The sequence below is a fragment of the Lunatimonas salinarum genome (assembly GCF_017811155.1).
GTDB classification, from domain to species: Bacteria; Bacteroidota; Bacteroidia; order Cytophagales; family Cyclobacteriaceae; genus Lunatimonas; species Lunatimonas salinarum.
Map to the genome: position 1 here is coordinate 1 of NZ_JACVCV010000024.1, position 55,177 is coordinate 55,177.

The window sequence follows — 55,177 nt, forward strand, 5'->3', positions numbered from 1 at the left end:
TCCCCCGTTTGGGATTGCAAAGGTCACCATTTATCCGGAACTTCCAAGGGGTAGATAAGGATATTTTTAGACGTTAGTTGGTTTAGGCTGATAGTCAGGAGAATTATTTAGGAGAAACATTTTCGAGACGGCACTACCCCGTAAACCTATCCAATCCTATGTATTGAAATAACGATTTATTCCGGAAATTTAAAACAGAAACAACCCTAAATTAGTTTCCGCTCGACAGACGTAATTTTTTATCTTACCGAAATAACCACAAATTACCATATAGGTGGCTAGGCACCACAAGCGCCGTGCATTATTTAAGCAACAATAAGCCAAGACAAACTGGGATTGAACGATATTTTTTTGAAAACATAATCTCACCTGAAATGAAAAATGATCAGAATAATTTGATCTAAGGATATCACAAAATTCAACGATGGTGAGCCCTTTGGAGCTTTCCCATCTTTTCTTTATGGTTGTTTCTACCAAGAAATGACCATATGAAGTAAGGATAGTCTATCCGACTTTTACTTCCTCTATGTCCTCCACAAAAACGTCCCGCGTGATCTGCTCAAAGAGGTAGTAGATGGCAAAATACGTTACTGGCATGGTGATGGCAAGTCCAACCAAGAACAACATCGCCCCTGCAATATTCAGTAAAACAGCCACTAAGCCGAAAAGGAAAAACTTAAACCATTTTACCTGTATCAGTTTACGGCTGTACTCCAACGCAGGCCAAAACTCAAAACCCCCAAACAGGACCATCAGCGATGAAAACAGGTAAGCAACCAACAGGTAAACCCCTGGTAGCACCAGCGCAAACAAGCCCAGGGTGGTAAGTACCTGCCCGACCAAGTTAACCAATACCAAGGCTACATAATACTGAAAGCCTTTGAAAAAATCAGGATATAGGAGTAGTTGTCCTTGGGTGATCTTATTCGCCGCCAGGAAATAGCCGGCCGTCAGCGGGGCAGCTAAGAAAACGCCAAAAATCAAGGCGTAGTCCGGGAAGTAAAGCACAAAAAGCAGCTGTACCGAGATGACGAAAAAAGAGAAACCTGCACAATAAGCTGGGTATTTCTTAAACATCGTCCACGCATGCTCAAAGGCCTCCCGAATATCGAAATCGTAGCCTCTTTCAATCAGTTGATCTAATTTTTGGTGACTCATTCTTATAAAAAAAACTGATAAACCCAAGTCTGCGAAGTGCAGGCGGGTGCGTTATTTTTTTCGTTCAGTGAGATATTCTTATTAAGCAGAATACCCTTTGATTGGTTTAGAATTGATTACAACCGACCATTATCCTGTGATTGCAGCCAACAGGTCATGCTTGGTAATAATATGTATTTGGTGCTGTTCGTCGCGCACTAGGACAGCCTTTTCTTTGTCTACCATACTGGAAAGCACATCCAAGGTACTGTCCATGGCTACAAATTTCATTGGGGGCTCCATGACCTCATGGACAGATGCGTCTTTCAGCCCCGGATTATCGATAATTTTGCTCAGCAACTTGGAATCAGTGATAGAGCCTATCACTTGGCCGTCATCCATAACGGGAATCTGGGACACACTGGTTTGGTTCATTTGGGAGATGGCATCTTTGATCCTAGCCTCCTTTCCCACCACAACCAGTTCGTAAGACCTTGGCCTACCCTTGATGATATCTCTGGCGGTCGTAAAGCTTTTGTCCTCCAAAAATCCGTGGTTCCGCATCCAATCGTCATTGTATATTTTTCCTAAGTACCGTGTCCCATGGTCAGGCAGCAACACTACCATCAAATCCCCCTCCCTCAGGTTATCCTTTGCGTATTCCAACGCTCCGTGCACAGCCGATCCGCAGGACCAACCCACAAACAGGCCCTCTTCCCTTGCCAACCTCCGGGTCATTACTGCGGCATCCTTATCGGTCACCTTCACAAAAAGGTCTATGAGGGAAAAGTCGACGTTTTTGGGCAGGATATCCTCCCCTATCCCTTCGGTCAGGTAGGGATAGATTTCGTCTTCGTCAAAAACACCGGTCTCTTTGTATTTCTTGAATACCGATCCATACGTGTCTATTCCCACCGAAACCACATTAGGGTTTTGCTCTTTGAGGTATTTGGCAGTCCCTGACATAGACCCCCCCGTACCTACTCCAGCCGCAAAATGGGTAATCTTACCCGCTGTATCCTTCCAGATTTCCGGGCCAGTGGTTTCATAATGAGCCTTCCAGTTGGATAGGTTATCGTACTGATTGGGGTAAAAGGAATTTGGGATATCCGCGTTTAGCTTCTTGGCCACAGAGTAATAGGACCTGGGATCCTCCGGAGACACGTTGGTAGGACATACTACCACCTCCGCTCCCACGGCTTTCAGGATGTCAATTTTTTCCTTAGACTGTTTGTCCGCCATGGTAAAAATACATTTGTACCCTTTGGCGATCGCCGCTAAGGCCAATCCCATGCCGGTGTTTCCGCTGGTCCCTTCTATGATGGTTCCTCCAGGCCGGAGAATCCCCTCCTTTTCGGCGTCTTCTACCATTTTGATTGCCATCCGGTCCTTCATGGAATTCCCTGGATTGAAATATTCCACTTTTACGACAACCTCTCCCGCTATCCCCGCATTGAGCTTGTTAAGACGCACGATAGGCGTATTTCCTATGGTATCTATGATTGAGTCGTATATCATCGGCTTAGGGTTAGATGGCAAGTTACAAAAATATTCAACGGAATAGTAGCTGTCTCAGTTAAGTGAAAAAGGGGAAATCGGCGTAGTGCCTTCGGCAACTGGACGACGACTACTTCACGCCAGCCAACAAATAAAGGACCGCCATCCGTATGGCAACACCGTTTTCGACCTGCTGAAGAATAATGGAATGCTCAGAATCAGCCACATCTGAGTTAAGTTCTACACCGCGATTGATGGGGCCGGGGTGCATGATCACAATCTCCCGGTCTATTTGGCTCAGCAGCTTCTTATTGATACCGTAGTAGATTGAATACTCCCGTAGGGAAGGAAAGTATTTGATCTGCTGACGTTCGAGCTGAATCCGTAGCACATTGGCTACATCGCACCACTCGAGTGCCTTTTTTACATCCAGTTCTACCTTTACACCCAAGCTTTCGATGTGCTTGGGCAACAGGGTGATCGGACCACAGACCATGACTTCCGCACCTAGCTTCTGAAGGCAGAAGATATTGGACAGGGCCACTCTGGAATGCAGAATATCTCCGATGATGGCCACCTTCTTACCCGCCACATCACCCAGTTTTTCGCGGATCGAAAACGCATCGAGCAATGCCTGTGTGGGGTGTTCATGGGTACCATCTCCGGCGTTGATGATATTTGCTTGGATGTTTCTGGATAAAAAGTGGGGGGCACCCGGACTGCTGTGCCGCATCACCACCATATCCACCTTCATGGCCAAGATGTTATTTACGGTATCTATCAGCGTTTCACCCTTCTTTACCGAAGAGCTGCTGGACGCAAAATTGATCACATCGGCCGAAAGCCGCTTCTCCGCAAGTTCAAAAGAAAGCTTGGTACGGGTGGAGTTTTCGAAAAACACATTGGCAATGGTAATGTCCCTGAGCGAAGGCACCTTCTTAATGGGTCGGTTCAATACATCCTTGAAATTATCCGCCGTCTCAAAAATCAACTGGATATCGGATTCCGTAATGTTTTTTATGCCCAGTAGGTGTTTCGTGCTGAGTGTTTGCATGTTTATTTCTTCGGTGCTTTTTCGGTGATCCAAATTGCATCTTCTTCAAAACCTTGGCTCCTCCATTCCACACTCACGTATTGACTTTCCAAGGTATTCACCTGCCGTCCGTAGTAATCCGGCTTGATAGGGAAATCACGGGTATACTTCCGGTCAATCAGCACCATTAGCTCAACCTTTTGCGGCCGTCCAAAAGCTATCATAGCATCCATTGCCGCCCTCACCGAACGTCCCTTGTAAAGCACGTCGTCCACTAACACTACCTTCTTGTTTTCGATCAAAAAATCGATCCGAGTCTCATTAGCCCGCAGGGGTAGATCTCTCCGCCGAAAATCATCTCGGTGAAAGGTAGCATCCAAGAAACCAAAGGGAATGGTAGCTGCTGAGATTTCCTTCATCCTGTTCATGATTCGATCCAAAACCAGCGAACCCCTTGGCTGCAAGCCTAATAACACCGTATTTTCAAAATCATCGTGATTTTCTATCAACTGATAACAAAATCTACTGATGGTGATGTTAATTTGGGTCTGATCAAGGACAAGTCGTTTCTGCATAGCCAAAATTTGACCACAAATATATTAAAATTTATTTCCTTACTTGGGGGCTTTTCAGATTAAATCCTCCACTTTCACCTTGGTGAAGAAATTCACTTCTCTAATTTCTTCTTTGCCTTCCTTGTTTTGAAATCGAACGCGCTGCTTGCCGCTTAGCAGGTAATAATTATCGTACCACCAAATTAGCTGAAGGCTGTTTTCACGTGTATCCCGAATACGCTCATTTTCGTTGACCAGCTCGATTTCGAAGGGTTCGTGTTCCCGAACCAACTCCCCATTTCGAAATTGACTGAGCATCAACTGCTGCTCGTCCAAGTACATGTAAAAAAGGTTACTCCCATCGAAGCTTACCTCTCCAAACTTTGCCGGGTTGGAACGAGTTACGTTATTAAGCGGCAGCATATTGTCCCATAAGATCGTTCCATCTCCCTCTAGGATGATAAACTGCGAAGCCAAAAACTTATACTGCTGCACTACCTGACTCGTCCTCCATCGAGGATCCATCCATAGGGGATTTGCGAAAGTATTTAGGCCGCCCATCATGGGATTCATTCGATAGAAACTGTTCGCATACATGCCATCCCGGGGCATATACCGGGAGGAAGAGGAAATAAAGAGGTCGTTGTAAACCAAGTACGCACCCCCCAGATCGGTCACTTCTCTTGTTACCAATACGTTTCTTATAGGTGTATTTTTGCCTCTGTCCATGTTACGCTCCAAGGCCCTCACCCGCCTTTCGCGCATTTTTTCCGGTAGATAATTATAGAAATTCTCAAAATCAGCAATGGTGTAATACCGATTTTCATATTCCCCAAATTCATTGATTTTGGTAAAATAAATTCCTTGGTAAGCTTCTCTTCGACGAAGGCCATAAGGACCGATCAAGGCCTGTTTGTAATCGAAAGAAGAGGTAAGCAACCCCTCCACAATCTCCATCGACGGGTCTTTGAGCTCGTCTATTTTCACCTCTCGAAGCTTTTCGCCGCTAGTATCATAGGTGAGTATCGTGACAATCTTCTTTTTGTAATAGTCCCTGCGGCTCATAAGCACGTCAAAAATATTCAGCTCTGGATCTTTCCGAAGCTGGAGGATATTGGCGTCTTTTTCGAACACTCCCGGCACGGTAATGACGTCCGAGGTAGTCAAGTCAAAAATCTGAATCACGGGACGGTATTCAAAATTCCCCATAAAGACAGCCTTTTGGTTAAAAACCAAAAAATCCTGTAGGTCTAAATTCAGAATCGAGGTAAGTGCCACCTCTCTCACATTGGCCGTTTGTAGATTTATCTCATAGATAAAGCGTTCGTTGTTGTAGGCTGGGCCCTTTTGAAAGAACACATAAAGCAGCTCACCATCCAAGTCAAATCCCACAAGATCCGACAGGTCATTGACAGGAAACGTGAAAGGCTCTGAGGAGGAAAGTTCGTGGTCTGACACAACGTACTGAAACACATTCTTTCGTCCCACCGGTCTTTCAGAGATCACTCTAAACGCCACCATTCCGTTTGCCTTGGGTAAGACGATAAAATCATCGTCCTGCCAACTGGTAGGAACCTCCAACCGATGGGTAAACTGTACTTGACCCATCATCTGCGCTGAGGCGAAACTAAGAACTAAAAGAAGAAATATCCTATTGATTACATTCATGAGTTAGCCATTTTAAGCAGCGTCTCCGCCTCTGATGACGTTATGGGCATTACTGATAGCCTTGACTGCCGGATCAGTAACAGGTCTTGGAGCGAGTCAGCTGCTTTGATTGCCGCAAGGCCCACGTGCTTGGGCAGGTTTGTCTCAAATCGCAGATCTACTGCTAGCCATTTTTCGCCTTCTTCAGCCTTTGGGTCGGAGTAAGGCTCACTAATCACCTTGGCCATTCCTACCAACGCTTTTTGTTTTCCACTATGGTACACGAAAACCAAGTCTCCTGGATTCATTTTTGCCATGAAATTTCGTGCTTGATGATTTCGGACACCATCCCAACAATCTTCACCCTTGCGCTCCAAATCGCCCAAGGAGTAGCTTTCGGGTTCCGTCTTAACTAACCAATAATTCATGCACTTTATGTTTTACTTTCGGAAATTAACAGGCTCCTCTTCGGCAAGGGCGCTCTGGCTTTACCTGCTTAAGATAAGGGGAATGATTTTATTTTGAAACAAATATTATGGACATTTGTGTAGAAACGTAAAGAAAAGAAAATACCTTGGATAACAAGCAAATCACCAAAACACTGAAACTGACGATTCAACTCATGGAACTCCATGAAGAAAACCCCTTTAAAATCCGAAGTTTCCAGTCAGCCGTGAATACCCTAGATAGGGAATCCCCCTCCCTGCAAGGCAAATCCCAAGCAGAACTTCAGGAGATCAACGGTATTGGAAAAAGCATTGCTGAAGTAATTTTAGAGATCATAGCCAGTGGTACACACAAGCTGCTGGAGCAATTGCTCGAAAAAACGCCCGAAGGTGTCCTAGAAATACTATCCATCAAAGGACTGGGCCCTAAAAAAATCAAAACCCTCTGGCAGGAACTGGACATTACCTCCACCCATGAGCTTATGGAAGCCTGCCAGTCCGGTCAGGTGGCCAAACTTAAAGGCTTCGGAGAAAAAACCCAACAATCCATCATTGAGTCGCTGGAATACCAGGACAGCAACCGGGGGAAATGCCTGTATGCGGATATCGAAGCAGACGTGGAAAAGCTTTCCCAAGAACTTGCCAACCTCTTCGGAACTGGGAAGGTCGCCGTGGTCGGTGAATACAGCCGTAAACTGGAAATCATCTCGCTGCTCGAATTTTTGATACCGACCACAGACCCCAAGGATGCCATGTCCAAATTGGCGCAGCTAAGCGGACTGGAACAGGCGATCAATCTGAGCAGTCCCTATCGATGGGGCGGATTTTTGGAAAAACATGGACTACGCTGTGACCTGCTATTGGTACGGCCCGAAAAATTCATACATGAAAAACTGATCCGAAAAGCCGCCCGTGCTCATTTGCTGGCACCCGCAAACGACTCCCAAACCCTCGCTGACGTCTTCCTAAGCCAGTCCTTTTCCTCTGAAGAAGAGGCCTACCAAGCCGCTGGATTGAGGTATATACCCGAAGAGCTGCGGGAGGGGTTTTTCGAAATTGAGCTGGCCAAGGATGGCCCCTTCCCTCGGCTTTTGGAATATCAAGATATCAAGGGACCCTTACACAATCACTCTACCTACAGCGACGGAAAACATAGCCTACGGGAAATGGCCACCTACTGCATGGCCCAAGGTTTCGACTACCTCGGCATGGCAGACCATAGCCAATCGGCATTCTATGCCAATGGCCTCAACGCCGAACGGGTAGCCAAACAGCAGGAAGAAATCGACCAACTAAATGCGGAATTGGCTCCATTCAAGATTTTTAAAGGCATAGAAAGTGACATCCTGATGGATGGCAGCCTAGATTATCCGGACGAAGTACTGAAATCCTTTGACTATGTGGTGGCTTCGGTGCATTCCAGCTTAAGTATGGACCAGGCAAAAGCCACTGCCAGACTGTTGAAAGCCATTCAAAACCCATATACCACCATTTTGGGACACCCCACTGGGAGACTGCTACTTCGACGGCAAGGATACCCCATTGACCACAAAGCCATCATCGATGCCTGCGCCGAGCACGGCGTAGTCATCGAAATCAACGCCAACCCATGGAGGTTGGACCTCGACTGGCGCTGGGTGCATTACGCCATCAGTCAGGGAGTCAAACTGTCCATCAACCCAGACGCACACGAGACGGACGGGTTTGCCGATATGCGATATGGCGTGATCGTGGGCCGAAAAGGAGGACTTACCCGGGAAATGACACTCAACACGCTGGGAGTATCGGATTTAGATACCTATTTTCAACAAAAACGCCAAGAAGCCAGCAGATGATGAAATGGACAGACCTATCAGATAAAAAATTACTGGATCGCTCGTTTGCATTTGGTTTACTGGGGATTACCCTCGCGCTGTTGCCTTTGGTGCTGATGCAGGTCCCTGTGGCCATTGGCAACTTCGGCGGATGGCTAAGTGGACTGGGCATTGCTTTGCAGTTGTTAGCAATGAGCCTGGCAGTATTGGTGATTCGGCAGCGAAAGATTGCCCCGGAATTGCAACAAAAAGCAAAACAGATGACCTTGGTGTTGGCGGTTGCGCTGCTCTTCTTTATCTTAGTTTAAGCGCGTCTACTGATATGCAACAATCGGTTTGGAAGCCAAGGGCCTTGGGGTAAACCTATCGAAAAAGAGACGTTTATTATGCCAACTATCTAATGTATATTTAGTAGCTTTATTACATAGCAAATAAACCCAACGATGAATCGAAGAGCCAGCCTTAAACAACTTACCGCACTCACTGCCCTGGGAATAAGCGGCATAGAAATCCTCTCTCATGCAGCTCCGACCACAACTACCCACCCATTCAAGGTAGGACCAAGACCCCTTTATTTTTTTACCAAAGCCCTGCAATGGCTTCCACTGACCGACGTACCCCGAGCCACCAAAGATTTAGGCTTTACCGGTGTGGATCTTCCCGTGCGCTCAAACGGCTTTTTTGACATAGACGAGATGAAAAGCAAGCTCCCGGCCGTGGTGCGGGACTGCGCCAATCTGGGTTTGGAAACACCGGTCCTAACTACTGAAATGACCCTTGCCAAGAGACCCGAATGGGAGGAATTCATTAAAATATTGTCCGGAGAGGGCATCAAAAATTACCGGATGGGGTGGATGCCCTTCACGTCAAAAAATATCGTGGAAGAGCTAAAATCCCTGAACAGCCAAATGAAACAGGTAGCAGAACTGCATGCCCGCTATGGAGTATGCGGCCACTATCAAAACCATGCAGGAAGCCGAATTGGCGGATCGGTTTGGGAAATCTACTACCTGCTGGACGGCATCAACCCCGACCACATCGGCATTCAGTTTGACCTCCGGCACGCCACCGTGGAGGGCTATCAATCCTATGAAAACGTTTTTCACCTCGTCTCGGATCAGATTCGGAGTTTTGACCTGAAAGATTTTGTCTGGGGCAAAAACCCGCGCGGCAAAGGAGATGTACCTGTTAATGTCCTTTTTGGCGAGGGGAATGTAAACTTTCGGCTACTCCTAGACCATCCCCGCTTTAAGGATCCGTACATGCCAAAAATCATACACGCAGAATACGACCTAGGAGGGGCAGAACACGGGCGCAGGGATCCAACCATGGAACCAAAACAGATTTTGGCAACCATAGCCAAGGACGTAGTCGCTTATGACCAACTCATGACCGCTTAATGCTTGGTGGGTGAATCGATCCCTTGAAATCAAAAAAGGACATGTGGCATCAGCCTGCATGTCCTTTTATTCTTGTAGAAGGCAACCTATCAGACGCCCTACCGAACCATGTACAATGGCCATCGGCTTTCGTGGCCGCTATCTCTCTTCATCACGATCACGTTGTCTACCAACACTTGGTTCCAGTGGATGTTCAGGATTTTACGCACCACATCGTTTTCCCCGCGAAGGATATTCAGGGAGTAAATCCCGGGCTTTAACCGGTTAAAGTCAACCAACACGTGCTGCTGCCCACGGTTAGTTACCTTAAACTCGTCCACCAACCGCTCTGCATCATCTCTCACACGAATGGTCACCGGCTGATCCATGGGCAGCGAGCTGACATCCAGCTTGGCATACTTGCCTTGCTTTTCAACCGGGAGCAAGAGATTTTCGGGATTGATGACAATCGCACTTCCGGCAAAGCCAAAGAGGCCCACCGCAAAAAACAGCACAAGAAAGATGGGCATGGAATTTTTCAATAAGGTCTTCATACGTTCTCTATTTGGTAGTTAGATAATGTTGGTTTAGTGTTGTTTACGAAGACCAAAATCATAGGTTTTACCAATATGTAAAAATTATAATAAAAATGCATTAATATATTTTATGTATGTATTACTTACAATTTATATGTTTATCGCACGAATGAGAGAGAGGGCTATATGCCATTTTAGAGACGAAAAACAGGCCCAAGGAGGACCTCGTCCGTTTGAGAAAGGAATACCAAAGGTCGTTTCAGGAGAAGATCGCCTAAAAGCGCACAAAACAAAACCATGACCAAATTGGCTCCCTAGATGAAATCTACAAGTGTTTCCAGCCGCATGCCTCGGCTTCCTTTAATAAGAATTAGGTAGTCCTCTAGTTTGGAATCCGCCAGCCAGTTGCGCAGCGAAAAAGGATCGGGAAAATAAAGTGCTTTAGGCGCTTTACCAAGGGCATGTTGCACCAAGGTGCCACTGAGGCAGACCTTATCCACAGACATTGCAGCCAGCAATTCTCCCAACCGCCTGTGTTCCTCCTCCGTATGTTCTCCCAATTCAAGCATATCGCCTACAATAACCATCTTGTGCCGCTTCCCCTCCATTCGATCAAAGGCCAAAAGAGCAGCCTCCATACTGGATGGATTGGCATTATAGGCATCTAAAAGAATAAGGTTGCTTCTCTTTTCGATAAGCTGAGAACGCATGTTGGCAGGTCGGTAGGCAGCCGCTGCCGCTGCTGCTTCCAAAGGTGGCACTCCAAAAAATTTCCCTACAGCAATCGCGGCTGCGATATTGTCAAAATTATACTTACCGATGAGCTGGGATTGAAAAACCTGGGACGAACCCTCTACCTGAAAACACACAAATGGATCTGCTGAAACAAAACCCACCTCGCAGGAAGATCCCTTTTCAGGGAAAAGAACCGGATCCTTAAACCTGCGTATCATATTGGTAAAAACCTCTTGCCCGGTATTGATAAATACCCGGCCACCAGACACCCTCAAATGCTGAAATAATTCGGTCTTGGTTTTTAATACACCTTCTAAACCGCCCATACCTTCTAAATGTGCCTTTCCAATATTGGTAATCAGCCCATGGGTAGGGTTGGCAATGGCACAAAGCTCTTGAATATCCCCCTGTTTGTTCGCTCCCATCTCGATGATCGCCAATTCCGTATCCGCAGTGATTTCCAAGAGCGTCAGTGGCACCCCGATATGGTTGTTAAGGTTTCCAGTAGTAGCATGAGTACGAAATTTCCTGCTCAATACCGCAAACAACAATTCTTTGGTGGTCGTTTTTCCGTTACTGCCCGTTAGGCCGAACACAGGCATCCTGAGCTGATCCCGATGATGACGGGCCAGTTGCTGCAAGGCAACCAACGCATCTGGAACCAGGATATATCGGTCATCTTGCGACTTGGTATAGGTCGGATCATCCACCACCACCGCGCAGGCACCCTGTTTTAGGGCCTGGCCGGAAAAGGTATTTGCGTTAAAATTGGGCCCCTTTAGGGCAAAGAACAGATTCCCCTGTGCAATCTTTCGTGTGTCGGTGCATACACCCGTGGAAGCGAGGAATGCTTGGTAAAGTTGCTCTATCTCCATAGCCTATTCCAGACTGGTTTGATCGTGTCAAAAACCCCAAAAACCGTGAATCACCGCCTAGGGAATAAAAACAAAAGTAATATATCCCCTTTCAAAAAGTATCGTTTAACTTTAAAAATTAAAACGACATGCGTACTGCCTTTTTTTTCCTTGCCTTGATGTGGCCATCGCTGAGCCAAGCGCAGAAAACCTACCGTTTGGTTTCTATAGGAGAAGTGGAACCCAATGGATCGCAGTACAGCATGCCCTTTGCCGGAGGAATAAATGCTGCACAGTTCCAAACCCTGGACACCAATGGCGACGGGCAGGAAGAATACGTGGTGTGGGACATCAATGCCCGCATGGTGTCCGTGTTCCGGGAGGACAACGGAACTTTCACTCACCTACCAGAACTTGCATACGCGTTCCCATCAGACATAAGCGGCTTTATGGTGTTGGCAGATTATGATGGAGACGGCAGAAAGGATCTCTTTACAGGTTCTCCGTTTGGCATCAAAGCCTACAGAAACACCACTACGCCTTCCCGAATTCAATGGGAAGAAGCCCAGCCTTTCCTGCGATTGGAAAATGGATCAAATGTTACGGCAAATAGCCTTGATATTCCCCTGATACTGGACTTGGACGGGGATGGTGATTTGGATATCCTTACTTTTAATTTTGCTACGGGGGATTACCTGGAGTTTTACCGAAACACCAGCATGGAACGTAAGGGAGTGGCAGATATAGATGGGTTTGCCGGTGCTGAAGTACGTTGGGGAGCGTTTGAGTTTTGCAGTTGCGGAAATTTTTCCTTTGGGCAAACCTGTGCGGGGCAACCCATCGGTTCGGCAACTCCGATACCTGAAGCATCCAGGGCCGAACATGCCGGCGGGCACTCCATGCTTTTTCACGATTTTGACGGTGACGGAATCCGTGATCTTTTACTGGGACAGGATGAGTGCAGCACCCTTTATTTTCTTCCCAATAAAGGAACCGACGCAGCGCCGGTGTTTGATGAATTCAAAACGGATTTACCAAACTTGGGCACGCTACCCCAATTCCCCCTATTCCATGCAGCTTATTTGGTTAAAGGCCAATTATTGATAAGCACACACAGTTCAGAGACTTCTGCTGGCTTTGGAATTGATTTTGGTTCCAGTATTTACCAATACCCACTGACAGAAGAGACTGCGTCACCGGTTACCCGCAGGTTTTTACAGGAGCATATGATAGACTTGGGAGAAAATGCGAGGCCTTTTTTTGAAGGAAACCGACTAAACGGCAACTTAACCGTGACAGCCAACCAAACTTTGGCTGGACGTATCAGTGGCAAGGCCTATCGCTATTCTCTCCAAAATGGCCGCTGGACGGAAACATCGGACGACTACCTAAACCTATCCCAATTAAACTTGCGGGAGTTAAGCGTACAAACCTATCGAGCGGCTTCGGGTAAGGTTTGGTTAATCGTATCTGGGGAAGAGGTGGTCAACAATATTCCCGAAAAAAAAATATTCTGGTCAGAAAATGACTCGGACGCCCTCAGAGCAACCACCATCCCTGGATTTGTCCTTCGAGGTGTGGATCAACCCTATTTCTTTTCGCATCAGGAAACCGACTACCTGCTGTTGGCAAGACAAACAGGAGAGTTGGTTCTTTTTCGGGTAAGCATCGGAGACTCCCTGACGTTTGAACTGCTGGAGCGGGACTTTTTGGGATTTACCGACAATCCGGTAAATCGGGGACTATCCGTATCGGTCGTACCAGGATCAGCACCCAAACTCCTTGCCGTAGACCAACGTGGAATATTACGGATAATAGCTGATTTCATGGAAAATGCCAGCGAAACCCAGCTTCAGATCCGGCTGGGAGAAACCCAAACTAGCGTGTCTCGACTAGGAAGAAATACTTGGATCACACCGCTCGTGGATCCATTTTCAGATAAAGTGGATCTGATGCTTGGTACCCGCGCTGGCGGGTTGATTTACCTCAGAGATACATCCGAGGAAAACGGTGCCTCTGAAGAAAATCTACAGGTTCGGATGTACCCTAACCCATCGGAAGGACGCATTATATTAATAGCTAACCGAGAAGCAAGGGCTGACATTTTAGATGCTGCGGGTCGCTTAGTCGCTGAGGGCATTTCGCTAAGCGCTAACGCCGAAACACCCTATGACTTATCTCACTTGATGCCAGGACTATACGTTATCAAAACGACAGAGGGCCAACGCGTTCTAATCCAAAAACTAATCATCAAAAAATAAAGGCACTAACCTCTTAGCTCAAAATGATCCGCATCCTTCCATGCGGGGAATTTCTTACGGTATTCCAGCAACAAATCTGCATCCAAGGTTATAAGTAGCGCTTGTTCTTGAGCACCTAAAAAACCCAGCGTATTTCCTTTAAAATCGTACATCCCCGAGTGCCCTAGGTACTCAATTCCATTTCCGTCTACTCCCACCCTGTTCAATCCCAAGGTATAGCACCAGTTTTCGATCGCTCGGGCTTTAAGCAGCACATCCCAGGCCTGTGCCCGAGAACCCGGCCACGAAGCCACATACAACGACAAATCATAGTCAAATACTCCTTGGGGGTTAACGCGGTTTCTAGACCAGACAGGAAATCGCAGATCGTAACAAATCTGAGGCAATATTTTCCAGCCTTTCAATGTAAAGACAGGTTGTTCGGTTCCCATGGAAAAATAACCGTCCTCCCCAGCCATGCGAAACAGGTGCCGTTTATCATAGTGCAGCAATTCCCCTTCGGGGGTAGCCCAAAGTAATCGGTTAAAATATCGTCCCTCCTGCCGTACAATTACACTTCCTGTTACCACTGCCTTGGTCTGTGCAGCCATAGCACTCAGCCACCTGCACGCATCCAAATTCATCGGCTCGCCCATACTGTCCACATCGGTGGTAAATCCGGTGGTAAACATTTCGGGAAGTACGATCAGATCCACCTCCTCGCCAATCTGCCAAATTTTCTCCTCAAACATGGCCAGATTTGCAGCTTTGTCATGCCAGTATATCTCAGACTGTATGGCGGCTACTTTTAGATCTTTCATGGGGGGGTGGGGTGGTTAAGTTCACATAAAAAGTAACGGGGACTATCCGCCATATCACATAGGGTAAAGCATCCGGTAATCAGTGGGTACCTTCCCTTTACTGATATCGATCAGCTTACTCTTGACCATACGCTTCTTCAGTCCCTTTAGGTAGTCAACAAATAGAATCCCCTCCAAGTGGTCGTATTCGTGCTGGATCACCCGAGCGGTTAATCCAGAAAACTCTTCTTCCTTTAGGTTCCAGTTTTCATCGTAGTATTCGAGGGTCAGTTTTTCCGGGCGGATGATTTCCGCCCTAACTTCTGGAATACTCAGGCACCCCTCCTCAAATACATACTCGTCACCGTATTCGTCAAGAATGATAGGGTTAATGAACGCACGGCGAATGCCCTTTTCCTCCGAATCCTCGTCCAGCATCAAGCTGCTATCGATCACGAACAGGCGAATGCCTTTATTTATCTGAGGTGCGGCGAGTCCTACACCGTTTGCATGCTCCATGGTAGAAAACATGTCTTTGATAAGAGGCTTCATATCTTCGCCTTCTACAATATCAACCGCCTCCTTCTTTAGGATTGGGTTTCCGTACGCGACAATCGGATATATCATTTTCTTTCTAAATACGTCTGCAAAATAATGGCTGCGCTGATTTTGTCCAAGTTGCCAGCTTTCTCCATTCTATCCTTCTTTTTACTGCCCATGGTGATCATGGACTGCATGGCTATTTTCGAGGTAAAGCGCTCATCCACCAGTACCACCTCCTTGTGGGGAAATACCTTAATTAGCCTCTTTTGGGTCTGAAGCACCTGCTGAGTCATTTGGGTATCGACGCCCGTAAGGGATTTAGGGTATCCCAATACGATGGTATCTACTTCCTCCACTCGGAAGTAGTTCTCCAAATACGCAAACAAGGTATGGGTAGGAATCGTTTCAAGGGGATTCGCAACGAGTTGCAATCGATCCGTAACTGCCAAACCTGTTCGTTTGGTTCCCAGATCTATGGCTATCACGCGCCCCATCAGTTGGATTTGATCTTTTGAAGGAGGGTTCGTTTAACTGCTTTTTCCAATTCTACAGCTTTGGGAAAAAGCAGGTCGTTTTCAATTTTGGCATGGATGATTAACTCCCTTTCCAGTTTTTGCAGCTCATAGTACAAGACTTTGATTGCGATTGGAGCGCCCCTTTCCAGCGTGTAATTAGAGGTAAGCTTCCGAATGCCTTCCATTTCATCGTCGTGGGCTTCGTGTTCTTCGGCAAGCTCAATAATAGAGGCCACCTCAAATACCTTGATTGCCTCATGTAGTGGCAACCGGTTACGTTCTATTTCCTGCAAAAATTGGATGCGCTCAAACAAGGTATCTTCTTCCTCGTGAATGTGGTGTATAAAATCATCTGCAAACAGGGGAAACATAAGTCTAAGATCCGAAAGAAGGGAATCAAAAGAGGGTTCTGCCTGTATGCCCGACACCATACTGGAAAGAAATGGCAATTCCCGGCGCATAAAATACCGGTGTTTTTTCTTCAAATATCCCACCAGCACCTCAATGGGGTGCAAATAAAGCTCCTCGGGAGTTGGATCGGTGGACAAGGCCCAGCTTTCCAGTTCTGCCACTACCTGAGAGGGGTTTACTTTAAACTTCGAACAAACCTCCTCCAAGGAATTTCGCTCATACTGAAAAAAGCTGATCCCAAAGTAGTGAAGCACCGCCGCAAAAACGTGGTTTTCACGTACCAAGTCTCCAATCGACTGTTTGAATATGTTACCGGATAACCCCATTCATACAAAAGTACAAATTTTTTGACGCAAAAAAGGCGTAATCTAGGATCGAAATTTAATTTGTTGCGTTAGACTAAACGAAACACCTTTAATATCGGTTTAATTGTATAAATGGATAATTTCTACGTAATTTATGAGTCGCAGTGATATCCTATTAAAAATCCTAACTTAGTAAGTAACGTGAGCGAAGTAAGAAACACGAAAGCGCAAATACGGCTTCCCATTCTGCTTTCCATCGGTGTAGCCGCGGGAATATGGTTTGGGGCCACTTTCGCCGAACCCAAAAATGACAGGAATGATCTGAAGTCTGCCATATACAAACTCCAAGAAATCATCACCTACATAAACCGTGACTACGTGGACAGCGTAAACACCAACGAACTGGTGGAGTACGGCATTGAAAAAATGCTCAATAAATTGGATCCGCATTCGAGCTATATCACTGCCAAGGACGCGAAATTGGCCAAATCCCAACTGGAAGGTGAATTTGACGGAATAGGTATTGAGTTTGGAATCCTTCGAGACACCATCTATGTGGTATCCCCACTCACGGGTGGTCCCTCCGAAAAACTCGGACTGTTGCCCGGGGATCAGATAGTAACCGTGGATGGAAAAACCGTAGCTGGCATCGGTGTCACCACCCGGGATGTTTTTGACCTGCTGAGAGGGCCTAAAGGCAGCGTGGTGGATATTGGAATTAAGCGAAAAAACAATCAAGACCTGTTGGATTTTTCCATCACCAGGGACAAGATCCCACAGTATTCTGTGAATGCTTCCTACATGATTGACGAGGAGGTGGGTTATATCAAAATCACCCGATTTGCAGCAAACACCCACGAAGAATTCCGAAATGCCCTGATAGATCTCAAGGCCCAAGGGATGACCAAACTGATGCTTGATCTACAGGGCAATCCTGGAGGCTATATGGGTGCGGCCATCAATATAGCCGATGAACTGCTGAGCAATGAAGCGGTTATCGTATCCCAAGAGGGTAAATTGAAGCGATATAATCAAAAAGCGCGAGCGCTTAGGCCAGGTGCGTTTGAGGATGGCTCCATTGTCATCTTAATCAACGAAGGCAGTGCTTCGGCCTCCGAGATCGTGGCAGGTGCGATTCAGGACAACGACCGTGGACTGATAGTGGGTCGCAGATCCTTTGGCAAGGGGCTGGTACAAATGCCGATAGACTTGTCCGACGGAGCAGAACTCCGGCTGACGATTGCCCGATACTACACCCCATCCGGCCGATCCATTCAGAAGCCCTACGGCGAAGACGAAGATGACTACGGCATGGATTACTTCCGAAGATTGGAACACGGAGAATTCTTCACTGCGGATTCCATTTCCTTCAATGACAGCCTGAAATACGAAACCGTAAAAGGGCGTACGGTGTATGGAGGAGGAGGCATCATGCCCGATTACTTTGTACCCATGGATACTACCATGTCCAGCCCCTATGTGAACCGGTTGTTTAACTCGGAAGCTTGGAGAGAATTTATTTTGGATTACCTAGACAAAAACAAGAAAATTTATGCTAACATGACATTTGACGACTATTATCACAAATACGAAGTCTCTGATGCCATGCTCAACGAGTTGATCAAGGTAGGCGAAAAAAACAAGGTTAAATTTGTTGAAAAAGACTTTAACAAATCGAAACCCTACCTTAAAACACTCATTAAAGCCCATATGGGACGAAATCTCTTCGATGAAAACGCTTTTTACCAAGTGATAAATGACATCAACGAAGTGTATCAACAGGGCTTAAATCTCTTTGAAGAAGCTTCAGACCTAGCCTCAATAAATTGATCAAGGCACATCATGAACCCTAGCAAAGGTCGGAACAGTTCGGTTCCGACCTTTTTTTGTGGTTGATCCCGGTTTTTTTTTGCTATATTCGACATGGAAAACCTATTCCGGCAAACCCAAAATCAGCCAAAAATGAACCATTCATTCACCTGTTTTACCTTATTATTGCTTGCATCCATCATGACTGTGAACGGACAAACCAGAATTAACCACGTAGCCATTTACGCTAAGGACATCAAAGCCAGCGGAGCGTTTTATGAAAATATCGTCGGGTTAAAAGAAATTGAAGAGCCCTTTAAGGACGGGCTACATATTTGGTATGACATGGGTCTGGGCACCTCCCTGCATGTGATTGCCAGAGAACATCCCTGGACCAATCCAAGCATTGTGAAAGACAACCATCTGTGCTTCAGTGTTGCAGATTTGGATGGTTTCATTGCGCAATTGGTGGAGAAAAAAATCCCCTATGAAGATGCCCGCGGCAACCCATCGACCATAAATATCCGGCCAGACGGCATCCGTCAGATCTACATTCAGGATCCCAGTGGATACTGGTTGGAGATCAATGATGAATATTGAGTACGATAAGCTACAAAGCATTAAAAAACCCCGGCCACTACTGTGCGGCTGGGGTTTTTAATACAGGCATACTGGCTTATTCGTAGATTCGGTTAGGCCAACTATCATTTCCAAGGTTGATATCCGGAAGTATCTTATCCGGATCCAATACCACTTTGGTGACCTGTTTGTCTGTACGGTGCAGGTAGTTCCACTCATCGCCCCGCTGCCATATTTCGACCGGTAACTTCACCCGCTCAGTGGAATCATCCGAATAGGTGATTTCCATCCAAACCGGCATAGGTACGCCGCCTTTATTGGCCAGCATCACCACAAAGTTTCCACCATAAGACACTACATTTTCAACCGCCAGGTCAATGTTATCTGTTCCATAGAACCAGCTCTTCCAAAACCAACTCAAGTTCTCACCTGCCACATTTTCCATCAAATTAAAAAAATCATTTGGCTGTGGGTGTTTGTATGCCCAGGCCTCCATGTAAGCCTTAAAGGCATAATCAAATCTTTCTGGCTCGAGAATGTATTCTCTCAACATTAACAACCCTATTGCGGGTTTCATATAAGCGATCATTCCCAAATTTGACGTATTGGCGACATCGGGATAGGTATCTATTCCCTCTCTTGCTGGATTGGAAAACCAATTGAGGTACCTGCGGGTCTGATTGAGGTTGGAACCATATTCACCATCGTTGAATTCCAAGCTGCTGTAGTGATTGATAAAGGTGTTAAACCCCTCATCCATCCATGCATATCGCCGCTCATTCGTACCCACGATCATGGGAAACCAGTTATGGCCAAACTCATGATCTGTCACACCCCAGAGGGATTCCCCTTTGCTTTTGTAGCTACAGAAGTTAAGACCTGGATATTCCATCCCATTGATGTCAGCCGCAACATTTACCGCAACTGGATAGGGATACTCGTACCAGCGAGCAGAGTAATGCTCTATGGATGCTTTCGAGTATTCTGTAGAGCGTCCCCATGCCTCCTGCCCATCGCTTTCAATGGGGTAGGCTGATTGAGCCATGGCTTTTTTGCCGCTTGGGAGGTCTATCTTTGCCGCATCCCAAATAAATGCCTTGGAACTGGCAAATGCTACATCACGGGCATTCTCTATCCTAAAGTGCCAGGTAAGTGTACCTTCCTGCTTAGGACGGGAAATTTGGGGATTCTTTAGCTCATCTGGCCTGACAATATATACCGTCGTATCGCTACGCGCCGCCAAACTCAGTCTATCCTGTTGCTCCTTGGTCAGCACCTCTTTGGGATTTAACAGCTCCCCAGAACCAACCACAATATGGTCATACGGTACCGTTACCTTGTATTCAAAATCCCCGTAGCCTAAATAAAACTCACCAGCACCTAAATAGGGTTCTATATTCCATCCCTCCACGTCGTCAAACACGGCCACTTTAGGGTACCACTGCGCTAGGGCATAGATGGTGCCGTCCTTTACAGAGAGTCGGCCCATCCGATCCATGCCCTTCTGAGGGATTTTGAACTCAAAATCCATGGAAATAACCGCTTGTCCACCCTTTGCCGGAATTGGCTCATCCAAAACCACCTGCATTCGCGTATCTGTAATCCGGTAGGTGTTGGATACACGGCTGTTCCGCTTGCTCACCTGAGCTGTCACGTTCTGAATAGTATAGCCTCCATCCATATCGCCATTGTATCGGTTTCCCTGAATGGGGGTTGTCAGCGTGCCTCGGGAGTCAGGTGTAAAGCGATTTTGCTCTAGGTGCAGCCACACAAATGGTAGCTCCTCAGGACTGTTGTTGATGTAGGTAATAGCGACCTTCCCTTTGAGGACATGGGAGTTTTCATCAATCTCCGCTTCCAGCACGTAATTTGCCCCATTTTGCCAATACGCCGGACCCGGCTTGCCCGAAGCAGTTCGGTGGATCGAACCCTGTCGGTAGGTAAATTCATTGAAAAGTTCCTGATTGGTTTCCGAAGGACTTTGTGCATACAGCCCCGAATGACACGTCAGTACGCAGACCACCAGCCACATTGCTGCCACTAATTTTCTCATAGATTCCTTGATTTAGTTTCCGCTAAATTAAGAAGTCCTTGGTAAAGGAAAAAACAGCGTCTGCACCGCACTTGGCAAACAGGGTAAAAATAAGGCGAAAAATGCGGGAACGAAGGGTCGCAAAGAAATGCCATCCCTTATACATTTCAAAGACATCCCAAAAAAACATTATTTTTTTTGGAAAGCCTTGAATTTTTGAAATTATCAAAAGTTATTTGTTTTGAATTTAACCTAACCTTAATGACAAAATTCTGTTTACTTGCATTTGCCTGTGTGCAGCTGGGACAGTTGTATGCGCAGGAAGACAGCACCATGGTGGCGTTAGACGAAGTGGTGATAAAGGAAAACCGATTGGAAATTCCCTTTGCCAAGAGCTCCCGAAACATCACCATCATTCACAAACCCGAACTTGAAACCGCGCCGGCGAGAAGCCTTCAAGAAGTCCTTTCTTTTACTCCGGGAGTAGACGTACGTCAACGTGGCGTCAGTGGCGTACAAGCGGACGTGGGGATACGCGGGGGATCCTTTGAACAGACCCTAGTGCTGGTGAACGGCATCAAACTGACAGATCCACAAACCGGCCATCACATGATGAACATCCCCGTTCCGCTGGGCAGCATTGACCGGGTGGATATCCTAAAAGGCCCGGCCTCCCGAATCTATGGTCAAAATGCCTACACGGGCGCAATCAATATCGTTACCACCTTGCCAGATGAGAAAGGAATACAGGCCGGATTGTACGGCGGAGATTTTGGAATGCGGGGCGGAAACGTGCAGCTTGCTTTGCCCGTTGGGAAATTCCGGCAAAGTCTTGCTGTCTCCCACGATGCATCCAACGGACACTGGTACAATTCAGACTACCAAGTAAACAACATCTTCTACGAAGGTGGCGTGGCACTAAATGATGCGCACGAGGTCAAGACCATGTTGGCATTTACCTCCCGGGATTTCGGAGCAAATGGGTTTTACTCCAGTACTTTCCCAGACCAATGGGAAAGCATTCAGACCTACTTGGGCGCCATCAGCCACACCTATGAGAAAAACAACCTTTGGATTAATTCCAGGGCCTATTGGAGACGCAACGAAGACGAATTCAGGCTCTACCGGGAAGATCCCGCATTCTTTCAAAATATCCATACCACCGACATCACTGCTTTGGAAATCAATGGGCGGTACGAGTCTTCGGCGGGTACTTCCGGATTCGGCGCAGAAGGCCGAACCGAAAAGATCGACAGCAACAACTTGGGAAGACGTGAACGCACCCTTTTGGGGATATTTGCAGAACACCGCATCCATTTTCTGACAAACGGAGACATACGCGCAGGCGTCTACTCGAATTACTATTCGGAATATGGATGGCGTCATTTTCCGGGCGCAGAGATCGGCTACCAAGTAAGCGAAATCATGCGGATCTATGGCAACTATGGTGTCAGCTTTCGCATTCCTACCTACACAGATTTGTACTATGTGGGACCAACCAACATAGGAAACGATGCACTGGAACCGGAAAAAGCGGTCAACTACGAGATGGGCATCAAACTGGGTGGCTCAAACTTACGGGCAGAACTCGTTTACTTTAACCGCCACACCAATAACCTCATCGAATGGGCCCGGGCAGACGCTGCAGATCCCTGGCAGCCTCAAAACTTCAATGAGGTAACTTTCCAAGGACTGGAAGCTGGCTTAATGTACAAGTTTTACCCCGCTGAGAACGGGCTACGCATAGAAGAAATTTCAGCCTCCTACAATTTCATCGATGCCAACCTAGTGGAACGGGAAGGACAGGAAACCCGATATGCATTGAATGCGCTAAGGCACCAGGTCATTGGAGGAGTGCGAGCTTCCTATGGACAACAGGTGGAACTAAACTTAAAAGCAAGGTACATGGAGCGTATGATGCTCGATCCTTATTTTCTGCTGGACGCCCGGGTAGATGTGCATCGGATGAAAAAGGTCGGCTATTTTGCCGAATGCTCCAATATCTCAAACGCCGAATACATCGAAGCAGGAACCGTCCAAATGCCCGGTCGGTGGTTTAGAGCAGGCATCAATTTCCGGATGAAGTAATGCACCCCGGCTGCCATAGACACATTGGCCTCGCAAGTGCCTTCCCTAAGCAAAACCTCCCCAACTACATGTAACAGTTGGGGAGGTTCCATACCGTGGTATCGACACGCTTGATTAGAATTCCGTACAATCGGCTTATTTGGAGGATTCGACCCGTATGCTTTCCAGTTCGATCTCAGAGAGCAACTCCAACTCCCCATTTCGATAGAGCATTTCCAAGTCCTCGAGTGGCGTGTGTTTATCTTTGGGTTTATAGTTTTCGTAATCTTGAAGGATCAATCCACCAACCTTGTGCCGCTTGGTTGCCTTTCGAAACCTTACCCCACCCCCGTCGGTGTGGTACAAGTAGGCTAAATAATCCACTGTATGGGTATCTCGGTTGATCCAATACAGAAATTCATCGTCAAAATCTTCTCCACCACCCTCTTCGGAAAAGGTAACCTTCACCAAGTGGTAGCCCGTTCCGTCAAGCTCCGTTTCACCCAAATAGGCTTTGTACACTGCCGGATCATTTAATCCATAAGGTAGAAAGGCAAAATAGGCTACAGAATTGACGGAGTTGGTGAAAGCCCTAACACGCTCCTCCGGCAGTTGCACAACTTGCCCGTCCACCGTTCGGACAAAACCCGTGTTGTCCAAGACATCGCGTACAAATCCGGTGGAATCCGAAAACCCTCTTACGTAGCGAAAGGCATTGGGCGATTTAAAAATTTCATAGGCCCGGTCCCTAAAGTCAAAATAGATGATACTTTTCTCAAATGCTTTTCCCCCATGGACCTCAATCGCCGCATCTACCAGCTTTTCTGCTTCTGTACGGGATTGGCAGGCTATGACTGTCACGATGAACCATGCAGCTGCTACAAAGCCCGATAAACCGAAGCCCTTCCTTTCACTAGTCTTTTTGGTAGTTGAATGCATCTGATTTGTATGTTTTTTTACGTTAAATGAACCCTACCCTTGCTTTCATTTGCAACCACTTTCGGTTGTTCACGTTGCCATTTCTCAGAAATCGGCAACTTTAAAACCCTGCAACCTCTTCCTTATCCACTTCACGGCGCGATCGACGATTTGGAATTGACGCCAAGCTCACCACCCAGAATCCGACTGCTAACATACTGTGAAAAAGCAACATTTCATAGGTTTGTACGAAGATAGACACAAACACTACCACTGTGAACAAGCAGGCCATACCGAGCTCCATGTAGGTTCCTAACGAAACGGAGGGTTCATGATACTTGTTTTTTCTCCAGGCATTCCGATTTTTCTTCAAATTGTATTTGGGCGTGCGTACAAAGGCGGTTTTTCGGCCCCAAAGACCCTGCCATACGGCGTGGGCGTTGTGGACAGACAGTCCCATGGATACCGAGAGAAAAAGGGGCAATTCCCAAAGAAATCTCCCAAGGGATTTCCACGAATACTTTTTCAGGGACAGATTCCCTACCAAGTACACCGCGGCAATAACCACAAATCCCAAAAGGAACACCACTGCCCCACGAAAATAGTACGCCGGTAACCAATCTTGGTAAAAAGCCCACCAAATAGGAATACTACAGAGACTCCCCACCAAAATCGCAATGAAGACGGCGGAATTTAAGAGGTGTGCCGTGGCGTGCAACCGCACGCGGAGAGGCAAGCCAGCATGCCAAACCTGCCTGAGGTGTTTAACGGCACATTCTGCACCACCTTTGGTCCAGCGGAATTGCTGGGACTTGATGGCCGACATCACGGGGGGCAGCTCAGCCGGTGATGCGATGTCTGATCGATACACAAACTTCCAGTTTCGCTGCTGGGCCCGATAACTAAGATCCAGGTCTTCTGTCAGGGTGTCCGACTCCCAGTTACCGGCATCAAGTATACAAGCCTTTCTCCATATGCCACCTGTCCCATTGAAGTTGATAAATGCCCCCAAAGCGTTCCTACCCGTCTGCTCCACGATGAAATGAGTATCAAGGGCAAATGCCTGAAGGCGGGTGAGCAGGGAAAAATCCTCGTTGAGGTGCGTCCACCGACTTTGAACCATCCCAACCTCGGGATCTTCGAAATGGGGAATTGTTTTACGGATAAAATCCGGATCTGGAACAAAATCGGCGTCAAACACAGCTATGTACTCGCCTGTTGCGGTTTCCAATCCGGCCTTGAGTGCCCCTGCCTTAAAACCCGCACGGTTAGACCGATGGAGGTAGGCAAAATGCACTTGGGGATACTTGGAAATCTGTCGCTGAATAATCTCGGAGGTCACATCTGTGCTGTCGTCCAAGATTTGTATTTCGAGCTTTTCCGCCGGATAATTCAAATGAGCAACCGCTCTAAGTAGTCGCTTGACAACGTATTGCTCGTTGTAAATTGGCAGCTGAACCGTCACCAGCGGCAGTTCCTCCTCAGATAATGCCTCTGGCAGAGGGGAAGGATGCGCACTGCGTCGAAGAAACGAGAACACAAGATGTGCCTGAGTCAAACTGTAAAACAGCACAAAGCACATGGCCATCAAATAAACCCCTAAGACGATGTAAATAAACAGCATTAGGATTTGACAGTGATGGATTGGTTGCCGATGATTATGGGGTTGTCCTGGATCCTGTCCTTTTCGGATTTGTTCTCCAATTTTAGCACACCGCGAGGACACACGGATGCACATACGCCGCAGCCAACGCAGGATGCCCGAACAATATTTTGTCCGCGCTGCGCATACCAGCGTACATCGATACCCATTTCACAGTAGGTCGAACAATTTCCGCAGGAAATGCACTGCCCTCCGTTGGTCGTAATCCTGAACCGGGATTTAAAGCGCTGTACGATCCCCAAATAGGCCGCCAAAGGACAGCCAAAACGGCACCACACCCGGTTGCCCATCAGCGGATAGAATCCCGTACCAATGACACCCGCAAACGCAGACCCGATCATAAACCCGTATGCAGCATGCACCTGATTGGTGGCATCCTGAAGCAATTGAAACTCCATGGCGTAATTAATCAGGGTCAGCGCCGTCATAAAAACTGCAAAAACCAACACGCCGTGCACCAGGTATCTTTCGATTTTCCAAGCTTTCAAAGATTTATCCGACAGTTGCCGATAAGGATCGCCCAAGGTTTCAGCAAGGCCTCCACAGCCACAAACCCACGAACAATACCAGCGCTTGCCGTAGAAGTAAGTGATAACAGGTACCCCGACAATGATCAGCAAAACACCCCAAAACAGCATAAACAGCCCCAAGGTACCGGACGCCATCATCCCATCTAAACGGTAATCGAAAAAGAAGGTGTAATCCAGCGGCCAGATATTTTTAAAATCATGCCAAGGCTTGTTGAACCAAACGAGAATTTCCGGAATAAGGAAGGCAAAAGAAAGCTGAAAGAACATTACCGATGCGGTACGAATGAGCTGGTACCGGTTCCCTTTGTACTTTCTAAACATCCGGACACCCATCACCAAAATCGCCAGGGTGTAGACAACCCCATATAAAAACCACTGACTCGCGGGATTACCCGATAGGGCCATACTTAAGGGATCGACCATAAGGACAAGGTTAGTAAGATACTCCGGAAACCAATACAATATCACGTAAAATGCTATCAACCAAGATCCGGTAATGATGCCAAGCAAGCCGCGGGACTTCATGGAAGAGAAATAAATCCCATCGTGCTTAATGCCTGCGGGTTGGCGGCGATACATGGGAAGTATATATAGCAGTGCTCCCACGGCTCCCAACACCAACGTCAGGAAAAAATACAATAAAGGACGCTGAGAGACCGGACCCTCTGCCGCGGCCTTGGTCAGGGTAAAGGCATAGTCATCCCAAATCACTTCATCCCAACGCTCAGCAGCCTTGAGTTCGTCGTTATAAGTATCAAAATGCTCGTTAAACGCACGAACAAAAGCTACATTAGAGGTATACTCTTGCCCGTATAGGGGTGCTAAAATCCCCCCCAGTATTTCCCGATGCGCTTCCTTCACATACTGATCCACCAAATCGGGACTCAGCCGGTAAGAGCCTACAAAAGGGAGCACCGTAAATAACGACAGCGCCAGTATAAAGACTGCCAGTCCGGCCCGTTGAATCATTTTCATACTTAGTTCCCAAACACCCATTGAACCCATGATCTTCTGCTTCTTGAAACCGTCAAACCGGTTTGTTTTGTAAATGCCTTGCGTACCGACTCGCAACTATGGCGGTAAAATTCCGAATTAAAACTAGCCTCCTCCAAGCTCTCCAGAACTTGCTCCGCGGTCCATCCTTTGCTGATGGCATCGTCAAAGAATACATGATCTAGGCGCCAGCCTATGGCATGGATGCCCACCAACACCCGAGTACCGGCACGGTAAATCATGCGCATGGCTACCGGATCTTTTTCATGTTGCCAATAAAACGTTTCCAACCCCTCTTCCTGTCCGTTGGGAACTGATCCATACACCTGGTATTCCAGATCGAAAAACTTGGCCGAATTAAACCAATGCCCCGGCTGGTAGGGCCGTCGTTGGGATTTACCCAGGTTAGTCCCGAGGGTTTCTCCGTGCATCCTACCGGTGTACCAGACCTGTTCAATTTTCTTCCTCTCAGGGCTTGGCGCTTCTCGGAATTCCGCACAATCCCCCACCGCGTACACATCGGGAATACTCGTTTCGAAATAAGCGTTCACCAAAATACCACGTCCCATCTCTAAGGCGCCTCCATCACCAGCGTCTGTTCGTAGAAACTGAATATTTGGCTCGACACCGACTGTGAGTCCGACAAAGTCACAGGGGATGATTTCTCCGGCTTTCGTCTTTATGCTTGAGACCCTACCTCCTTCGCCTGGAATTACTTGCTCCAGCTCCGTATTTAGGCGTAGATCAACTCCATGTTGTTTAATATGGCTCCCAATCAACTCGCCCTCTTCTCTTGGAAGCACATTGCCCCAAAAATGGGGCTCCCGCACCAGCATCGTGACTGGAATAGCCCTAGAACGCAGCATCTCTGCCAGTTCCACACCAATTAATCCCCCTCCTACGATCACTGCATGTTTGGCCGAGCGGGTATTTTGTTCCAATAAGGCTAGGTCCTGAAGTGAGTACAGGCCCTGCACACCGGGAAGATCCTGCCCCTCCCATCCATAGGCTGCGGGTTTTGAACCTGTCGCCAGGACCAACACATCATATGGCATGCGGCTGCCCTCTTCGAGCACCAGCTCTTTAGTGTCAAATGCCACCTGCGACACCCAAGCTTTAGACAGATTGATCCGGTTTTTCTCCCAGAACCAATCCTCGTACGGCTTGGTATGCTCCCACTTCATGTGTCCCATATACACATACATCAAGGCCGTCCGGGAATAGAAATAGACCGACTCACCCGACACAACGGTGATGGAAACCTGCCCGTTATATTTGCGGATATATCGGGCGCAGGTAACTCCCGAGATGCCGTTTCCCAAGATGACGATATGCTTGTTTCTTTCACTCATTTAAATTCCAGTCATAGGGTAAGTATCCAATGCGGGCGTCAGAGTGGATCTTTACGTCGGCATAACGGTTTAAAAAGTCAATCAGGCTGCCGGACTTGGTAAAATCTCCCTTGAACCAAGAGAAAATCTCTGAAATCTCCACCCTCCGCGATTGGATTCGGTTCCGCGTAGGATCATTGATGAACCGCCGGGCTGCCTGCTCCAACTGCTCTTCCAGCCGATCTGCGGTATACGCCTCTCTGGCCAAAGCCGGACAGGATATAGAGGCACAATTGATGGCAAAATGGATGCGCGGCTCCTCGAATTCCTTGCGCAAAATCGCATGCTCAATTTCATCCAACGAGGCCTTCTGACCGCCAATCTCAAAAAACTCCAAATGCCATACGGTTTGGACGAGCGGAATGCTCAGTTTTGGCCCAATATCCCGTATACTTTTGACAGGGTAATGGTCGATAATCAGCTTAACGGTGAACGCATTGTACGCATTGATCCAATACGCTAGTTGTTCGGCCTCCGACCAAGTCTGCCGATCTGGGGCCTGCTCGCTAAGCAAGGCTAGGTACTCTTCCAATTGGGCTCTATCTGCCCTGAATCCGGCATAGTCCACGCTACCGGCTTCACTGACATGCTTCTGAAGTAGTTTATCAAATAGCGCATGACTGGGGGGACTGGTACCTTGCTGTCCCAGTGACGAACTGCCACAGGCGGGGGGAAGCCACAAAAGCCATATTGAAAGGAATAATTTCACCATAACCAAAATTACCAATCTAACCGGACATATGGGCCAATTAATAAACCTTTTGCGCATTCTTTACCCAAATTCCCCAGGAACGGCTGTAGGCATGTACCTTTCGCGTAGGCCCTATTTTGTCATAGACCGGCAACCCCTCGTTTACCCAATGAAAAATCCCCCCATACAGGTTATATACTTCTTGAAAGCCCGCCTGTTTCAAACGTTTGCCGATATCTTGACTCCTGGCTCCGATAGAGCAATAGACTACGAGGGGTGTATCTTTTGGCGTGTTTCCCAATGCCGTAATCTCAAAGGATTCGTACCCCACCCACTTGGCATCCTGTAGGTGGCTGACTTCATACTCCGACCTTTCCCGCGTGTCCAGCAGTACCGCCTTTTGCAGCAGTTCCTCATTTTCGGGATACACAATTGGAAAATCGGTATCATAGTACGCTTTCAACAGCGTACGGTAAGCCAGGCTTTGTCCGTTCACCTGTGCAGACAACATCCACATAGCTGAGAAGAAAAGTACAACACTTAAGGTCTTTATCATTGGAAAGAAACTAACCTGATTCTTTTTACTAGGAGCCAGTTGCTATATACCACACCAACCAGCGCTAGCTAATTGTTGGAACAACTTACTTGAACGGATAGTTTATTCTTCCAATTTTCTCCTCACCGATTGGATGCTTTTTACGGAATCTCATGCAAAGCAAGTACTGAACAGAGCCTTCACATGCCCATTCTTATTTTGGATATGCTGACAGATTGAACGTTACACAAAGACATCGCGTCCAACACCAATAGTTCCGGACACCACAAGCCTTTACTCGCGTTGGAAAGTCATGAAGGAAAGATTCACGGATCCCCGCATGACTCTTTTTAAGTTATAATTATTCCCGGTCTTTGGACAATCTATTCTCTAAGCCTATATGCGGCTAATAGTTGGACTAAATCCGCCCGCTGATACCAATCGTTAAACACAAACTCCAACTCTTCAAACACCTGAACACCAAAATCAAACGCTTCAAAATACCGCATCACCTCCCAAAAAGCAGGGGGAGGCTTCACCGACTGCTTAAATCGGACCACCGTACTGTGTGCAGTTACTAGCTTATAGCGCTTGTCCAAAGACTGTTCCAGGTTACTGGTACCAAACGTTTCCCTCAGGTTATTTCGCAATTTTTCCAGCTCGTCGTTTTGGGGATAACCCCGAATCATCAGGCAGCTCTGCGACATAAATACGCCAATAAACCGAATGGGAATAACCCCTACTGCTCCTGTGGCACCTTTGATAAGCTGAAGGTATGCCTCCACCGTTAATCTATCCAGAGAAAACCCGGAGTAGCAGGAAACAATCGGCATGACTGTGACATGAAAGTCCGACCGATTGTAGGAATAATGACCAGGCAACACCTCCTCAATAGCCGTGGTAAAGCGGTCGAAGGACCTGGCCATGTTCTCATTCGGCCTCAAAAGAAGTGTCAAACCCCTCCGATCATCATCCGGGTCATCGATCTGTGCATCAAAACCAAAACCTACACGACCGACTGCTTCTCTTGCCTCTAAGTCCAGCAAATCGTAGTGTGCACGCAGATCCATCACTTTAGTTTTTGGCTTCAAACTTCCGGAACACCAAAAAAAGCAGCTCTGTCAGCTCCTCTGATTCAAGGTCCCATCCAAGTTGCGATACATAATCCCGGTTTAACAACTCTATAGCCTCATAAAAGCTATCTGCTGCGTCCAACTCCGAGAGGGCCTGGTTTAGCATCTCAGGGTTTCCGGAAAATAATTTTCGGGTGAACATAAATCGTTGATTTATTCCAATATCTTGATTCAGACTGCTTACCGTTCCCTTGACTAGCCCGTAAGATTCCTGTTCAAAAAGAGCCCATGCAAGCGCCGGATCTATGCGATCGGATTCTGCTGACCCAATAGCGGGACGCTCATCCTCATACGCAGTATCCATTGTACCTTTATTTTCGTTTTTGACCTCTAATGCAGGTAATGGTTTATATCCGGTTTCCGGTTCAGCCATTAAACCCATCAGCGCATCCATGTCTAGTGGCATTTCTTCCTGCAATGGTTTGAGCAGATCGACCGGATCAGCTAAATCCGACTCGTACTTTGGCAAAATATCGTCAAACGCCATCGATAGGCTTTCAGGTAGGCTAAAACGTTCGGTAGCTGCCACGAGTGCAGACCAAAGCTCTGTATGCCATTTGATGTACTTCCTGTTTTCCTTAAAATAAGTCTCTAGCTTCATACCTGCGCTGTAGGCAAGTTCAATCTCTAAAAATGCTTTAGGATCTACCGCCAATATGACCGTATCCTCCACCGCTTGCCTTAGCAACGGCTCAAAATGTGACCTAGAAACGCGTATAGCTTGTGAAAGAGTATTCATAAAAACTCGAAGCGAATCTTCTACGGCCTCGTCCTGATAGTCGAAAAACGGGTTCCTCTTCATCTTCTCTAGCTCGGACTGCCATGCCACAAACAATGATTTAATGACCATCAGATTGAGTTGGTTGCAGGGTGTCAGCCTGACAATATCCATACCGGATATAAACTCTGAAGTCGCAAAAAAACTGGAACAAATCCGCTCGGTAAATTGCCGTGAATATTCTTTTAAGTAACTTTGATCTAGTGAATGTGCCATGCCCATGGTAGTTCAATATTTTATCAGATATTACGCATGCCTTTACAGCATCATTTTAACAACGGTTCGCGTGGATAATTCAGGTAAAGTTATTGAAATAAATGACACAAAAACCAGTAAAAACTGTTTAAGGGGATAATGCCGAACCCATGTTTATAGAACCCTCACCAGGAAAGCCCAATCATCCAGAACGCAAAGGTCAAATAGAGGTCATTTGCGGTTCGATGTTTTCGGGCAAAACAGAGGAACTTATTCGTAGGCTAAACAGGGCATTGATTGCAAAGCAACGTGTGGAGATTTTCAAGCCTGTGATCGACAATCGGTATCATGCCGTAGATGTGGTTTCGCACAATGCCAATGCCATACGATCTACTCCGGTACACTTTGCCGATGACATCATGCTTCTTGCAGGCGACTGTGACGTTGTGGGCATTGATGAGGTGCAGTTTTTTGATTCTCAGATAGTCCCCGTAGCGGTAAAATTGGCCAAGGCTGGAAAACGCGTCATCTTGGCAGGCCTCGATATGGACTTTGAAGGAAAGCCCTTTGGCCCCATGCCCCAACTCATGGCGGTAGCGGAATTTGTCACAAAAGTCCACGCCATTTGCATGAAATGCGGTGGATTGGCAGCGTTCAGTTATCGGCTGACCAAAGATAAAGAAAAGGTGGTACTCGGTGAAAAACAAAATTATGAGGCAAGGTGCAGGAAATGCTTTTTTGAGGACATGTAACAGGGTGGTGATCGCCTGCCTATCGGCCTTATTGGGCCTTTCACCAGCATGGTGCCAAGAAAACATTGCCGTGGGCAGTTGGAGATCGCACGGAAATTACACCCAGATCAGCCAACTAGCTGGCGCCGCCGGTACGGTCTTTGCCCTAGCTGAAAGCAGCCTATTCTTCTTCTCAGATGCTACGCCAGTACCAACCCCACTCGGAAAAGCAGATGGCCTACACGCACAATCCTTCAGCCGAATGGCCTATGAACCCCAATCCAAAACACTCGTGGTAGCTTACGCAGACGGCACGTTGGAACTCATCGCAGAAACACGCATTCAGCGGATCAACGACCTAAAAAACAACCCTTTAATCCTTCGTAAGCAGGTAAACCAGTTATTCATCACCGGGGATACCGTTTGGATTGCCGGTGATTTTGGGGTAGCATCTCTTTCCATAAAAGAGGCTTTTATCCAACGGGCCTTCTTAAACATAGGCTCCTCACTGCCTGTCTTGGATATCGCAGTGATAGATACAGGCATATATTTACTGACAGAAAACGGCCTATACTACGGAGACCAGCGTACAAACCTAAACGATTTCAATCAATGGCAATCCGTATCCCTTCCCGGTTTGTCCGTTATTCGAGAACTACACGTTAGCGATGGCGTACTTTTTTTGGTAGGTGCAGACCGACAGCTTTATCAACTTACCGGCCAAATAGCCGAATGGGTAGTGGGCGCCTCCGATATTACAGGAGTCAAGGTTACCGAAAAAGGCCTCGTTTTTCACATGGACAACCTGTTTTACAAACTGAACCTAGCAACCGGAATACAGCCCACCGAATTCCGTACAGATGATACATTCACAGATTTTTTGCTTTTTGACAACGCATTATTTTTGGCCACCCCCGGAAAAGGCCTGTTAAAAATGCCCGAAGGAAGAACCTTATCGCCAAACGGCATCCGTACAAATCAGCCCATCTTTTACTCATCGGGACGAGAAATGATAGCCTATGAGCCATCTTCCGATGTCTTGGATGCATTTATCGAAGGACGCTGGCATGCCATCGAGACGGAGGAAATCCTGACAAGTGTGTCAAACGCAAGAGAAACGCTATACCTCGGAACGCTCAAAGGCCTATTTCAATGGTCTTCGGGTGAACTGACCCAAATTACCCATCCGCTGCTCCCTCAGAATCGCCCCATCGAAGCATTGGCTTCCAGTCGTAGGGGAAGCCTTTACGCACTAGTGAAAGGCCCTCAGTCGAACCTAACCATATTGGATCCCAGCGGGCAAACGATTACCCAGCAAATTCCCGGCATAGATGCGCCCAAAAAACTATTGATAGACCGAAGTGAAAACCTTTGGATTCTGGAACACAGTACTACGGGCAGAAACCTTCGGGTGGTAAATAAAGAAAATGGCTTGGACCGAACCCTGGGAAACACGCTGAACCAAGGCGGACTTCCCGCCAATACAGTACAGGACATCTTTTTGGATCAGGAAGACAATTTATGGGTGGCCACTACCCAAGGACTTGGGTACATTTTCAACGCTGCATCTATTGACCAAAATACAGGATTAAATGCAGTGCTTCCCATTTTCCAGAACCGTCAGGTTTTGGCCAACACATCAATCAGCCAACTCATTGTGGCTCCCGATAGAAGCATTTGGGCGGGTACTACAAACCAAGGATTGTGGCATTTTTCAGAAAATTTCACCGAGCTACTACACCATTTTACACCAGAAAACAGCCTCTTACCGTCTTCTGGAATCTATTCGATGGCACTAAACCAACTTTCGGGTGAGCTCTTTATTGGAACTGACCGCGGGGCTGTTTCCTTTCGATCGGGGGCCATGCAGGCATCCGAGCGCTTGGAATCGTTAAAAATCTATCCAAACCCTGTGCATGCCAGCTTTGGGGGTTTGTTAAGCATAGAGGGCTTGACCGACTTTGCCACCTTAAAAATCTCCCATAGCTCGGGACGGATGGTCGCATCCATGCAAGCCGCTGGGGGTAAGGTTACTTGGAACCTACGCCTCAGTGACGGAACCCGGATCAGTGCGGGGGTCTATCTCGTCTATGTAGTGGATGAGTCAGGCAAAGAACGATTAGCGGGTAAGTTTCTGATCATGTAATGCTAAAAAAAACCAAAGGCATAGTCATAGGGTATTTGAAATACCGAGATTCCTCCATCATCGTACAGGTCTTCACCCGGGAAATCGGCCTTAAGTCGTACATAGTAAACAGTGTGAGAAGTACCAAGGCTAAATCGAAAATGGCCTTGTACCAACCCTTGACCTTATTGGACTTAGTTGTGTATGACAAAGAATACCGCAATATCCACCGGATCTCAGAAGCACGCCTAGACCATACCTTCGTCCTCTTGCCATTTGATTTTCGTCGCACGGGAATCGCTCTTTTTATGGTAGAAACGTTAAACAAATGCATTACAGAACACTATCAAAACAATGCCTTATTTGACTTTCTGCATAAGCTTATCCGTGAGCTAGACAGTGAACAAGCCAACCTTGGTATTTTCCCTTTGGCCTATTTGGTGCAACTAACAAGCTATTTGGGATTCGAACCGGAAAATGCACAGCAATTTTACGAACAACTCCCCATAAATCGGGCAGGAAGCAACCATCACACTAAAAGCGAACTACTTACCATGCTGATCACCCAAGGGTTGAACGGAAACAAAACCTTTCCAAGTTCATTGAAACGGGAGATGATGGATGATCTTTTGGTGTTTTACCAGATTCATTTAGAAAACTTCGGAGAGGTCAAATCTCTGCCGGTACTTAGAAGCCTGATGTAGCGTGCTTACTCCACGATGATCCGCTTGGATATGGAAGAAAATGCATTCATCAGCTCTTTTCCGTCCTTTCTAAGCAGATGCAACCGCACCACGTGATCTCCCTTGGGAATATTATTGAGCTGTAGTACTTCTTGAGTATTCGCTTGATATTCAAACCCGTCCAACGAAACCTTCACTTCCAGCCCGTCTGCCACCATATCTCCCCAGACAACTAAAAAATCAACGATCAGGGGATCTCCAAGTTTGAGAGCAGCTCCGTCATGCGGCAGGTTGACCAGGAGGTATGGCTCATCTGCGGCGGGAAATGCACGAGAATCTCCCACCATAAAATCCCTATCCACATAATTACCAAAATCTTTCAGCATCAATCCGCTTTCGTCGGTAAGGTAGGCCGCTGCGCGATAGGTTCCCTTGCTCAGACTTTTTGAAAAAACGGCATGCGTTACCGCCTCTGGATTTGAACCGTTAATACTCATCATAATCGGTCGCTTTACACCAAAGGGGTGATTTTTGATGTTAAATTCAAATCCGACCTTTCCTTCGCTGAACTTTTCATTACCTAGAGGGCGGTACATCTCCAGCATGGCGTCCGGATCGGAGGCGTTAGGCATAGGCACTGCTACGATCGGATCCATTTGAATTGCCTCTTGTTCAACGAGTATCTCTTCGCCAGCCTGTTCTTCAGATACCCTACCGGAGCAGGAAGCCAGGCCGAACATAAGCAGTAAGAGACAAAGAAACAGTATTCGATCCATTGTATTCATCGGTATAATGGCGCAAAGGTATTTAAAATTAGGGTAAAAAAATTTACCTTGCAGGACAAATAGTAAAACCCTATGCGTGAAATTTTATATCAGGAAGTCCCCTCATTGGATTTAGCAGACTTCACTTCAGGAGACGGGGCAAAGAAGTCCGAATTTGTTAAAAACTTAGGAGATGCCTACCAAAACATTGGCTTTGTAGCCATCAAAAATCACGGTTTGAGCGACACATTACAGCATAAGCTATACCAAGTTATTCAGCGGTTTTTTGCGTTGGATGACACCAAAAAGGCAGCCTATGAACACCCGGAGATAGGCTACCAACGGGGCTATACTGGCAAAGGAAAGGAGCACGCCAAGGGACGGAACACGGGTGATCTAAAGGAATTCTATCACGTCGGACAGAACCTGAGTGCGATCCCTGAGGAGGATCCAATAAAAAAGGAGTATCCTCCCAACGTATGGCCTTTAGAAATCCCTGAATTTGAGCAGACTGCCATAGAGGTGTTTCAGGCAATAGAAGAGGCAGGAAAAACGATGCTTAGGGCAATAGCGCTCCATCTTGCGTTACCTGAAGACTATTTTGAGGAGAAAGTACGCTTTGGTAATTCCATTTTGCGGTGCATTCATTATTTCCCAATTACCAACCCCGAGGAGGTGCCGGAGGATGCCGTAAGAGCGGCCGAACACGGGGACATCAACTTAATCACGCTTCTGATGGGAGCCAGTGCGGATGGACTGGAAGTTCTACGACGAGACGGTGTGTGGATCCCCATCACCGCGCTTCCTGAACAGCTAGTAGTGAATGTGGGCGATATGCTGGAACGATTAACCAACAAAAAGCTTAAGTCCACTATACACCGGGTGGTAAATCCTCCAAAGGAAAAAATGAACACTAGCCGGTATTCTATTCCATTCTTTATGCATCCACGCTCAGAGATGGATCTTACCTGCTTACAGGGGTGTGTGGATGCACAAAACCCCAAAGCCTTTTCTGACATAACGGCCGGACAATTTCTGGAGGAAAGACTCCGAGAACTGGGATTGAAAAAATAGGCAACGTTGACCGACAATCTCTGCAAACAATCGTGATATGGAAATAAAGAGGGTCCGATATTATATCTTTTTAAAGGATGTATTGGTACTCTCTATTACGGCGTTCGGTGGCCCTCAGGTCTTTTTGGCCATGCTGATCGACACCATGGTAAAACGAAGGAGGTATATTACAGAAAAAGATCTGTTGGAACTGAATGCACTTTGTCAGGTTCTACCGGGTCCCACTTCGACGCAGACCATATCGGCGATAGGGTACCGTATTGGCGGGCCAGCCTTAGCTTACCTTTCTTTGACCGTTTGGGTACTTCCGGCAACAATCTTGATGACCGCCACGGCCTTTTTAATCGAACACCTACAGGAAAACACTCCCGGGTCGCTGAGCTTTGCCAAATTTATCCAGCCTATGGCCATAGGGTACATCATATATGCCGCCCAGGTAACCATCCGAAAAATGATACACACGGTAGAAGCTGCCATTTTGATGATGATTGCTGCGTTCGTAGCGTTCTTTTACAACTCACCATTTATATTTCCTGTCATGCTACTTATCGGAGGCCTCATCACTACCCATAACTACAAAAGGCAGCCTGTCATAGAGGAAGACTCCAAGATTCAGATTCAATGGAGCAACTTCCTTCTTTGGGGAGGCGTACTGGTGATTGCAGCGATAATGGGGCATTATACCCGGTTTTTACCGGTTCGGCTTTTCGAAAACTTCTACCGTAACGGAAGCCTGATATTCGGTGGAGGCCAAGTATTGGTCCCATACCTATTCACGGAGTTTGTGGAGTTCAAGCAATACCTCAGTTCAGAGGAATTCCTGACAGGCTATGCCATCTCCCAAACCATTCCCGGCCCCACCTTCAGCATCAGTTCGTATATTGGTGCGCTATCCATGAGGGAGTGGGGACTAATGGGATTTGTAATGGGAGGATTGATCGCTGCTGCAGGCATCTTTCTCCCCGGAACGTTTCTAATCTTTTTTGTGATACGATTTTGGGATGCCCTTAAAAAATACCGCCCGGTGCGTGCAGCGCTTGAGGGAATCAACGCCGTCAGCTGCGGCATGTTAATGGCTGCTGCCTACCTGCTTTTTGAGCCTTTAGAAAATAGCCTTTTTAATATCATTGCCATTATCGGAACATATTCCCTGCTTCAATTCAGTAAAGTACCCTCTCCACTCATTATCGTCATCGGCGTGGCCGCTGGCATCCTTTACCATTGGGCATTCCAATGATGCAAATACCTAGGCATCTTTTCGCTGTAAATAAACCCCCAAAAGGTAGCTTGCGATAATCACCATCCCGGAAATCCACGAAACCCCCGGCACCATTATCCAACCGAATAAGTAAGAAAGGTATACCAAAGCGGCGACAAGCCCCGCCACCGCCACGACAACGCGTATTTGTTTGATCTGTAACATCTTCTTGGTTCTTGAACTCCGCAAATATAACTTCAATGTAACAAATCAACCTAGCCTTGTTGGAATTCAACCTGCCATGCGAGAAGGAAAATCCAAAACCATTTTGTAATTTCAGGCCTAACAAATAAAAACCAAAAAAACATGAAAAAACAAAGTTTGATTCTTCTTGGCTTATTCTTATTATTTCTGGGCGCCGCACCCCAGCTTGCTGTAGCACAATTGGAGGTACCTGCCGCAAGTCCCGCCGCGCACGTATCCCAAAATGTGGGATTTACCAAAATAAGCATGGACTACTCTTCTCCAGCTGTCAAGGGCAGGACAATCTTTGGTGGCCTACAAAAATATGGCGAGACCTGGAGGGCGGGCGCCAACGCTCCCACGTCCATCGAATTTAGTACGGCCGTGAATATAGCAGGAAAAAATATTCCAGCTGGCAAGTACACTATCTTCATTACACCACAGGCATCAGGAGACTGGACCATCCACATCAATGGAAAGGGCAACGCAATCTATGCCTATATGGTAGACAACAAAATCAATGAAGAGGCAGTAGCCAAGGACGATATTGTATCGGTGAAAGCAACCCCTATTCGCAGCTCGGAAAATCAGGAAAGACTGATCTATACCATTTCAGCTGAAGATAATAATGTGGCCAAAATTACCTTGGCATGGGAAAAAGTGCGGCTTTCTTTCATGGTAGACACGCAAGTCATCCAAAAAATGGACGGATTCAAAGGCATCTTGGTTCCTTAATTCAGTATTAAGGCTCCCAAGATCAATCATTCTTCAAAAAAAAATCCCGACGGCTACAAACCATCGGGATTTTTTTGTTCCTATCGGAGCCAGATTCGCCCACTTTATATTCCGTTTTCAGCCGGACTTTTTAGCCTACGGAAGCCTCCCTTCATAGTTTAAGATTTCTTCTCACCCCCTTTGTTACGCTCTCCTCCCTGGTCGGTGTCCGATTTGGCGATAGAGTCCCTCATGCTGGTATCAGATTTTACATTTTCCATGCGGTAATAATCCATGATACCCAGATTACCTGACTTAAACGCCTCAGAAATGGCTTTTGGAATTTCTGCCTCAGCTTCAGTTACCTTGGCCCGCATTTCTACATTTTTTGCTCGCATTTCCTGCTCTAGGGCAACGGCCATCGCTCTACGCTCCTCGGCTCTGGCTTCGGCCACTTTCAGATCTGCCGATGCTTGGTCGATCTGTAATTTAGCCCCGATGTTGGTGCCCACATCAATATCAGCAATATCGATGGATAGAATCTCAAATGCAGTTCCAGCATCAAGTCCTCGTTCTAGCACCAGTTTGGAAATGTTGTCTGGGTTTTCCAGCACATGCTTGTGGTTCTTAGCCGAACCTATGGAAGTTACGATTCCCTCACCTACCCGGGCCAGAATAGTCTCTTCTCCGGCACCGCCAACCAACTGGGCAATATTTGCGCGGACCGTTACCCTTGCCTTTGCGATCAGTTGAATACCATCAGCTGCCACAGCCGCTACATTTGGCGTATTGATTACCTTCGGGTTTACCGAGATTTGTACCGCCTCAAAAACGTCTCTGCCAGCAAGGTCTATAGCAGTGGCCTGCTTAAAAGAAAGGCTGATGTTCGCCTTATCCGCGGAAATAAGCGCGCGTATCACGTTGGGAACATTTCCGCCTGCCAGGTAATGTGTTTCCAGATCGTTGGTGGTCAGGTTTAACCCTGCTTTGGTCGCGGTAATCAATGAATTGACCACCACACTGGGCGGGACCTTACGGATCCGCATCCCGACAAGCTCCAACAAACCTACTTTCACATTGGAAAATATGGCCGTAATCCATAGGTTTACAGGAACGAAATACAAGAATATAAACAGTACGATCAAGCCCGCAAAAACGGACAGCAGAATAAAAGTCGAATTCGATAAATCCATAGCTTATTGTTTTATGATTATTTTATTGTTTTCCATTTTGTAAATGTAGACCGGGGTATTTGTTGGCAAAAAACCACCTTCGGACTTTACTTCGTATAGTTTATCTCCAAACTCTGCCTTTCCGAACGGTTTGCAATCTGATATTGTGCGGCCAGCCTGCCCAACTCGAAGCCCTTCCAATCGACCATCAAACGTTCCGTTTGTGATCGTATCCTTGAGTGAGAAGCGATTCCACATTCCAGACTTAAATCCCGCTATCAAAAGCCCTCCATTCACCATGACTGTTCCGGCAAACACTAAATTCGCAGCAACAGGTTCAAGCTCTTTGTAAGCATAAAAAACCCCAATAGCCGTAAAGAGCAATCCCAGTAATCCGATCAAGGTAGTACCGGGAATGAATATGATTTCCGCTAAAAGCAGTGCTGCTCCAAATACAACCAAACTGACAATAATCAACGTCGTCATGATACCCGTTCAGATTTCAGGATGAAAATAGGCCTTTTATTTGGTATAAGAAAGCACCCCTTCACAAATACCCAAAGCTTTTGTATAGACTGGAAGTCCCTACCATTTGAATGGTATAAAAAAAGGCCCGGAAATCGCCCCGGGCCGCTAAATGGATATTTGAAAAATTAATATGCTTTGGCAAACAAAACCCTCCCCCTGGACGGCCTTTTTGAATAAATGCATAATCCGTCCTCCTGCTGTTGGTCCATTGGTATGCAGCGGATCGTGGCCTTGGTGAGCTCTTTGATCCTTTCCTCTGTCTCTGCTGTGCCGTCCCAATGTGCAGATACAAAGCCTCCTTTTTCATCTAATACTTGGATAAAGTCTTCCCAGGTGTTCACAAGGGTAGTTTTTTCATTTCTAAAAGCAAGTGCTCTTTGGTAGATGGACTGTTGAATCTCCTCCAGAAGAACCTCCACCTTGGCAACAATGTCCACTTCATTCAAATTTATCGATTCCTTGGAGAGCGTGTCCCTACGGGCCAACTCCAACGTATTGTTCTGTAGATCCCTAGGCCCTATACCAATGCGAAGAGGCACCCCTTTGAGTTCATATTCCGCAAATTTCCAACCAGGCTTATACGTGTCTCGATTGTCATATTTTACTGAAATGCCCTTTGCCCAAAGGCCCTGCATGATTTCGTTCGCTTTGATGGAAATCCTCGCCAATTCTTCTTCGTTTTTGAAAATGGGCACGATGACTACCTGAATTGGAGCTAATTTTGGTGGCAGAACTAACCCTTGATCATCCGAGTGCGCCATGATGAGTGCGCCCATCAACCGGGTACTCACCCCCCAAGAAGTTCCCCATACATGTTCCAATCCACCTTCTCGCGTAGCGAACTTAACATCAAATGCCTTGGCAAAATTCTGTCCCAAAAAATGGGATGTGCCGGCCTGCAACGCCTTTCCATCCTGCATCATCGCCTCGATGCAATAGGTATCCACCGCTCCTGCGAACTTCTCACTCTCGGATTTCTTTCCTTTGATTACCGGCAATGCCATGAAATTTTCAGCAAAATCCGCATACACTCCAAGCATTCGCTCAGTTTCTTGAACCGCTTCCTCTCGGGTTTCGTGAGCGGTATGACCCTCCTGCCACAAAAACTCCGCCGTGCGGAGGAAAAGCCGGGTACGCATTTCCCAGCGTACCACATTTGCCCACTGATTTACCAGTAGCGGAAGGTCTCGGTAAGACTGTATCCAGTTTTTGTACGTACTCCAAATTACCGTTTCCGAAGTCGGCCTCACGATCAGCTCCTCTTCCAGCTTGGCGTCAGGATCCACGACTACCCCTCTGCCACTTTCATCGCCTTTCAAACGATAATGGGTGACTACGGCACACTCCTTTGCAAAGCCCTCAACATGGCTGGCCTCCTTAGAAAGAAAGGATTTTGGAATAAACAATGGAAAATAGGCATTGGTATGACCCGTCATTTTAAACATCCTATCCAGCTCAGCCTGCATTTTTTCCCAAATAGAATATCCATAAGGTTTGATAACCATACAGCCCCGCACAGCGGAATTTTCAGCTAGATCAGCGCGCTTTACTAATTCATTGTACCACAGCGAATAGTCTTCGCTCCGTTTTGGCAATCCTTTGCTCATTTTTATTTTTGTTGTATTTAAAAAAACTCGTTATATTCGAAGTTAGAATTTCGGCAAAGATAATTTAAAAAATGATAACCCTCCTGCTATCCTGTCGTATATAGAAAAGAGAGTATTAAATTACATTCCTATGAACAACTTAAATCCAATCCGGTACGCAAGCGTTATAGCTCTGATCAGCTTAGCTTCCTGTAAAACAGGGGAGATGGCCATGCAGGGCGAAACGGATAACCTTTATTTTATGGCATCTGATGCAAAGATTGCCACAGAATATGCGGTTAAGAACAACACAGCGGATAATTTCAGGAGTCTGGAACAGGCTCCGAGTGCAGACCTGCAATTGGAAAACTTTTCCAGCCGCAATGTAAATCCTGAATACATAGCTAAATACCAACGATCTACACAGCCGGAAGAGGAAGGGTCTGTTTATTTTGACGACTCTCAGACCCAAAGCTTCGCCCCTCAGGCAGGCAATATTGATGCCTATGACAATTTCCGAGGAGGATCTAATAACATAACCAACAATTTCTTCGGAGGCCCAACGTTTGGAATGGGAATGGGAATGGGAATGTGGCCGATGGGCGGCATGGGTATGTGGCCGATGGGTGGTTTCTACGATCCTTTCTGGGGTCCCGGATTTGGAGGCATGGGCATGTTCGACCCCTTTTGGGGTCCTGGTTTCGGTTTCCGACCTGGATTTAACGTGGGATTTGGAATGGGATTCGGTAACCCGTGGATGCGAACCAGTCTTGCCTTCGGGAATCCGTGGATGATGCGTCCAGGATTCGGTTTCTATGACCCGTGGATGATGCGTGGCATGCTTCGCCCTGGATTCTATAATCCAATTATCGTGATACCTGGAGGGGAAGGTGCTGGACGGCAGATTGTAAGAGGTGCAAGGCCTTCTATGGGATCTTCACTGGCAAACGCCACCCCCAGAAGTAGGGCTACTGCACAGCCAGGGTCTACTCGCGCTAATGCACGGAGAGAGGCGATAGGCGCAGGACCCAATGCAAGACAAGCAACGTCAACCTCTAGTAGAAACAGCTTTAGCAGATCTCAAAATGATTATTATAGAAATCCATCTGCTTCTGCTACGCCAGCTAGAAGAAACGTAAGTTCTCCGGTAGTAACTCGACCCACTTCCTCTACTGCAACTCGAAGTAGTACGTATGGGGCGCCAAATAGTAGGGCAAATGTAAGTGCTCCTAGGACAACTGCACCAAGTAACTTCAACACCCGAAGTGTGAATTCCGGTACTAATAGGTCTGGATATACGTCCCCAACTCGATCTACATCGCCATCATACAACAGGTCTTCTGCGCCGAGCAGGAGCATGTCTTCACCTAACTACAATACTAGAAGTTCATCACCTACATATAACACCCAACGTTCTACTATGCCTAGCCGAAGTAGTTACTCTGCACCATCCAGATCCACGTATAGTGCTCCAAGTAGTAGTGGTGGTGGCGGATTCTCCAGAGGCGGCGGTAGCGTCGGAGGAGGAAGAAGAGGGAATTAATTCCCTCTTTTTTTTTCCTACTATTTTTAAAAGGAATTTATCAAATTATCGACTGTTTTTTCCGTAAGGCATGTTATTTGTCTAATTATTTCCAATTAGCAACGCTTAATGAACTCTATGAAATCAATAAAAAACTTATGGCCTCTTTTTGCGTTAGTTTCGTTACTGCCGTTCTGGGCTTCGGCCCAAAGTGGATACGTAGAAGATGCTTTGCGATTTAGCTTATATAATGCAACGGGTACAGCCAGGATAAGTGCTTTAGGAGGAACTCAGAATGCGTTAGGAGGCGACATCAGCAATATTCATGGAAATCCTGCCGGTTTGGGATTCTTTCAGCGATCAGAAGCGAACCTTTCCTTAGGATACATGGATTGGAATACCACATCTACCTATGAAGGCCAGCCAATGAATCAAAACTCCACCAACTTCATGATTCCTAACATAGGAGCGGTATTCAGTCGTGCCAAAGCACCTTTAGAGGCTGGAGATTGGCGCGGAGGATCCTTTGGATTTAGCTACAACCGACAATCTAACTTCAGAACAAATTACGGGTATTCATCCAACCGCTTGGATCAGGAATCAATTCTTGACTATTACCTGGATGTGTACAATGACACTGGAATCCCAGGAGGTGTGGGGGGACTTTTCTATGAAGCATTTCTCATCAATCCGGTTGGAGATAACCAATTCGACTTTTCTCCCAATGCAACTACGAGCGTCACTCGGTCAGACGTGATAGAGAGCGAAGGAAATCTGAACCATATTAGTTTGTCCTACGGGGCCAATTATAAGAACAAGCTCTTCTTGGGGGCAAGTTTAGGTATTCTATCGGTAACCTACCGTAGGGTGCAGACCTACAACGAAGACTTTCTGGACCCATCAAATATTAGCACCTTGTTTAGTTCGCTACAAGAAAACTTGTTTCAGGAGGGATCTGGAATTAATCTGGGCCTAGGGGTCATTTACAAGCCAGTGGATCAATTGAACATTGGATTGAATTTCAAATCACCCACATGGAGCAATATAAATGAGGAATACGGAGCGGACATTTTCGCGGATTTCAACCCCCCCTACGAAGACCCTGAGTTCGGTAGCATTGCGGAATCAGACGCCGAAACCGATTTATTCGTTAGCAACTACGGGCTTAGAACCCCTCTCCAATTAGGATCAGGCCTTACCTACTTCTTTGGCAAAAAGGGATTTCTTACTGCAGATGTGGATTACGTAGACTATAGCATGGCAAATCTTCGCTCCAACGCATTCAATACAGGGGAGGACAACCGTGAAATCCGACAACTTTACGGACAAACAATCAATTATAGATTCGGCGGGGAAGCTCGATTGGATGTGCTTAGAATACGGGCCGGCTATGCATTTTATGGAGATCCCTTTCAAAACCCACTAGGCACCGATAGAAGCATAACACAGTTTTCAGGGGGAATAGGCGTAAGAATGCCAAGCTACAGCATAGACTTGAGTGTTGTTAGCAGCCAATTTACCAGCTACCATGTCTCTTATCCGGGGTCTCCTATGGCAACCATCGATAATCAGAGGCTGATGGGAACGCTATCTATTGGTTTCAATTTTTAAGAAGCCAAGCCATTCGGACACCAACTGCTCAGCGGTCAATTCATTTCCGCTGAGCTTTATTTTTGCCATTTCATAAAATGGCCTCCTCAGCGCATGCATTTCAAGTACCTTTTGGGTAACCTGATGGGTACTGAGACCCGCAAAAAGTGGCCTTTTGCTCACTTGCCCCCCTACCAATCGGGCTACTAACTCGCTAATGGAAACATCAAGGTAAGCAGATATGGCATGTGCATTTATCAAGTCCATATTGGAATTAAAACAAGGCGCTCCACCTCCTGTAGACAACACGAATGAATCTGCGCTATTTAACAATCGGGTCAATACCTTAGTCTCTACGTCTCTAAAATAGCCTTCTCCATTTGACGCAAAAATCTCTGGAATTTTACGCCCTTCTTGAACTTCTATTTCATGGTCTAAGTCAAAAAATGCAAACTGCAATAAGCGAGCAGCCCGCTTGCCCAGCGTAGTTTTGCCACTGCCTGGCATGCCTACCAAGACCAACTTTTGATCGGCTTTCATCTGGAGAGTAACCTGTTTACCTCACCTATATTCGGCGTATTATTATGGTGGTATTTAGCCATTACAGTGCCATCGTTCAAAACCACCAATCCTGGATTCGCCCTTATTATCGTCTTGACGACCGTCGCATCTGCCAAGTAGTACCCAATATTCCAGCTCATATCCCGAATCAATTGCTGTACCTCTTCCTCAGATGAGGCGCATAGAAATTTTACATCAAGCCCACCACCCAATGCATCCTGAATTAATTTAGAAATTTCATCAAGGTTAGCTGACGACATTTTTTGCAGGTTACTGACCAAAATGAGCAACTTTTGCCCCTGTAGTATTTCTTCGGTAAAATCACCCTCCTCGTTCCAAACGGCGAAATCCGTTATCTTGGGTAATGCCTCCGGATTCTTTAAGTTCATCTCTATAAACTCATACTCATCACCAGAAGGGTATTGATCTAACGTTACGGTTTTGTCACCTAACTTCATCACATAGGCATATTCCAGCGGGGCCGAAGGCTGCATAGCCTCCGAGATGTTTACTCCTGCCTTAAATGCTCTAAAATCTATAAAAGGCAGGTTTCGAATAGCTGTAATAGACAGCGCTAGGCTGGCCAAAGAAGATGCTGTGACAGACACCATCGCCCAAGTAGCCAAGTTTGATACAAGGCTATTCCGAAATAGAAACAGAATACCTATAAAAACCAGCAGGATAATATCCTTGTAAAAGGACTCCCAAGGGGTAAGCTTTATGGCATCTCCAAAACAACCGCAATCCGTAACCTTGTTGAAGTAGGCAGAGTAGAAAGTCAAGAAAGTAAAGAAAAGGATCATCGCCAACAAAAGGTATACTGCCGTCTTTATCCTCCAGCCTACCAATACCATCACGCCTAGTACCACCTCGGCTACTACAAGAAATACAGCCAAGGGGAGTGCGACTCCCTTCAGTGCGTCAAAAAACGGCGCAATATCATAGGAAAAAACATCAAAGTATTCCTCCAGCTTAATGGCCGTACCAACGGGATCATTGACTTTTATCAATCCGGAAAAAATAAAAAGCCCACCTACAATCGCTCGAATAGCCCCTAATATTAGCTGCTTACCCATTTTGCTCCTTTAATTTGATCATACAAAACACGGAATAATTGAGGATATCTTGAAAATTCGCCTGTATGCCCTCAGACACCAAGGTTTTCCCTTGGTTATCCTCTATCTGCTTGATTCTATACAGCTTCATCAGGATAATATCTGTGATAGAAGAAATCCTCATCATCCGCCAAGCCTCACCATAGTCGTGATTTTTGTTTTCCAACAACTTCCTAGTTTCCTCTACCCAATAGTCATACTTTGGTTCCAAGTCCACATAGGATATATCCAAAGGAGCCGTTTCACTAATTTCAGACTGAATCAGCGCAATCAAGCAGTAATTAATAATGCCGATAAACTCATCTCGCACGGGTTCATTAACCATTTGTATCCCTTTTTCCTGAATAGAGCGAATCCTTTGAGCTTTGATAAACACCTGATCTGTAATGGAAGGAAGCCTCAAGATCCTCCAAGCTGTCCCATAATCAAGGGTCTTCTTCTTAAAAAGTTCTTTACAAAGTTCAATTACTTCTTTATATTCGCTCAGGGTTTGTGTATTCAAAGCGTTTGCGAGTTAATGGTAAGAAATCATCCAAATAAAATTAAGAACGAAGATACTCTATTTCCCCTGAAAAAAACACTCCAAGTCAAAGGAAAGCTCTACCGTTTGGATGAACCTTGGGTGATGGGAATCATCAATACCACACCCGATTCATTCTACGGACCAAGCAGGGTATCCGTAGACCAAGGGCAGGTTATTGAGCGGGCTATTCAAATGGTCGCAGAGGGAGCGAGCATTTTGGATATAGGAGGATACAGTAGCCGACCTCATGCTGCGCATATTTCCGAACAAGAAGAACTAAATCGGGTGATTTCCGTTATTGATACTATCCGAAAGGCGCTACCAGAAATTTTGATTTCCATTGACACTTTTAGGCATAAAGTAGCAAGGGAGGCGGTTTTAGCAGGCGCAGACATGGTTAATGACATCTCTGGCGGTGAGCTAGACAAAAAGATGATACCTGAGATTGGAAAAATGGGTGTGCCGTACATCTGTATGCATATGAAGGGTACCCCAGACACCATGCAGCAACTTACCGACTACGAAAACTTGGAGAATGATATCATGTTTTATTTTTCCAATAAGTTGGCGCAATGTAAAAATGCTGGCATAAAAGATGTTATATTAGACCTAGGGTTTGGTTTTGCCAAAACCATTGATCAAAATTACCATTTAGTGCATTCTCTGGATTATTTCAGCACGCTGCCAGTGTTGATTTTGGGGGGAGTTTCCAGAAAATCGATGGTATACAAACTTTTGAATTGTACTCCAGCAGAAGCGTTAAATGGTACTACCGCATTACACATGGCATTGCTAATAGGCGGTGTACATATACTACGGGTACACGATGTAAAACAGGCAACAGAAACAATCACTATATATAAACAGCTTTACACTTGATCCTGCTATTTAAAATCGGCTTTTTAGATGTTTCCATCGTAAACCTTGTAGACATTGCCCTGGTCAGTGTTCTCATATACCAAGTATACAAGTTGATGAGGGGATCCGTAGCCATTAAGATTTTTTTAGGCTTCCTCTCCATTTACCTGATGTATTTGGTGGTGAGTGCCGCGAAGATGGAACTTTTGACCATTATCCTTGGACAATTTATGGGCGTAGGGGTATTGGCGGCCATCATCTTATTCCAACAGGAAATACGTAAATTTCTATTGATCGTAGGGAAATCATCCATTTTTTCCAACGAAAACGTCTTACAGGAGCTTTTCTTCTGGAAAAAGAGGGAAAGCAGCGCATTTAATGTAACACCGATAATCGAAGCCTGCAAGTCACTCTCGGGTAGCAGCACTGGTGCGCTTATCGTGCTCTCAAGTAATTCGGAGCTTAAATTCTATGCCGAAAGCGGAGATTTGATTGATGGAATCGTATCCAAAAGGCTGTTAATATCCATTTTCAACAAGTTCAGCCCCCTGCACGATGGCGGTGTGATTATCCACAACGGACGTGTGAAGGCCGCCCGTTGTATCCTGCCGGTGACCGAACGGGATGTACCAGCGCAGTTTGGACTTCGTCACCGCGCGGCTATCGGCATGTCCGAAGCCACCGACACCTTAGTCTTGGTCGTGTCGGAGGAAACAGGCCAGGTCTCCCTTGCCAAGAGCGGAAAAATACTACATAACCTCTCCTTTCAGGAAGTAAGAGAGATGATCAATGCGTATTTAACTGGGGAAAATATTGAGGAAAAATTTATTGAGGTCAGTATTTTTGAAAGGGCGAGCCCCAAGAGGAAAATCACCGAATTATAGGAAACTTGCCTCTGGGGACTACGAAATAACACCGAGCTCTTTACCCACCTCTGTAAAAGCCCTAATTGCCTTGTCTAAATGCTCTTTATCATGGGCCGCGGAAAGCTGTACCCGAATGCGAGCCTGTCCTTTCGGTACTACCGGATAATAAAATCCGATGACATAAATACCTCTTTCCAACAAGCGCTGTGCCATTTGCTGAGAAAGAGCAGCATCATACAGCATAATCGGGACAATTGGATGGAAACCGGGTTTGATATCAAAACCCGCCTCCGTCATTTTCTCCCGAAAGTACTGCGTATTCCTTTCCAGTTTATCCCGTAATTCGGTGGATGAGGCCAACAGGTCGAACACGGCAATAGAAGCTCCTACTATGGCAGGAGCCAGCGTATTTGAAAAAAGATATGGCCGGGAACGCTGTCTTAAAACCTCAATGATCTCCTTTCTGCCAGAAGTAAAGCCTCCTGACGCTCCGCCCAGTGCCTTTCCGAGTGTACCCGTAATGATATCCATCCTACCCATCACTCCCTTCAGTTCATGAACCCCTCTGCCGGTTTTTCCGACAAACCCACTGGAATGACACTCATCCGACATCACCAATGCTCCATATTTCTCACCCAATTCTACGATCCGGTCTAATTGCGCAATGGTGCCATCCATGGAGAAAACACCATCTGTCACAATCACTTTTTGCTTCGCCCCCTTGGCCTCTGCCTGCTGAAGCTGTCGCTCCAAATCATCCATGTTATTGTGCTCGTATCGAACCCTCATGGCCTTACACAGCCGTACACCATCAATGATAGAGGCATGGTTCAAGGCATCTGAGATTATCGCGTCTTCAGGCCCTAATAGCGGCTCAAATACCCCACCATTGGCATCAAATGCAGCTGCATACAAAATCGTATCCTCGGTACCCAAAAATTCAGCTATCTTCCGCTCCAACTCCTTGTGGATATCCTGTGTTCCACAGATAAAACGTACAGACGAAAGTCCAAACCCATGCGAATCAATGGCTCGCTTAGCGGCTTCAATTACTTTTGGATGACTGGAAAGCCCCAAGTAATTGTTTGCACAAAAATTAAGGACTTTCTTCCCTCCTTCTACTGTAATCTCTGCTCCCTGCGGAGACTCTATTACCCGTTCACGCTTATATAATCCTGCCGCTTGAATATTCTCCAACTCTTGAATCAAGTAAGGCTTTATGCTATCATACATGGCAATTTTTCGTTTGATTGAAGGTAACTAATGTTTATGAACCAATACTTTTAGTACATTTGTCAAGCACAAAAACCAAAGATACTAATTAAAGCTACACCAAACCGATTACCAAACCATATAAAAGAATGTTTTTATGACCAAAATCCTTATTACTGGTGCGGGAGGACAACTAGGCTCGGAATTGACGGATGCTTTGGTAAGCAAGTATGGATCTGATGCAGTTATTGCCTCAGATATCAACGAACAGGCAAGATCACTTTTTCCTGGGGCGATCTTTGAAACACTGGACGTAACTGACCATTTAGCGATGAAGGCGCTGCTGGAAAAACATCAGATCTCCCAAATTTATCACTTGGCGGCCATTTTATCTGCGACAGCTGAAAAAAAACCACTACTGGCCTGGCAGATCAATATGGACAGCTTGCTATCTATTCTGGAACTAGCCAGAGAAAAAAAACTCGAGAAGGTTTATTGGCCTTCTTCCATTGCCGTTTTCGGACCAAATTCACCAAGAACACATACACCACAGAACTGCATCCAAGAACCCCAAACGGCCTATGGAATCTCCAAGCAAGCTGGAGAGCGTTGGTGCAACTATTACTTCCAAAAGTACGGGGTCGATGTGCGAAGCCTTAGGTACCCCGGATTGATTGGTTACAAATCACTGCCTGGTGGGGGTACTACGGACTACGCCGTGGATATTTATCACCATGCTGTCAGGAAAACACCGTTCACCTGCTTTCTGAAAGAAGACACGGCACTCCCTATGATGTATATGCCGGATGCCATAAGGGCCACCATGGAACTCATGGACGCCCCTAAAGAACGGATAAAAATCAGATCTAGTTACAATATTTCCTCACTGAGTTTTACGCCAAAAGAAATATTTCGTAGTATATTGATGCATAATCCGAAGTTTGAGATCACCTACTGCCCTGATTTTCGACAGGAAATAGCCGATGGTTGGCCCCAAAGCATCGATGACTCCGATGCAGTAGCTGATTGGGGGTGGAAACCCGCATACGATCTGCCACGAATGACCCAGGATATGTTAGCAAATCTAACTTTAAAGTAGTGATATGAATGCCATAAGATATGCCTTGCTACCTATCATAATATTGCTTTCTTGCGATAGTCCCACCGAAGAAACAGTGTACGAAGAGGATAATTCACCAAATACCGAAGAACAGGTGATCCTACACAAAGAAACTTCCTATTGGTTGGGATACGAGGGCATAATCCCCTGTGCAGACTGTCAAGGGATACGAATGGAACTCAAATTGGAAAATAGCCCAGATAAAACCGAACAGTCTTATGAACTAACCGAAACCTATTTGGAAACAAAAGAAGGCGACCGGGTTTTTCATTAGTCCGGGTTAATAGAAATCAGCTACGGCATAGACGGTGAACCCAATGTGTTCTTGATTAATCTGCTAGACGAAAACCTGCAACCAAGGTATCGATTTATCCAAGACGCCGAAGGAAAGCTTCATCTATTGAATTCCAACGGCAAAAGAATGGCGTCAGACCTAAACTATACCCTCGAAAAAAAATAAACCCAAATGCAACGAAGAACCTTTATCAAACATACCGGAGTCTTAACATCCATGATGGGACTCGCTCCGTCATTCTCTTTTGGAGCCAAAGCCGATCGGAAATTCAAAGTCAGTCTCAACCCTGGAGCTATTGGGGTACAATGTACCCAAAAAGAATTGATAGACTATGCAAATAGACACCGGTTTGAAGCCATATCTCCTTTGTCAGATCAACTAACGGCCATGTCTTCCAATGAACTCGATGAGATTCTTGCGCAAATGCACGCAAGCAAGCTGACATGGGATGCTGTCAGCTTACCTATAGACTTCAGAAAAGATCAACAAACTTTCCGTGAAGGGCTATCTAGCTTACCAAAGGTCGCCAAAACCTGCCAATCTGCCGGTGTGACTCGCATGAACACCTGGATAATGCCTTCCCACAACGAACTGACCTACAATCAAAACTTTAATCAACACCGTGACAGACTTAGACAAATTGCAGAAATAGCCCAAGATCACGGTATACGTTTTGGATTGGAATATGTAGGTACCAAACGCTTGAAAACCATCCACAGATACCCGTTTGCTGGAACCATGAAGGAAATGTTGGAGCTCATCGCTGCCATCAACGTTGCCGGTGTGGGACTGCAGCTAGACGCCTATCACTGGTACACATCTACAGAAACCGTAGCCGATTTATTGGCACTAAAAAACGAACAAATAGTTACTTGCGACTTAAACGACGCAAGCTCGGGAAGGACCATTGAAGAGCAGGTGGACGGTGAACGCGAATTGCCGGGCGATAGCGGTCTAATAGACCTGAAGGGATTTATGCAAGCACTTGTTAAAATCGGCTACGACGGGGCTGTGAGGGCAGAACCTTTCAACGCAAAACTAAATGCCATGGAAAATGAGGAGGCCATAGCCAAAACCTCTAGCGCTATGTGGCGAACGGTAGGCCTTATTGACGCAGTTTAAAAAAAACAGGACCGGAAAAAAACCGGTCCATTTTAGCCTATTTTTTGGCCAAAATAGCTTCTTCATCAAACCCTATCAGGAGATCACCATCTTCAAACTCGATAATGGGCCGCTTGATCATGCTGCTTTTTTCGCTTAGCAATACAAGAGCTGTTTCTGGTTGCTGGGTCTTTGCCTTATCCTCTTCCGACAATTTTTTATAGGTAGTCCCCCTTCGGTTTACAAGATCATCGAGAGAAATTTTCGATAAAAAACCACTAAGCAAGTCCAAGCTTGGAGCCTGTTTTTTATAGTCGATAAATTGATAGCTCATTCCGTTTGTTTCAAAAAACTCAAAGGTCTTTTTCATGATATTACAGTTTTTGATACCAAATATCTTTGTACTCATAACAATCCTTTAATTTTTCTTAAAAGACAAACTTCGCCTTTCTTTAACATTTTGACCAACTACAGCTTACCAAAAGTAACTAAAAACAAATCTAGTAATCAGTTACCAAATTCAAAAATAGGAAATCTTTTGATCAATCTCCAGTCGCAACGCCGCTTTCCATCTCAACTAGCCACTTCCAAGACTGTAAAAAATAAAGAAGTAACTGATCTATCCAATTGCAAATTGGATGGGATAATTGGCAACTAGGCCAATAGGCTGTACTTGGTGTAGCATTTTCCCTAAAGCCATATATCATTGCAGCCTATTTGGCCACATATATGAGCGATCGATTATTCAATCGCCCTGATTGAAACCCATGATTGTCTACTTGCTAGCACCTTGTTCGGTAAATCGCAGGGAATACTAGCTGTAGCTACAAAAGACACACAGCGCCGCTTCTTTGGTGACACCGAAGCCCGGGATTTAGTAAGCCCTACACCCTTAGTCTGATATAATACGCACCCCCTTAAGCAACCTTTTGAACACAACGAAAACGTATCCGCAATGCTAAATACCTGTCCTTTTACAAAGCCCCCGAACGCTAATAAGGCCGTCGACGCTCCACCGTAAAAGGGGACTGAATCTGCTTTAAACACGTCCACCTATATCGCCGAAGGCATATATCACTCGCCAACCCTGACCATCCCCAGATACCCCCTAAAATCGGGTAGGAGAAACGGGATTAATTCCCGTTTCGACCTCCCACACCACCCTACGTACCGTTCGGTATAGGGCGGTTCCTTGCTTTTACACCTCGAAAGGCGAATTTGGCGTTGTTTTCAGTTATCCTTCTATGGAATCACTCTTATCTATCCCTCGGATTCCGTCCAATTTTTTGATAAGGAGCCTCGTTGCCGAGCATCTGATCCTCTTTTTCCGGTAACATTCATTTACTGCCTGACTGCAAGGTTCGGGCCTTCCCAAACCAACCCGTGGTCCGGTACTTTGCCCTCTGCTGATTTCTCATGGCTAGCTTTACACCGTATGCCCGAAAAAAATATCCGACACACGTCCATGAGACCTCCCCAGGTAAGAACGATAGCTTTCTCCTCATATACCCGCTACATTTACCAGGGTGTCTCCGAGCAGTATAGGACTTTGGTTTGGTGTGCAACCTCGTCCGGACAACTATGGCCTTATATGTAGTTTCTGTTCGTCAGGCCGAGAATTTGCCGCCGGCTTCCTTCAGATTCCACCTCACGATGGACACCCTTGCCTTAAGCTAACACTTCCAACTGCCAAGGCGTGTTCGGGACTTGCACCCTATAGCTAACGCCCATGCTGGGCGCACACAAAAAAAAACCAGGAGTTTTCCTGAGGGAATACTCCTGCAACACCCTTTTGAACTCGGCGAAACCCTGCCCGCCAGGTATCCGTCCCCCTAC

Annotated in this window: 51 protein-coding genes; 20 read left to right on the forward strand and 31 right to left on the reverse strand. The window is 46.4% G+C overall.

The genetic code is table 11. The features are described from left to right. Positions 1–504: 504 nt before the first annotated feature. The 6 genes from IAQ59_RS19935 to IAQ59_RS19960 form a co-directional block, all read right to left on the reverse strand. A complete protein-coding gene (locus IAQ59_RS19935) occupies positions 505–1,158 on the reverse strand; it encodes a DUF2189 domain-containing protein (RefSeq protein ID WP_209332620.1) in 654 nt (217 codons plus the stop codon). A 129-nt stretch (positions 1,159–1,287) separates the two neighbouring features. Next, on the reverse strand, positions 1,288–2,655 hold the full coding sequence (locus IAQ59_RS19940) for a cystathionine beta-synthase (protein ID WP_209332621.1): 1,368 nt from the start codon (positions 2,653–2,655) through the stop codon (positions 1,288–1,290). 109 nt (positions 2,656–2,764) lie between these two features. Further along, a complete protein-coding gene (locus IAQ59_RS19945) occupies positions 2,765–3,688 on the reverse strand; it encodes an aspartate carbamoyltransferase catalytic subunit (RefSeq protein WP_209332622.1) in 924 nt (307 codons plus the stop codon). Between the two features lie 2 nt (positions 3,689–3,690). Further along, positions 3,691–4,242: a bifunctional pyr operon transcriptional regulator/uracil phosphoribosyltransferase PyrR gene (pyrR, locus tag IAQ59_RS19950; RefSeq protein WP_209332623.1), complete on the reverse strand. Its 552-nt coding sequence runs from the start codon at positions 4,240–4,242 to the stop codon at positions 3,691–3,693. Positions 4,243–4,296: 54 nt separating this feature from the next. Continuing rightward, positions 4,297–5,889: a transcriptional regulator gene (locus tag IAQ59_RS19955; protein WP_245189732.1), complete on the reverse strand. Its 1,593-nt coding sequence runs from the start codon at positions 5,887–5,889 to the stop codon at positions 4,297–4,299. Further along, positions 5,886–6,296, reverse strand: a complete 411-nt coding sequence (locus IAQ59_RS19960; RefSeq protein ID WP_209332624.1) for an EVE domain-containing protein — start codon at positions 6,294–6,296, stop codon at positions 5,886–5,888. The genes IAQ59_RS19955 and IAQ59_RS19960 overlap by 4 nt, the downstream gene beginning before the upstream one ends. A gap of 146 nt (positions 6,297–6,442) precedes the next feature. Here IAQ59_RS19960 and IAQ59_RS19965 point away from each other — a divergent pair, with 146 nt between their 5' ends. The 3 genes from IAQ59_RS19965 to IAQ59_RS19975 all read left to right on the forward strand — a co-directional run bounded on the left by IAQ59_RS19965 (position 6,443) and on the right by IAQ59_RS19975 (position 9,528). After that, positions 6,443–8,149: a DNA polymerase/3'-5' exonuclease PolX gene (locus IAQ59_RS19965; RefSeq protein WP_209332625.1), complete on the forward strand. Its 1,707-nt coding sequence runs from the start codon at positions 6,443–6,445 to the stop codon at positions 8,147–8,149. Then, positions 8,146–8,436 (forward strand): hypothetical protein, encoded by a 291-nt coding sequence (locus IAQ59_RS19970; protein WP_342450732.1) that lies wholly within the window; start codon positions 8,146–8,148, stop codon positions 8,434–8,436. The genes IAQ59_RS19965 and IAQ59_RS19970 overlap by 4 nt, the downstream gene beginning before the upstream one ends. Before the next feature lie 135 nt (positions 8,437–8,571). Next, on the forward strand, positions 8,572–9,528 hold the full coding sequence (locus IAQ59_RS19975) for a sugar phosphate isomerase/epimerase family protein (protein ID WP_209332626.1): 957 nt from the start codon (positions 8,572–8,574) through the stop codon (positions 9,526–9,528). A gap of 98 nt (positions 9,529–9,626) precedes the next feature. Here the strand turns inward: IAQ59_RS19975 and IAQ59_RS19980 are convergent, their stop codons facing one another. Together IAQ59_RS19980 and IAQ59_RS19985 are read right to left on the reverse strand one after the other, a co-directional pair. After that, a complete protein-coding gene (locus IAQ59_RS19980) occupies positions 9,627–10,061 on the reverse strand; it encodes a hypothetical protein (protein ID WP_245189733.1) in 435 nt (144 codons plus the stop codon). 296 nt (positions 10,062–10,357) lie between these two features. Next, positions 10,358–11,653, reverse strand: a complete 1,296-nt coding sequence (locus IAQ59_RS19985; protein WP_209332627.1) for a UDP-N-acetylmuramoyl-tripeptide--D-alanyl-D-alanine ligase — start codon at positions 11,651–11,653, stop codon at positions 10,358–10,360. 128 nt (positions 11,654–11,781) lie between these two features. Between IAQ59_RS19985 and IAQ59_RS19990 the strand changes: the two genes are divergently transcribed. After that, positions 11,782–13,893, forward strand: coding sequence for a T9SS type A sorting domain-containing protein (locus tag IAQ59_RS19990; RefSeq protein ID WP_209332628.1), 2,112 nt, complete (start codon positions 11,782–11,784; stop codon positions 13,891–13,893). Positions 13,894–13,898: 5 nt separating this feature from the next. On the opposite strand, the gene IAQ59_RS19995 is transcribed toward IAQ59_RS19990, so the two are convergent. From IAQ59_RS19995 to IAQ59_RS20010, 4 genes are read right to left on the reverse strand one after another with little or no spacing between them, the layout of a single operon-like run. Beyond that, on the reverse strand, positions 13,899–14,693 hold the full coding sequence (locus IAQ59_RS19995; RefSeq protein ID WP_209332629.1) for an amidohydrolase: 795 nt from the start codon (positions 14,691–14,693) through the stop codon (positions 13,899–13,901). A gap of 54 nt (positions 14,694–14,747) precedes the next feature. Beyond that, the gene (def, locus tag IAQ59_RS20000; RefSeq protein ID WP_209332630.1) at positions 14,748–15,299 is read right to left on the reverse strand and encodes a peptide deformylase; all 552 of its coding nucleotides are present in this window, start codon (positions 15,297–15,299) and stop codon (positions 14,748–14,750) included. Then, positions 15,296–15,709: a Holliday junction resolvase RuvX gene (ruvX, locus tag IAQ59_RS20005; protein ID WP_209332631.1), complete on the reverse strand. Its 414-nt coding sequence runs from the start codon at positions 15,707–15,709 to the stop codon at positions 15,296–15,298. The genes def and ruvX overlap by 4 nt, the downstream gene beginning before the upstream one ends. Then, positions 15,709–16,467, reverse strand: a complete 759-nt coding sequence (locus IAQ59_RS20010) for a hemerythrin domain-containing protein (protein WP_209332632.1) — start codon at positions 16,465–16,467, stop codon at positions 15,709–15,711. The genes ruvX and IAQ59_RS20010 overlap by 1 nt, the downstream gene beginning before the upstream one ends. Before the next feature lie 180 nt (positions 16,468–16,647). Here IAQ59_RS20010 and IAQ59_RS20015 point away from each other — a divergent pair, with 180 nt between their 5' ends. Both IAQ59_RS20015 and IAQ59_RS20020 read left to right on the forward strand, forming a co-directional pair. Beyond that, the gene (locus IAQ59_RS20015) at positions 16,648–18,276 is read left to right on the forward strand and encodes a S41 family peptidase (RefSeq protein WP_209332633.1); all 1,629 of its coding nucleotides are present in this window, start codon (positions 16,648–16,650) and stop codon (positions 18,274–18,276) included. Positions 18,277–18,408: 132 nt separating this feature from the next. Next, a complete protein-coding gene (locus tag IAQ59_RS20020) occupies positions 18,409–18,855 on the forward strand; it encodes a VOC family protein (RefSeq protein ID WP_209332634.1) in 447 nt (148 codons plus the stop codon). A gap of 76 nt (positions 18,856–18,931) precedes the next feature. Here IAQ59_RS20020 and IAQ59_RS20025 read toward each other — a convergent pair whose 3' ends face one another. Next, entirely contained in the window at positions 18,932–20,887 is a 1,956-nt protein-coding gene (locus IAQ59_RS20025; protein ID WP_209332635.1) for a M1 family metallopeptidase, read from the reverse strand. A gap of 240 nt (positions 20,888–21,127) precedes the next feature. On the opposite strand from IAQ59_RS20025, the gene IAQ59_RS20030 reads away from it, so the two are divergent. Further along, positions 21,128–22,954 (forward strand): TonB-dependent receptor plug domain-containing protein, encoded by a 1,827-nt coding sequence (locus IAQ59_RS20030; RefSeq protein WP_209332636.1) that lies wholly within the window; start codon positions 21,128–21,130, stop codon positions 22,952–22,954. A gap of 135 nt (positions 22,955–23,089) precedes the next feature. Here IAQ59_RS20030 and IAQ59_RS20035 read toward each other — a convergent pair whose 3' ends face one another. The 8 genes from IAQ59_RS20035 to IAQ59_RS20070 all read right to left on the reverse strand — a co-directional run bounded on the left by IAQ59_RS20035 (position 23,090) and on the right by IAQ59_RS20070 (position 31,781). Further along, entirely contained in the window at positions 23,090–23,872 is a 783-nt protein-coding gene (locus tag IAQ59_RS20035; protein ID WP_245189734.1) for a DUF6503 family protein, read from the reverse strand. A gap of 100 nt (positions 23,873–23,972) precedes the next feature. Next, positions 23,973–25,475 carry a glycosyltransferase gene (locus tag IAQ59_RS20040; protein ID WP_209332637.1) on the reverse strand — a complete coding sequence of 501 codons (1,503 nt, stop codon included), beginning with the start codon at positions 25,473–25,475 and terminating at the stop codon, positions 23,973–23,975. After that, the gene (locus IAQ59_RS20045) at positions 25,475–27,019 is read right to left on the reverse strand and encodes a 4Fe-4S binding protein (RefSeq protein WP_209332638.1); all 1,545 of its coding nucleotides are present in this window, start codon (positions 27,017–27,019) and stop codon (positions 25,475–25,477) included. The genes IAQ59_RS20040 and IAQ59_RS20045 overlap by 1 nt, the downstream gene beginning before the upstream one ends. Positions 27,020–27,021: 2 nt before the next feature. Next, the gene (locus IAQ59_RS20050; RefSeq protein ID WP_209332639.1) at positions 27,022–28,389 is read right to left on the reverse strand and encodes an NAD(P)/FAD-dependent oxidoreductase; all 1,368 of its coding nucleotides are present in this window, start codon (positions 28,387–28,389) and stop codon (positions 27,022–27,024) included. Beyond that, positions 28,382–29,140, reverse strand: a complete 759-nt coding sequence (locus tag IAQ59_RS20055; protein ID WP_209332640.1) for a DUF547 domain-containing protein — start codon at positions 29,138–29,140, stop codon at positions 28,382–28,384. Before IAQ59_RS20055 ends, IAQ59_RS20050 begins: the two co-directional genes overlap by 8 nt. Before the next feature lie 37 nt (positions 29,141–29,177). Next, positions 29,178–29,675: a rhodanese-like domain-containing protein gene (locus IAQ59_RS20060; protein ID WP_209332641.1), complete on the reverse strand. Its 498-nt coding sequence runs from the start codon at positions 29,673–29,675 to the stop codon at positions 29,178–29,180. A gap of 362 nt (positions 29,676–30,037) precedes the next feature. Beyond that, a complete protein-coding gene (locus IAQ59_RS20065) occupies positions 30,038–30,724 on the reverse strand; it encodes an AKAP7-like phosphoesterase domain-containing protein (protein ID WP_209332642.1) in 687 nt (228 codons plus the stop codon). Positions 30,725–30,728: 4 nt separating this feature from the next. Next, positions 30,729–31,781 carry a hypothetical protein gene (locus IAQ59_RS20070; protein ID WP_209332643.1) on the reverse strand — a complete coding sequence of 351 codons (1,053 nt, stop codon included), beginning with the start codon at positions 31,779–31,781 and terminating at the stop codon, positions 30,729–30,731. Positions 31,782–31,930: 149 nt separating this feature from the next. Between IAQ59_RS20070 and IAQ59_RS20075 the strand changes: the two genes are divergently transcribed. The 3 genes from IAQ59_RS20075 to recO are packed head-to-tail and all read left to right on the forward strand — an operon-like array spanning position 31,931 to position 35,320. Further along, on the forward strand, positions 31,931–32,512 hold the full coding sequence (locus IAQ59_RS20075) for a thymidine kinase (protein ID WP_209332644.1): 582 nt from the start codon (positions 31,931–31,933) through the stop codon (positions 32,510–32,512). Next, positions 32,472–34,637, forward strand: coding sequence for a type IX secretion system anionic LPS delivery protein PorZ (gene porZ / locus IAQ59_RS20080; protein WP_209332645.1), 2,166 nt, complete (start codon positions 32,472–32,474; stop codon positions 34,635–34,637). Before IAQ59_RS20075 ends, porZ begins: the two co-directional genes overlap by 41 nt. After that, complete coding sequence (recO, locus tag IAQ59_RS20085; protein WP_209332646.1) at positions 34,637–35,320, forward strand: DNA repair protein RecO; 684 nt, start codon at positions 34,637–34,639, stop codon at positions 35,318–35,320. The genes porZ and recO overlap by 1 nt, the downstream gene beginning before the upstream one ends. 5 nt (positions 35,321–35,325) lie before the next feature. Here the strand turns inward: recO and IAQ59_RS20090 are convergent, their stop codons facing one another. Then, the gene (locus tag IAQ59_RS20090) at positions 35,326–36,075 is read right to left on the reverse strand and encodes a hypothetical protein (RefSeq protein ID WP_209332647.1); all 750 of its coding nucleotides are present in this window, start codon (positions 36,073–36,075) and stop codon (positions 35,326–35,328) included. A gap of 81 nt (positions 36,076–36,156) precedes the next feature. Here IAQ59_RS20090 and IAQ59_RS20095 point away from each other — a divergent pair, with 81 nt between their 5' ends. After that, a complete protein-coding gene (locus tag IAQ59_RS20095) occupies positions 36,157–37,137 on the forward strand; it encodes an isopenicillin N synthase family dioxygenase (protein ID WP_209332648.1) in 981 nt (326 codons plus the stop codon). 37 nt (positions 37,138–37,174) lie between these two features. Further along, complete coding sequence (gene chrA, locus IAQ59_RS20100) at positions 37,175–38,374, forward strand: chromate efflux transporter (RefSeq protein ID WP_209332649.1); 1,200 nt, start codon at positions 37,175–37,177, stop codon at positions 38,372–38,374. Between the two features lie 9 nt (positions 38,375–38,383). Here the strand turns inward: chrA and IAQ59_RS20105 are convergent, their stop codons facing one another. Beyond that, entirely contained in the window at positions 38,384–38,560 is a 177-nt protein-coding gene (locus IAQ59_RS20105; RefSeq protein ID WP_209332650.1) for a hypothetical protein, read from the reverse strand. Positions 38,561–38,701: 141 nt separating this feature from the next. Here IAQ59_RS20105 and IAQ59_RS20110 point away from each other — a divergent pair, with 141 nt between their 5' ends. Continuing rightward, positions 38,702–39,313 (forward strand): DUF2911 domain-containing protein, encoded by a 612-nt coding sequence (locus IAQ59_RS20110; RefSeq protein WP_209332651.1) that lies wholly within the window; start codon positions 38,702–38,704, stop codon positions 39,311–39,313. 158 nt (positions 39,314–39,471) lie between these two features. Here the strand turns inward: IAQ59_RS20110 and floA are convergent, their stop codons facing one another. The 3 genes from floA to proS form a co-directional block, all read right to left on the reverse strand. Then, the gene (gene floA / locus IAQ59_RS20115) at positions 39,472–40,485 is read right to left on the reverse strand and encodes a flotillin-like protein FloA (protein WP_209332652.1); all 1,014 of its coding nucleotides are present in this window, start codon (positions 40,483–40,485) and stop codon (positions 39,472–39,474) included. Positions 40,486–40,488: 3 nt separating this feature from the next. Then, positions 40,489–40,950, reverse strand: coding sequence for an NfeD family protein (locus IAQ59_RS20120; protein ID WP_209332653.1), 462 nt, complete (start codon positions 40,948–40,950; stop codon positions 40,489–40,491). A 167-nt stretch (positions 40,951–41,117) separates the two neighbouring features. Further along, positions 41,118–42,599, reverse strand: a complete 1,482-nt coding sequence (proS, locus tag IAQ59_RS20125; RefSeq protein ID WP_209332654.1) for a proline--tRNA ligase — start codon at positions 42,597–42,599, stop codon at positions 41,118–41,120. A 130-nt stretch (positions 42,600–42,729) separates the two neighbouring features. Between proS and IAQ59_RS20130 the strand changes: the two genes are divergently transcribed. Together IAQ59_RS20130 and IAQ59_RS20135 are read left to right on the forward strand one after the other, a co-directional pair. After that, positions 42,730–44,121: a hypothetical protein gene (locus IAQ59_RS20130; protein WP_245189735.1), complete on the forward strand. Its 1,392-nt coding sequence runs from the start codon at positions 42,730–42,732 to the stop codon at positions 44,119–44,121. Between the two features lie 117 nt (positions 44,122–44,238). Then, a complete protein-coding gene (locus tag IAQ59_RS20135; protein ID WP_209332655.1) occupies positions 44,239–45,711 on the forward strand; it encodes an OmpP1/FadL family transporter in 1,473 nt (490 codons plus the stop codon). Here IAQ59_RS20135 and IAQ59_RS20140 read toward each other — a convergent pair. The 3 genes from IAQ59_RS20140 to IAQ59_RS20150 are packed head-to-tail and all read right to left on the reverse strand — an operon-like array spanning position 45,688 to position 47,868. Further along, a complete protein-coding gene (locus IAQ59_RS20140) occupies positions 45,688–46,230 on the reverse strand; it encodes a shikimate kinase (RefSeq protein WP_209332656.1) in 543 nt (180 codons plus the stop codon). The genes IAQ59_RS20135 and IAQ59_RS20140 overlap by 24 nt on opposite strands. Beyond that, a complete protein-coding gene (locus IAQ59_RS20145; protein WP_209332657.1) occupies positions 46,227–47,327 on the reverse strand; it encodes a BT_3928 family protein in 1,101 nt (366 codons plus the stop codon). Before IAQ59_RS20145 ends, IAQ59_RS20140 begins: the two co-directional genes overlap by 4 nt. Then, positions 47,320–47,868, reverse strand: a complete 549-nt coding sequence (locus tag IAQ59_RS20150) for a DUF1599 domain-containing protein (protein WP_209332658.1) — start codon at positions 47,866–47,868, stop codon at positions 47,320–47,322. The genes IAQ59_RS20145 and IAQ59_RS20150 overlap by 8 nt, the downstream gene beginning before the upstream one ends. A gap of 15 nt (positions 47,869–47,883) precedes the next feature. Here IAQ59_RS20150 and folP point away from each other — a divergent pair, with 15 nt between their 5' ends. Together folP and cdaA are read left to right on the forward strand one after the other, a co-directional pair. After that, positions 47,884–48,768 (forward strand): dihydropteroate synthase, encoded by an 885-nt coding sequence (gene folP, locus IAQ59_RS20155; protein ID WP_209332659.1) that lies wholly within the window; start codon positions 47,884–47,886, stop codon positions 48,766–48,768. Beyond that, on the forward strand, positions 48,765–49,631 hold the full coding sequence (gene cdaA / locus IAQ59_RS20160) for a diadenylate cyclase CdaA (protein WP_209332660.1): 867 nt from the start codon (positions 48,765–48,767) through the stop codon (positions 49,629–49,631). Before folP ends, cdaA begins: the two co-directional genes overlap by 4 nt. 18 nt (positions 49,632–49,649) lie before the next feature. Here cdaA and kbl read toward each other — a convergent pair whose 3' ends face one another. Then, entirely contained in the window at positions 49,650–50,846 is a 1,197-nt protein-coding gene (gene kbl, locus IAQ59_RS20165; protein WP_209332661.1) for a glycine C-acetyltransferase, read from the reverse strand. Positions 50,847–50,982: 136 nt separating this feature from the next. Here kbl and IAQ59_RS20170 point away from each other — a divergent pair, with 136 nt between their 5' ends. The 3 genes from IAQ59_RS20170 to IAQ59_RS20180 all read left to right on the forward strand — a co-directional run bounded on the left by IAQ59_RS20170 (position 50,983) and on the right by IAQ59_RS20180 (position 53,362). Further along, positions 50,983–51,924, forward strand: coding sequence for an NAD-dependent epimerase/dehydratase family protein (locus IAQ59_RS20170; protein WP_209332662.1), 942 nt, complete (start codon positions 50,983–50,985; stop codon positions 51,922–51,924). A 4-nt stretch (positions 51,925–51,928) separates the two neighbouring features. Then, complete coding sequence (locus IAQ59_RS20175) at positions 51,929–52,219, forward strand: copper resistance protein NlpE N-terminal domain-containing protein (protein WP_209332663.1); 291 nt, start codon at positions 51,929–51,931, stop codon at positions 52,217–52,219. A gap of 192 nt (positions 52,220–52,411) precedes the next feature. Then, on the forward strand, positions 52,412–53,362 hold the full coding sequence (locus IAQ59_RS20180; protein WP_245189736.1) for a sugar phosphate isomerase/epimerase family protein: 951 nt from the start codon (positions 52,412–52,414) through the stop codon (positions 53,360–53,362). A 37-nt stretch (positions 53,363–53,399) separates the two neighbouring features. Here the strand turns inward: IAQ59_RS20180 and IAQ59_RS20185 are convergent, their stop codons facing one another. Then, entirely contained in the window at positions 53,400–53,750 is a 351-nt protein-coding gene (locus tag IAQ59_RS20185) for a Spx/MgsR family RNA polymerase-binding regulatory protein (protein ID WP_209332664.1), read from the reverse strand. Positions 53,751–55,177 lie beyond the last annotated feature (1,427 nt).

What these genes read in the sequence shown, in the direction of transcription:
- IAQ59_RS19935 (WP_209332620.1), bottom strand. Translation starts at nt 1,158, where the DNA reads ATGAGTCACCAAAAATTAGATCAACTGATTGAAAGAGGCTACGATTTC.
- IAQ59_RS19940 (WP_209332621.1), bottom strand. Translation starts at nt 2,655, where the DNA reads ATGATATACGACTCAATCATAGATACCATAGGAAATACGCCTATCGTG.
- IAQ59_RS19945 (WP_209332622.1), bottom strand. Translation starts at nt 3,688, where the DNA reads ATGCAAACACTCAGCACGAAACACCTACTGGGCATAAAAAACATTACG.
- pyrR (WP_209332623.1), bottom strand. Translation starts at nt 4,242, where the DNA reads ATGCAGAAACGACTTGTCCTTGATCAGACCCAAATTAACATCACCATC.
- IAQ59_RS19955 (WP_245189732.1), bottom strand. Translation starts at nt 5,889, where the DNA reads ATGAATGTAATCAATAGGATATTTCTTCTTTTAGTTCTTAGTTTCGCC.
- IAQ59_RS19960 (WP_209332624.1), bottom strand. Translation starts at nt 6,296, where the DNA reads ATGAATTATTGGTTAGTTAAGACGGAACCCGAAAGCTACTCCTTGGGC.
- IAQ59_RS19970 (WP_342450732.1), top strand. Translation starts at nt 8,146, where the DNA reads ATGATGAAATGGACAGACCTATCAGATAAAAAATTACTGGATCGCTCG.
- IAQ59_RS19975 (WP_209332626.1), top strand. Translation starts at nt 8,572, where the DNA reads ATGAATCGAAGAGCCAGCCTTAAACAACTTACCGCACTCACTGCCCTG.
- IAQ59_RS19980 (WP_245189733.1), bottom strand. Translation starts at nt 10,061, where the DNA reads ATGAAGACCTTATTGAAAAATTCCATGCCCATCTTTCTTGTGCTGTTT.
- IAQ59_RS19985 (WP_209332627.1), bottom strand. Translation starts at nt 11,653, where the DNA reads ATGGAGATAGAGCAACTTTACCAAGCATTCCTCGCTTCCACGGGTGTA.
- IAQ59_RS19990 (WP_209332628.1), top strand. Translation starts at nt 11,782, where the DNA reads ATGCGTACTGCCTTTTTTTTCCTTGCCTTGATGTGGCCATCGCTGAGC.
- IAQ59_RS19995 (WP_209332629.1), bottom strand. Translation starts at nt 14,693, where the DNA reads ATGAAAGATCTAAAAGTAGCCGCCATACAGTCTGAGATATACTGGCAT.
- def (WP_209332630.1), bottom strand. Translation starts at nt 15,299, where the DNA reads ATGATATATCCGATTGTCGCGTACGGAAACCCAATCCTAAAGAAGGAG.
- ruvX (WP_209332631.1), bottom strand. Translation starts at nt 15,709, where the DNA reads ATGGGGCGCGTGATAGCCATAGATCTGGGAACCAAACGAACAGGTTTG.
- IAQ59_RS20010 (WP_209332632.1), bottom strand. Translation starts at nt 16,467, where the DNA reads ATGGGGTTATCCGGTAACATATTCAAACAGTCGATTGGAGACTTGGTA.
- IAQ59_RS20020 (WP_209332634.1), top strand. Translation starts at nt 18,409, where the DNA reads ATGAACCATTCATTCACCTGTTTTACCTTATTATTGCTTGCATCCATC.
- IAQ59_RS20025 (WP_209332635.1), bottom strand. Translation starts at nt 20,887, where the DNA reads ATGAGAAAATTAGTGGCAGCAATGTGGCTGGTGGTCTGCGTACTGACG.
- IAQ59_RS20030 (WP_209332636.1), top strand. Translation starts at nt 21,128, where the DNA reads ATGACAAAATTCTGTTTACTTGCATTTGCCTGTGTGCAGCTGGGACAG.
- IAQ59_RS20035 (WP_245189734.1), bottom strand. Translation starts at nt 23,872, where the DNA reads ATGCATTCAACTACCAAAAAGACTAGTGAAAGGAAGGGCTTCGGTTTA.
- IAQ59_RS20040 (WP_209332637.1), bottom strand. Translation starts at nt 25,475, where the DNA reads ATGCTGTTTATTTACATCGTCTTAGGGGTTTATTTGATGGCCATGTGC.
- IAQ59_RS20045 (WP_209332638.1), bottom strand. Translation starts at nt 27,019, where the DNA reads ATGAAAATGATTCAACGGGCCGGACTGGCAGTCTTTATACTGGCGCTG.
- IAQ59_RS20050 (WP_209332639.1), bottom strand. Translation starts at nt 28,389, where the DNA reads ATGAGTGAAAGAAACAAGCATATCGTCATCTTGGGAAACGGCATCTCG.
- IAQ59_RS20055 (WP_209332640.1), bottom strand. Translation starts at nt 29,140, where the DNA reads ATGGTGAAATTATTCCTTTCAATATGGCTTTTGTGGCTTCCCCCCGCC.
- IAQ59_RS20060 (WP_209332641.1), bottom strand. Translation starts at nt 29,675, where the DNA reads ATGATAAAGACCTTAAGTGTTGTACTTTTCTTCTCAGCTATGTGGATG.
- IAQ59_RS20065 (WP_209332642.1), bottom strand. Translation starts at nt 30,724, where the DNA reads ATGGATCTGCGTGCACACTACGATTTGCTGGACTTAGAGGCAAGAGAA.
- IAQ59_RS20070 (WP_209332643.1), bottom strand. Translation starts at nt 31,781, where the DNA reads ATGGCACATTCACTAGATCAAAGTTACTTAAAAGAATATTCACGGCAA.
- IAQ59_RS20075 (WP_209332644.1), top strand. Translation starts at nt 31,931, where the DNA reads ATGTTTATAGAACCCTCACCAGGAAAGCCCAATCATCCAGAACGCAAA.
- porZ (WP_209332645.1), top strand. Translation starts at nt 32,472, where the DNA reads ATGAGGCAAGGTGCAGGAAATGCTTTTTTGAGGACATGTAACAGGGTG.
- recO (WP_209332646.1), top strand. Translation starts at nt 34,637, where the DNA reads ATGCTAAAAAAAACCAAAGGCATAGTCATAGGGTATTTGAAATACCGA.
- IAQ59_RS20090 (WP_209332647.1), bottom strand. Translation starts at nt 36,075, where the DNA reads ATGGATCGAATACTGTTTCTTTGTCTCTTACTGCTTATGTTCGGCCTG.
- IAQ59_RS20095 (WP_209332648.1), top strand. Translation starts at nt 36,157, where the DNA reads ATGCGTGAAATTTTATATCAGGAAGTCCCCTCATTGGATTTAGCAGAC.
- chrA (WP_209332649.1), top strand. Translation starts at nt 37,175, where the DNA reads ATGGAAATAAAGAGGGTCCGATATTATATCTTTTTAAAGGATGTATTG.
- IAQ59_RS20105 (WP_209332650.1), bottom strand. Translation starts at nt 38,560, where the DNA reads ATGTTACAGATCAAACAAATACGCGTTGTCGTGGCGGTGGCGGGGCTT.
- IAQ59_RS20110 (WP_209332651.1), top strand. Translation starts at nt 38,702, where the DNA reads ATGAAAAAACAAAGTTTGATTCTTCTTGGCTTATTCTTATTATTTCTG.
- floA (WP_209332652.1), bottom strand. Translation starts at nt 40,485, where the DNA reads ATGGATTTATCGAATTCGACTTTTATTCTGCTGTCCGTTTTTGCGGGC.
- IAQ59_RS20120 (WP_209332653.1), bottom strand. Translation starts at nt 40,950, where the DNA reads ATGACGACGTTGATTATTGTCAGTTTGGTTGTATTTGGAGCAGCACTG.
- proS (WP_209332654.1), bottom strand. Translation starts at nt 42,599, where the DNA reads ATGAGCAAAGGATTGCCAAAACGGAGCGAAGACTATTCGCTGTGGTAC.
- IAQ59_RS20130 (WP_245189735.1), top strand. Translation starts at nt 42,730, where the DNA reads ATGAACAACTTAAATCCAATCCGGTACGCAAGCGTTATAGCTCTGATC.
- IAQ59_RS20135 (WP_209332655.1), top strand. Translation starts at nt 44,239, where the DNA reads ATGAAATCAATAAAAAACTTATGGCCTCTTTTTGCGTTAGTTTCGTTA.
- IAQ59_RS20140 (WP_209332656.1), bottom strand. Translation starts at nt 46,230, where the DNA reads ATGAAAGCCGATCAAAAGTTGGTCTTGGTAGGCATGCCAGGCAGTGGC.
- IAQ59_RS20145 (WP_209332657.1), bottom strand. Translation starts at nt 47,327, where the DNA reads ATGGGTAAGCAGCTAATATTAGGGGCTATTCGAGCGATTGTAGGTGGG.
- folP (WP_209332659.1), top strand. Translation starts at nt 47,884, where the DNA reads ATGGTAAGAAATCATCCAAATAAAATTAAGAACGAAGATACTCTATTT.
- kbl (WP_209332661.1), bottom strand. Translation starts at nt 50,846, where the DNA reads ATGTATGATAGCATAAAGCCTTACTTGATTCAAGAGTTGGAGAATATT.
- IAQ59_RS20170 (WP_209332662.1), top strand. Translation starts at nt 50,983, where the DNA reads ATGACCAAAATCCTTATTACTGGTGCGGGAGGACAACTAGGCTCGGAA.
- IAQ59_RS20175 (WP_209332663.1), top strand. Translation starts at nt 51,929, where the DNA reads ATGAATGCCATAAGATATGCCTTGCTACCTATCATAATATTGCTTTCT.
- IAQ59_RS20180 (WP_245189736.1), top strand. Translation starts at nt 52,412, where the DNA reads ATGCAACGAAGAACCTTTATCAAACATACCGGAGTCTTAACATCCATG.
- IAQ59_RS20185 (WP_209332664.1), bottom strand. Translation starts at nt 53,750, where the DNA reads ATGAGTACAAAGATATTTGGTATCAAAAACTGTAATATCATGAAAAAG.